The 50,318-nt window shown below is 48.9% G+C and carries 42 protein-coding genes; 17 read left to right on the top strand and 25 right to left on the bottom strand.

All coding sequences use genetic code 11. The features are described from left to right. Nucleotides 1-323 precede the first annotated feature (323 nt). The 3 genes from ACR6Z4_RS26240 (at nt 324) to ACR6Z4_RS26250 (ending at nt 1,968) form a co-directional block, all read left to right on the top strand. Nucleotides 324-596, top strand: a complete 273-nt coding sequence (locus tag ACR6Z4_RS26240; RefSeq protein WP_479720299.1) for a BrnT family toxin — start codon at nt 324-326, stop codon at nt 594-596. Continuing rightward, nucleotides 583-840, top strand: coding sequence for a hypothetical protein (locus ACR6Z4_RS26245; RefSeq protein ID WP_479720300.1), 258 nt, complete (start codon nt 583-585; stop codon nt 838-840). Before ACR6Z4_RS26240 ends, ACR6Z4_RS26245 begins: the two co-directional genes overlap by 14 nt. Before the next feature lie 237 nt (nt 841-1,077). Then, nucleotides 1,078-1,968 carry a class I SAM-dependent methyltransferase gene (locus ACR6Z4_RS26250; RefSeq protein ID WP_479720301.1) on the top strand — a complete coding sequence of 297 codons (891 nt, stop codon included), beginning with the start codon at nt 1,078-1,080 and terminating at the stop codon, nt 1,966-1,968. Here ACR6Z4_RS26250 and ACR6Z4_RS26255 read toward each other — a convergent pair whose 3' ends face one another. Beyond that, nucleotides 1,969-2,451, bottom strand: coding sequence for a hypothetical protein (locus ACR6Z4_RS26255; protein WP_479720302.1), 483 nt, complete (start codon nt 2,449-2,451; stop codon nt 1,969-1,971). A gap of 225 nt (nt 2,452-2,676) precedes the next feature. Here ACR6Z4_RS26255 and ACR6Z4_RS26260 point away from each other — a divergent pair, with 225 nt between their 5' ends. Beyond that, entirely contained in the window at nt 2,677-3,381 is a 705-nt protein-coding gene (locus tag ACR6Z4_RS26260; protein ID WP_479720303.1) for a hypothetical protein, read from the top strand. A 174-nt stretch (nt 3,382-3,555) separates the two neighbouring features. Beyond that, the gene (locus tag ACR6Z4_RS26265) at nt 3,556-5,340 is read left to right on the top strand and encodes an N-acetylmuramoyl-L-alanine amidase (RefSeq protein ID WP_479720304.1); all 1,785 of its coding nucleotides are present in this window, start codon (nt 3,556-3,558) and stop codon (nt 5,338-5,340) included. A gap of 201 nt (nt 5,341-5,541) precedes the next feature. Here ACR6Z4_RS26265 and pckA read toward each other — a convergent pair whose 3' ends face one another. After that, nucleotides 5,542-7,272, bottom strand: coding sequence for a phosphoenolpyruvate carboxykinase (ATP) (gene pckA, locus ACR6Z4_RS26270; protein ID WP_479720305.1), 1,731 nt, complete (start codon nt 7,270-7,272; stop codon nt 5,542-5,544). 1,139 nt (nt 7,273-8,411) lie between these two features. Between pckA and ACR6Z4_RS26275 the strand changes: the two genes are divergently transcribed. Both ACR6Z4_RS26275 and ACR6Z4_RS26280 read left to right on the top strand, forming a co-directional pair. Next, nucleotides 8,412-10,004, top strand: a complete 1,593-nt coding sequence (locus ACR6Z4_RS26275; protein WP_479720339.1) for a cation:proton antiporter — start codon at nt 8,412-8,414, stop codon at nt 10,002-10,004. A gap of 292 nt (nt 10,005-10,296) precedes the next feature. Then, nucleotides 10,297-11,118: a carbonic anhydrase gene (locus ACR6Z4_RS26280; protein WP_479720306.1), complete on the top strand. Its 822-nt coding sequence runs from the start codon at nt 10,297-10,299 to the stop codon at nt 11,116-11,118. Between the two features lie 115 nt (nt 11,119-11,233). Here ACR6Z4_RS26280 and hpt read toward each other — a convergent pair whose 3' ends face one another. The 22 genes from hpt to ACR6Z4_RS26390 form a co-directional block, all read right to left on the bottom strand. After that, nucleotides 11,234-11,764 (bottom strand): hypoxanthine phosphoribosyltransferase, encoded by a 531-nt coding sequence (gene hpt / locus ACR6Z4_RS26285; RefSeq protein ID WP_479720307.1) that lies wholly within the window; start codon nt 11,762-11,764, stop codon nt 11,234-11,236. Nucleotides 11,765-12,036: 272 nt separating this feature from the next. Then, nucleotides 12,037-12,273, bottom strand: a complete 237-nt coding sequence (locus ACR6Z4_RS26290; RefSeq protein WP_479720308.1) for a hypothetical protein — start codon at nt 12,271-12,273, stop codon at nt 12,037-12,039. Nucleotides 12,274-12,323: 50 nt separating this feature from the next. Continuing rightward, the gene (locus ACR6Z4_RS26295) at nt 12,324-14,744 is read right to left on the bottom strand and encodes a hypothetical protein (protein WP_479720309.1); all 2,421 of its coding nucleotides are present in this window, start codon (nt 14,742-14,744) and stop codon (nt 12,324-12,326) included. A gap of 10 nt (nt 14,745-14,754) precedes the next feature. Next, nucleotides 14,755-15,852, bottom strand: a complete 1,098-nt coding sequence (locus ACR6Z4_RS26300) for a phage tail protein (RefSeq protein WP_479720310.1) — start codon at nt 15,850-15,852, stop codon at nt 14,755-14,757. After that, nucleotides 15,845-16,840 (bottom strand): baseplate J/gp47 family protein, encoded by a 996-nt coding sequence (locus ACR6Z4_RS26305; RefSeq protein ID WP_479720311.1) that lies wholly within the window; start codon nt 16,838-16,840, stop codon nt 15,845-15,847. The genes ACR6Z4_RS26300 and ACR6Z4_RS26305 overlap by 8 nt, the downstream gene beginning before the upstream one ends. Nucleotide 16,841: 1 nt before the next feature. Then, nucleotides 16,842-20,117 (bottom strand): putative baseplate assembly protein, encoded by a 3,276-nt coding sequence (locus ACR6Z4_RS26310; protein ID WP_479720312.1) that lies wholly within the window; start codon nt 20,115-20,117, stop codon nt 16,842-16,844. A 5-nt stretch (nt 20,118-20,122) separates the two neighbouring features. Then, nucleotides 20,123-20,509, bottom strand: coding sequence for a GPW/gp25 family protein (locus ACR6Z4_RS26315; RefSeq protein ID WP_479720313.1), 387 nt, complete (start codon nt 20,507-20,509; stop codon nt 20,123-20,125). A 73-nt stretch (nt 20,510-20,582) separates the two neighbouring features. Next, nucleotides 20,583-20,906 (bottom strand): hypothetical protein, encoded by a 324-nt coding sequence (locus tag ACR6Z4_RS26320; protein ID WP_479720314.1) that lies wholly within the window; start codon nt 20,904-20,906, stop codon nt 20,583-20,585. After that, nucleotides 20,906-21,589: a phage baseplate assembly protein V gene (locus tag ACR6Z4_RS26325; RefSeq protein WP_479720315.1), complete on the bottom strand. Its 684-nt coding sequence runs from the start codon at nt 21,587-21,589 to the stop codon at nt 20,906-20,908. Before ACR6Z4_RS26325 ends, ACR6Z4_RS26320 begins: the two co-directional genes overlap by 1 nt. Beyond that, nucleotides 21,586-22,662, bottom strand: coding sequence for a phage late control D family protein (locus tag ACR6Z4_RS26330; protein WP_479720316.1), 1,077 nt, complete (start codon nt 22,660-22,662; stop codon nt 21,586-21,588). The genes ACR6Z4_RS26325 and ACR6Z4_RS26330 overlap by 4 nt, the downstream gene beginning before the upstream one ends. A 12-nt stretch (nt 22,663-22,674) precedes the next feature. After that, nucleotides 22,675-23,382: a CIS tube protein gene (locus tag ACR6Z4_RS26335; protein ID WP_479720317.1), complete on the bottom strand. Its 708-nt coding sequence runs from the start codon at nt 23,380-23,382 to the stop codon at nt 22,675-22,677. Beyond that, on the bottom strand, nt 23,373-24,674 hold the full coding sequence (locus ACR6Z4_RS26340; RefSeq protein WP_479720318.1) for a hypothetical protein: 1,302 nt from the start codon (nt 24,672-24,674) through the stop codon (nt 23,373-23,375). Before ACR6Z4_RS26340 ends, ACR6Z4_RS26335 begins: the two co-directional genes overlap by 10 nt. 201 nt (nt 24,675-24,875) lie before the next feature. Beyond that, nucleotides 24,876-25,301, bottom strand: a complete 426-nt coding sequence (locus ACR6Z4_RS26345; protein ID WP_479720340.1) for a phage tail protein — start codon at nt 25,299-25,301, stop codon at nt 24,876-24,878. 66 nt (nt 25,302-25,367) lie between these two features. Then, nucleotides 25,368-25,538, bottom strand: coding sequence for a DUF6760 family protein (locus ACR6Z4_RS26350; protein ID WP_479720319.1), 171 nt, complete (start codon nt 25,536-25,538; stop codon nt 25,368-25,370). Continuing rightward, nucleotides 25,535-25,897: a phage tail assembly protein gene (locus tag ACR6Z4_RS26355; protein ID WP_479720320.1), complete on the bottom strand. Its 363-nt coding sequence runs from the start codon at nt 25,895-25,897 to the stop codon at nt 25,535-25,537. Before ACR6Z4_RS26355 ends, ACR6Z4_RS26350 begins: the two co-directional genes overlap by 4 nt. Before the next feature lie 124 nt (nt 25,898-26,021). Next, nucleotides 26,022-26,474, bottom strand: a complete 453-nt coding sequence (locus tag ACR6Z4_RS26360; protein ID WP_479720321.1) for a phage tail protein — start codon at nt 26,472-26,474, stop codon at nt 26,022-26,024. A 111-nt stretch (nt 26,475-26,585) separates the two neighbouring features. Then, the gene (locus ACR6Z4_RS26365; protein WP_479720322.1) at nt 26,586-27,797 is read right to left on the bottom strand and encodes a phage tail sheath family protein; all 1,212 of its coding nucleotides are present in this window, start codon (nt 27,795-27,797) and stop codon (nt 26,586-26,588) included. A gap of 50 nt (nt 27,798-27,847) precedes the next feature. After that, nucleotides 27,848-29,404, bottom strand: coding sequence for a phage tail sheath family protein (locus ACR6Z4_RS26370; protein WP_479720323.1), 1,557 nt, complete (start codon nt 29,402-29,404; stop codon nt 27,848-27,850). 123 nt (nt 29,405-29,527) lie between these two features. Continuing rightward, nucleotides 29,528-30,184: a carboxypeptidase regulatory-like domain-containing protein gene (locus ACR6Z4_RS26375; RefSeq protein WP_479720324.1), complete on the bottom strand. Its 657-nt coding sequence runs from the start codon at nt 30,182-30,184 to the stop codon at nt 29,528-29,530. A 23-nt stretch (nt 30,185-30,207) separates the two neighbouring features. Further along, nucleotides 30,208-30,765 carry a Pvc16 family protein gene (locus ACR6Z4_RS26380; RefSeq protein ID WP_479720325.1) on the bottom strand — a complete coding sequence of 186 codons (558 nt, stop codon included), beginning with the start codon at nt 30,763-30,765 and terminating at the stop codon, nt 30,208-30,210. Nucleotides 30,766-31,349: 584 nt separating this feature from the next. After that, nucleotides 31,350-33,641, bottom strand: a complete 2,292-nt coding sequence (locus ACR6Z4_RS26385; RefSeq protein WP_479720326.1) for an eCIS core domain-containing protein — start codon at nt 33,639-33,641, stop codon at nt 31,350-31,352. A 271-nt stretch (nt 33,642-33,912) separates the two neighbouring features. Further along, nucleotides 33,913-34,800, bottom strand: a complete 888-nt coding sequence (locus ACR6Z4_RS26390) for a lipid kinase (RefSeq protein WP_479720327.1) — start codon at nt 34,798-34,800, stop codon at nt 33,913-33,915. 182 nt (nt 34,801-34,982) lie between these two features. Between ACR6Z4_RS26390 and ACR6Z4_RS26395 the strand changes: the two genes are divergently transcribed. From ACR6Z4_RS26395 to ACR6Z4_RS26415, 5 genes are all read left to right on the top strand, one after another. After that, a complete protein-coding gene (locus tag ACR6Z4_RS26395) occupies nt 34,983-36,143 on the top strand; it encodes a S8 family peptidase (protein WP_479720328.1) in 1,161 nt (386 codons plus the stop codon). Nucleotides 36,144-36,809: 666 nt separating this feature from the next. Continuing rightward, nucleotides 36,810-38,780 (top strand): acetate--CoA ligase, encoded by a 1,971-nt coding sequence (gene acs, locus ACR6Z4_RS26400; protein WP_479720329.1) that lies wholly within the window; start codon nt 36,810-36,812, stop codon nt 38,778-38,780. A 547-nt stretch (nt 38,781-39,327) separates the two neighbouring features. Further along, nucleotides 39,328-40,758: an ammonium transporter gene (locus ACR6Z4_RS26405; RefSeq protein WP_479720330.1), complete on the top strand. Its 1,431-nt coding sequence runs from the start codon at nt 39,328-39,330 to the stop codon at nt 40,756-40,758. 320 nt (nt 40,759-41,078) lie between these two features. Continuing rightward, nucleotides 41,079-42,194, top strand: a complete 1,116-nt coding sequence (locus ACR6Z4_RS26410; RefSeq protein ID WP_479720331.1) for a sensor histidine kinase — start codon at nt 41,079-41,081, stop codon at nt 42,192-42,194. A gap of 6 nt (nt 42,195-42,200) precedes the next feature. Continuing rightward, a complete protein-coding gene (locus tag ACR6Z4_RS26415; protein WP_479720332.1) occupies nt 42,201-42,866 on the top strand; it encodes a response regulator transcription factor in 666 nt (221 codons plus the stop codon). A gap of 99 nt (nt 42,867-42,965) precedes the next feature. Here the strand turns inward: ACR6Z4_RS26415 and ACR6Z4_RS26420 are convergent, their stop codons facing one another. Next, on the bottom strand, nt 42,966-43,259 hold the full coding sequence (locus tag ACR6Z4_RS26420; protein ID WP_479720333.1) for a hypothetical protein: 294 nt from the start codon (nt 43,257-43,259) through the stop codon (nt 42,966-42,968). 709 nt (nt 43,260-43,968) lie between these two features. On the opposite strand from ACR6Z4_RS26420, the gene ACR6Z4_RS26425 reads away from it, so the two are divergent. From ACR6Z4_RS26425 to wecB, 5 genes are all read left to right on the top strand, one after another. Further along, a complete protein-coding gene (locus ACR6Z4_RS26425) occupies nt 43,969-45,402 on the top strand; it encodes a circularly permuted type 2 ATP-grasp protein (protein WP_479720334.1) in 1,434 nt (477 codons plus the stop codon). Nucleotides 45,403-45,571: 169 nt separating this feature from the next. Then, complete coding sequence (locus ACR6Z4_RS26430) at nt 45,572-46,534, top strand: alpha-E domain-containing protein (RefSeq protein WP_479720335.1); 963 nt, start codon at nt 45,572-45,574, stop codon at nt 46,532-46,534. A 110-nt stretch (nt 46,535-46,644) separates the two neighbouring features. Continuing rightward, nucleotides 46,645-47,514 carry a transglutaminase family protein gene (locus tag ACR6Z4_RS26435; RefSeq protein WP_479720336.1) on the top strand — a complete coding sequence of 290 codons (870 nt, stop codon included), beginning with the start codon at nt 46,645-46,647 and terminating at the stop codon, nt 47,512-47,514. A gap of 624 nt (nt 47,515-48,138) precedes the next feature. Beyond that, nucleotides 48,139-49,152, top strand: coding sequence for an AEC family transporter (locus ACR6Z4_RS26440; protein WP_479720337.1), 1,014 nt, complete (start codon nt 48,139-48,141; stop codon nt 49,150-49,152). After that, nucleotides 49,149-50,279, top strand: coding sequence for a non-hydrolyzing UDP-N-acetylglucosamine 2-epimerase (wecB, locus tag ACR6Z4_RS26445; RefSeq protein ID WP_479720338.1), 1,131 nt, complete (start codon nt 49,149-49,151; stop codon nt 50,277-50,279). The genes ACR6Z4_RS26440 and wecB overlap by 4 nt, the downstream gene beginning before the upstream one ends. The last annotated feature ends 39 nt before the right edge of the window (nt 50,280-50,318 follow it).

Below are 50,318 nucleotides of genomic sequence, written 5' to 3' on the forward strand. Positions count from 1 at the left end.
TCTCCTCTGCCGATAGTTTTTGGGAACGCACCATACCTATGAATTCCTGAGCGAAAGCGATCGCAGTGGGTTTTTAAGTAAATGCGATCGCTCTCAGTTGGAGGTCTGGAGAGGTTTCAGGGGCAGGTGAACAAAGCTTTTCTAATTTAGGGGCTGTAACTTCAGGATGTGGAAACGGACGTCCATGAGCTTATTCTCTCTAGCAATCACGGATCTAACACTTGAGTAGTCATTGTGTCGATCACCGATCTTTGTCGTGCGGTTAAATCTCTTCCAAATCAAAACGTACAATCAGTTTAAGTGAGCAGCGATACAATAGCTTTATGCAGTTTGGCTGGGATGAGAACAAGGCAGAACGCAATCTATCAAAGCATGGAGTCTCATTTGAGGAGGCGAAAACTGTTTTTGATGATCCTCTCTATGTTGACTTCTACGACCCAGACCACTCTGAGGATGAGGAGCGTTACCTTATCGTCGGGCTATCGAGCCGAGGACGATTGTTGATTGTGTCGTATAGCGAAAGAAGAAATTCAGTTCGCCTGATTAGTGCGAGAGAAGTGACACGAACCGAGCAAGAAGCCTATGAAGAGGGATGAGCTAGAAATGGAAGATGATCTGCGGACAGAGTATGACTTGAAGAGCCTGCGAGTTAGAAGGCTAGGCTCTGGAAGGAAAAGTTTTGGTGGGGCAACTGTGCGGTTAGAACCTGATGTCGCAGAGATATTTCCCAGTGCTGATGCGGTTAATGAGGCATTACGGTTTTTGATTAGAGTGATGCGAGATAACCAAGTTCCTGATCCAACCACGCAGGCTAACAATTCAAATGCAGCGGACGGTTGAGAGCCAATGGTGCTAAGTTCGAGGCTACCTGCTGCCGCCGATTTGAGTCGTTATGCTGCGGAGGCCATGGTTAGGGCTAGCGGTTCAAGACGTGGTTGAGACCAATCGAGGTGTTGCAGGAGACGCATTCTCCAAAGAGAGGCTAACGCTAACGCCCCACTTGCCAAAATTGAGCACGTTCAAGACCCCGACACGCTGATGAGTCCGGAGAGATGGGGGACAAGATGCGGGAGGTGAGTGAGTGGGGGCGATCGCCCAATTACATTGTTGACTCTTAATTCAATTAGTGCTCAAAACATGCCAAGCGGTGTTCATGATTCAGCTTTTATTGTTAATGCTTTTCGAGCTAGAAAAGCTCACATCAGTACTGATAAATTTGCAGCTTTATGGATTTCAGAAGAGAATGAGAGCTGGTCGAACAAGTATGTAGAACAAGTTGGCTCGACGGAAGTTTTAGTACATGCTCTTCGCCATAGATTTTTCCTTGAGTGTTTAACTCAATTTCTTGATCAATTTCCACGTGGAGTATTTATTAACATTGGAGCTGGATTTACGAATTACCCGTACCTTATCCCGCCAGACATTCCTTGTTGTGAGATTGATACTCAAGTCAACATAACGTTCAAAAAACAAAGATTAACTGAATTTGAATTGAAGGGTGATCTTCCTCCTCGAACTATTAAATTTATAACTGTGAATGATTTGAATGATCCAGCCGAGATTTCAAATCTTGAATTGACTTTAAGAGAATGGATTGGCGATCGCTCCTCATTTATACTTTTTGAAGGTGTTTTCTTTTATCTAAAGATCGAAACAATCAGCCATTTTTATAGCATGTTGGCTTCTCTACAGCATAAAGGCGATATCTTGGCTAGCACTTCATTTCGTCCAGAAGAATTCGACAAACTAATATTTCAACGGCTTGTAGAGTATTGCAGAACAGATTACAACATGAGGGATTTTACACCCACTACACTTCCAACAAGTTTTTATCGTCAGCAACTAGACTATTCGTTAATCTCTCATGAAAATTATTACTGTCTGTGCAAGAAGTTTGCTTCAGAAGAACAACTAGAGAACCCAGAGGAAGTTTTAGAGGAAGACTCGTATGTTTTAGAACGCTTGTAGTCAATCTAACAATTCTAGTGCAGCAGGCTCACAAACACCGTCGATGCGGAGTTTTAGGTTGTTATAGCCACTGACCAGAACCGTTAGGTTGCTTTTCCTTATCTGTGAGACGGTACTTAAGTCGCTTCTGTGGAATGCCAAGAGCGATCGCACTGAAGGGTTGACGGTGCAAGGGCGATCGCTTGCTCTGGGAAAGTGGTCAGTCTTAAACCGATTCAGGCTGTCCAGAATGTCAGAGGCAAGTCTTTTATTGTAGCAATATGCAAGTTGATTAAGTACAGGGGGTGCAGGGGGCGGTGCCCCCTGTGTGGGGGTGGAACCCCACACCCCGTACTCAACCCAAGTGGGTACCGCTATATTCTCGCCATTCCCATGATTATTCTCCGCCAGCGTATAATTAAGGCGATTTCTAAAAAAGATCATCCCAGCAAATCGTAGGGGAGAAGCATTCGGACGATGATGTTCGCCATTAACCAAAGACAATCGAACGAATGCTTCTCCCTGACAGGAGATAACATCTTTTTCAGAAATCTCCTAAGATCTTTGTCGAGCCTGTGCTTTGATGGTAGGTATGGGCAATCAGTGATGGGTTTGTATCAAGCAAAAGTGCTTTCGATAGCTAAAGTTGTTGGCAGCACATTTAAGTTTGAGATAATTGCAAGTAGTTTGTGTTTGCAGACATTTGTTCGAGCCTCATAACCAACTCTCATGATTACAAAGATCGTATTTATTCTTATTGTTTTAGGTGGAGTGTATCGGTTTGTCCTTTACCCGATCCAAAAAATTAGGCAGATCAAAAATTGTATTCTTTTGGAAGTTGATGGGGTTGATACTCGCTATTCAGATTTACCGTTGGGTAAGTTGGGTGTATTTTATGAGGTTAACGAGAGGCAAAGAATTCGGGTTGTGTTTCCAAAACTGACACCAGAAGGTGACGTTCAATATATCTACTCGTGGCATGATCTTCGGTCTATTCATATTCCAGGTTTGCAGGAAGTTAATGCTCAAGGTAAGGCAAAGTATAGAGCTGCCCAAGAGTTAGCATCACTGATTAAAGAGCATCTTCAACTTGAACCAGAGATTCTAAATTTAAGAGAACAGTGGCAAAAGATTAGCGATCTACTGGGTTTGATCGCCACATCAGATTTTTATGCCAGTCAACAGGAAATTTACGAAAGAGCTTTGATTCAAGTTGAGAACTTACTGGTTAAAGCAGAAGCTTTACAAGCTGTATACGTTCGCTTTATTAGAGAGTCATTAATTGGTCATCAAATTGTGGGGTTTGATCCAGACTTGCTGCCCGATGGAAATTTGGGTATTGATAATCAGTACAAAGTGATTAGAGCAGACTATCAAAGAATGAAAGCTACAGCTACAGCCTATGCTGAGTTGTTACGGACTAAGCAAGTTTAACTGACAGCGATCGCCGCATCAACAACCGTGGTGCAATAAACGGTGATATGGTTTGAGGAAGCAGTGGCGATCGCTGTCAACCAAATCACGATGTCTAGTGCATCCTAATGGATGGGAGTATGTAGGGAAATGAGCAGGTATTGGAAACCAGTGGGGCTGTGTGCAGCCATAGTGATGGGAAATGTAACTATGACCGCTGTTGCCTGGGCAGAACAGCCATTATTTGTGGCATATCCTCCCGATGGACATGAAACCACGGCACAACAGATTTTTTTGATTGGCACGGCTCCACCAGAGGGTGAGGTAACGGTGAATGGGCAGGTGATTGATCGCAGTGTGGCTGGGCATTTTGCACCTAGTTTTCCGTTGCAATTGGGTGAGAATGTTTTTACCGTGCGCTATCAAGATCAGGAACTTCTGATTCATGTGAATCGCGCTGCGGCAACACCACCTGCCCCGGTTGGCGTAAGTTTTGGTGAAGGGTCGTTGATGCCTGCGGTGGATATTGCCCGCATGCCGGGAGAGTTAATTTGTTTTAGTGCGATCGCCCCTGCCTCTGCAACGGTTACGGTTAACCTCGATCAGCAAACCATTCCTCTACTGGCTCAGAGTCCGGCAGTGGACTTGCCACCCAATTCTGCGGTACTGACCTTACAAAACTCTCCGGTTTCGCTGGCGACGGCTGATCAATATCAGGGTTGCTCTACGTTTTCGACGGTCGGGAATCTGGGATATCCCCAATTTCAACTGACACTGGATGGGCAAACGGTACAACACGCAGGAACCGGAACCGTTGAGATTTTATCGCCCAGCACCTTTCAAGTGGTTGACGTAACGGTAGCGTCTGGGACTGCCCGGACGGGTCCCAGTACCGACTATTCGCGCTTAACACCCCTACCCACCGGCACCAGAGCCGCTGTTACTGGACGAGAAGGGGAATGGTATCGGATGGACTATGGAGCCTGGATTCGCGCCTCTGACGTAGCGGTGAGTACGAGTGCCATTCCGCCGCGATCGCTCATTCGTAGTGTGCGTGCCCAAAACATGGATGGGTGGACAGAAATTACGTTCCCGTTACAAGTTCCGGTTCCTATTTCAGTGCAACAACGCGATCGCACCTTTAGCCTGACGCTTTACAATACCACTGCCCAAACCGATATTATCCTATTCAATGATGATCCCTTGATCGAGCGCATGGATTGGACGCAACCGACTGCCAATCAGGTGCAGTATACGTTCAATTTCAAAACCCAGCAGCAATGGGGCTACAAGCTGCGCTATGAGGGCACCAGTTTGATATTATCGTTGCGACATCCCCCCTTGAGTATGGGGCAGAGAGTCGAGCGTCAGGATGAAGTATCGGTTGCCGAGGATTCATCCTCCAGTGTTGATTCTCAATCCCTACATGGCATTTCCATTTTGCTGGATCCCGGACATGGTAGTGAAAATGACCTGGGATCACGGGGCCCAACTGGCTATCCTGAAAAAGATGTGACGCTAGTGGTTTCTAATCTGATTCGCGATCGCTTGATTGCCCGAGGAGCAACGGTCTATATGACTCGCGAAGGAGATGATGATCTGTATCCTCAGGATCGAGTGGATTTGATTGAACAAGTGGAACCTGCGATCGCCCTCAGCATTCATTACAATGCTTTGCCAGATGACGGTGATGCTGTTAATACAGCCGGGATTGGTACCTTTTGGTATAACCCTCAAGCCCATAATCTGGCGGTGTTTTTACACAATTATTTGGTAGACACTCTCGATCGCCCTTCCTACGGGATATTTTGGGATAATCTGGCATTAACCCGACCCACCGTAGCTCCAACGGTGTTGCTAGAGCTAGGGTTTATGATAAACCCCAACGAATTTGAATGGATTACCGACCCGGATGAGCAAGCCCGACTGGCAGAAGCGATCGCCGCTGGCATTACCGAGTGGGTCAACACCCGCCAATAGGTTCTAATACGCTTCCTATAAAAGATGCACTGAATTGAAAGGGGGGGAAGGGGGCGTTGCCCCCTTCGTGGGGGTGAAACCCCCACACCCCCTCTTAAAACAGTTGAAGCGTCCTATTTAACGGGTATAAAGACGAAGTTTCAGGGATGCGCGGTGCGCATCCCTGAAACACATCACTGCTTCTAACCCGATCGTACGAAGCTATACGCTGGGACCTGCTGCTGCAATGTCCGGGCGAGCCTGGCTAAATTGGCGGAAGTTTTCGATAAATTGGCTGGCTAATTCACGAGCCGTGCGATCGTAAGCGGATGAATCATCCCAGGTGCGTTTTGGATCCAGGATGTCAGTCGGGACGTTCGTTACGGCATCGGGTACCAAGACTTTGAAGATGGGATGGGGCGTGTAATTTGCCTGGGCTAATTCGCCATTGAGGGCAGCCGCAACCATGGCACGGGTGTATTTAATCGGCACCCGCTTGCCAATGCCATAGGGACCACCTGACCAGCCTGTATTGACGAGATAGACGTTGGTTTCGGGATGCTGGAGTAAGCGATCGCCCAACATATCTGCATATACAGCGGGTGACAAGGGGAAGAAACATTGACCAAAACAAGCCGAGAAGGTACTTTGTGGCTCTGTAATGCCCCGTTCGGTGCCTGCCAGTTTGCTGGTATAGCCTGACATGAAGTGATACATGGCTTGCTCTCGACTCAGCCGCGAGATCGGCGGCAACACCCCAAAAGCATCTGCCGTTAAGAAAATAATCACCTGCGGATGGTTGCCCATGCCAGAGGGCGCATAGTTAGAGATGTAGTGCAAGGGATAAGCCGCACGGGTATTTTCGGTGAGGCGATCGCTATCATAATCCAAGCTGCGATCCAGCGGATTCACGACCACGTTTTCAACGAGCGCACCAAAGCGAATCGCAGACCAGATCTCGGGTTCGTTCTCCTGTGATAGGCGAATCGTTTTGGCATAGCATCCTCCTTCAAAATTGAAGATGCCATTGTCTGACCACCCATGTTCATCATCGCCAATCAACTGGCGATCGGGGTCTGCCGAAAGCGTCGTTTTACCCGTTCCCGATAACCCAAAAAACAACGCGGTATGCCCATCTGCGGCAATATTAGCCGCACCATGCATGGGTAATACCTGCCGCTTGGTCATCACATAATTCATCAGCGAGAACACAGATTTTTTCATCTCTCCGGCATAGTGAGTGCCACCAATCAGCACCATTTGTTTCGTCAAATGAATCAAAACAAAGGCTTCACTATTCAACCGATCCAATTCTGGATCTGCTTCTAACCCCGGAATTGCAATCACGGTAAACTCGGGTTGATGGCTTGCTAATTCGTCTGAAGTCGGTCGCCGAAATAGTTGGTGGACAAACAGGTTTTGCCATGCAAATTCATTGATGACGCGTACCCCAAAGCGATAGCGTGGGTCGGCTCCGACATAGCCATCAAACACATACAAATCATGCCCTTCCACATAGTCCAACGCTTTCTGGTACATGCGATTGAAGGTGTCTTCTGAGACGGGACGATTGTTAGAATTCCAATCAACTTCGTGACGTGTGGCAGACTCTTGAACAATGAATCGATCTCTGGGCGATCGCCCGGTATACTTACCCGTTTCGACACAAAGCGCCCCATTTGCTGCCAATTGCCCTTCTCCGCGCACCAGGGCATGTTCAATCAGTTCAGCATCTGAGAGGTTGTGGTAGATCTGACCCAAATTCCGCATCCCTAGCCGATCTAAACCGTAGGCACAATACCCCAAAACCGTCCGCGAATAGACTCCGGTTTCTAGATCCGGGCTACCGGGAACGGGACAGGCAACATCACAATGCTTGAGTCTTGATTTGAGTAACAGCGAAAGCGATAGTTTTGAATAATCATTGCCCTGGAGTTTGCTCACCACGGTCATCGTCCTGCCCTCCAAATTTGGGTTTGATTGGATGAATTATTATTAAGAAAAGCCAATCTGTTGCGTAGAAAATTTCAATGGTTAGACTCAATGAACGCTATGTTTCTATTGCCAATAGTTACGATCGCATTGAGTTCAAATGACACGATTCTGAATGGACTAGCAGCCCTAGTTAAACAGACCAGTTAAAGATCAACGATTCAAGAATTTAGATAGATATTGAGAAGCCTTGAAGCGTCAAAGATGGCTTATTTCTCTATCTGTAATCCTACCGAGATGTGGATCTCTCGCAAGTCAGTTACCTTTTATTCTATATAGTTACCCAAAGTAAAAAAAAGGCTTTATCAATTCTTTGAACAGCGTTAATCGAATCGTTAAGCGTTATATATCTCTACAATATATAGATTCCATTGCAATTCTATGGGTTCTGTTAAATCGTTGGTTCATAGCATCAAGCAGTTCATTCCGATCCAAATAGACACAAGTATTGCTGCTTCTAACGAACAGCACTCCACCATTTTTTTGAATCAGCGTTGAACCGTCCATTCGCTTTACACAACACAATACAAATTAGAATTTCTGCATATAAATTAAGAACCTGGTTTTGTGGGAACTCCATTCCCATAGCTCTCCTGGTATTTAGGAGATTTCTGAAAAAGATGTTATCCCTGTAAGGGCGAAGCATTCGTTATACCAATTTAATTAGCGATCGCACCAGATATCGTAGGGGCGCATCGCGATGCGCCCTTACAGAAGATTGATGTGCCATGCAGTCTGTTTAAACTGGTATTACATAGTCTTTGGTAAATGGTAAACATCAAGGTTCGAATGCTTCGCCTCTACCATTTGCTGGGATGACCTTTTCTAGAAATCGCCTTAGGCTCATTTGGGCATGGTTTAAAACCTCGCGAAGAAGGTTGTTTTTTCGTGCGCTTCGCGCACGAAAAAACAACTTTTAAAACAGACCCTGGTATTTAGGCTCATTTCTGAGTGGTATAAGCTATTGGGGGTGAGACTCTTGCTCTGTAAGCTTCTCACCCAATAACCAAACCCTATTCCAGCGTTAAGCGCTATATTCAACCCCATGTCTCATGATGAACGTCTGTTGTAGTGGTGCCAGTGCGATCGCATTGGACTGGATGACGCTCGCTGTCAGCACATCTGAGTTATCACCACACGGAAATGTGGAAGGATTTGTCACCGACAGCATTATTTTGTTGTTGGTGGCAACCGTTGTTGCACTTTTGTCTCGTCGGTTTCGGATTCCCTATGTCACCGGATTAGTGCTGGCAGGTTTGGTGATTACCGAATTTTTGCCCGGTCGCACCAGTCTCGATCCGTCGTTGATTTTGAATTTATTTTTGCCCATTCTGCTATTTGAAGCAGCGATTAACACCGACATCAGTCGTCTGCGTAGCACCATCAAACCCATTACCATGCTGGCAGTTCCGGGCATTATTATTTCTGCCGGAATTACTGCCGTTATTCTGAAAGTTGTCCTGTCAATTGGCTGGATTTCTGCTCTACTTTTAGGAACAATTCTGGCAATTACAGACACTGTCTCGGTGATTGCCGTGTTTCGGGAAATTGCAGTGCCATCGCGACTGACCACCATTGTGGAAGGCGAAAGTCTGTTTAACGATGGGGCAGCGCTGGTTCTCTTCAACCTGATTTTACGCATTCATGCCTCCGGTTCAGTAACCTTTCCGGGAGCTGTTCAAGAACTTTTTGTTGTGATTTTGGGTGGCATTGCCGTCGGGTTAGCACTGGGATATCTGGGAGTGGGGTTATTGACCCGCTCTGATGACAATTTTGGTGGCATCTTGCTAACCGTTGCGATGGCGTTGGGCACTTACCAAATTGGGCATTTGATCGGGGTGTCGGGGGTGGTGGCAGTGGTTGTTGCTGGGTTATTGATCGGCAATGCCGGATCATCCAATTTAGTCACAGCATCAGAGCGGATTACGCTATATAGCTTTTGGGACTATGCCGGATTTGGCGTTAATACGTTTATCTTTTTGCTAATTGGGGTGGAGGTCGATCTCAGTACCCTATGGCAAATGTTGCCTGCTGTACTGTTGGCAATTTTGGCGTATCAGGTCGGGCGTGCCCTATCGGTCTATTCCTTATTAGCCATCGTGAATCGCTTCGATCGCCCTATTCCCCTGCGTTGGCAACATGTATTGTTTTTCGGCAATATCAAAGGCTCATTGTCGATGGCACTGGTCTTAAGTTTGCCGACTTCGTTAGACGGACGAGGCTATCTGATTGCGGTCGTCTTTGGGGCAGTGTTACTGTCTTTAGTGTTTCAGGGGCTCAGTTTGCCCTGGTTTGTGAAACAGTTAAATCTGTCGTCGCTTTCGTCAGCACAAACGATGACAGAGGAGTTACGGGCAGATCTCATGTCGGCAAAAGCGGCGCAAGATGAGTTAGAAGGAATGTTGAAGACGGGGGTGTTGCCCAAAGCAATTTATGAAGAAATGCGATCGCTCTATCAAGTACAGGTCACAAAAGCAGAAAAATCTCTACGAGATCTCTACTACCAATGGGCGGTCGATGTTGCCACCGGGCACGGCGATCCATCCCGCTTAGATGCCATTCGCAAGCGCTTATTGATGGCAGAAAAAGGCGCACTCAGTACGGCTTTGCGTAAACAAATTCTCTCAGAGGCGATCGTGAAAAAACGGCTCCGAGAGTTAGATGAAAAGCTGATTAGCCTGGATGATGATTAAGCCGGTGATGCTCTAGAGCTATTATTATTTTTTTGGCAAGGCGCATTCCGCGCCTTGCCAAAAAATTAATAACAAAATTGAAGCACTACTGATTAAGCCATACCGTGTACAAGTTTGAGCGGTGGAGTACAGATTATTTTTAGGGCGATTGGAATTCCTGGACTGATTTATCAGCAAATTAAAACTCGTCCATTTAGGGAATTGGAATGTAAACGTTTTAGTATTAAGTCAGTTTCTTTAGAAGAATCTAGGGGAAAATTAAATTTCATTTCCCGTGGGGAACTCGTTAATAATGAAAAAGCTAATCAAAGGTCTAAGAGAGTTTAAGTCAAATTACTTCTGTGCGCATCAAGACCTTTTTGAGCAACTCTCTCATGGTCAGCATCCCCGTGTCCTCTTCATCACCTGTTCTGATTCGCGGATTGATCCGAATTTGCTGACGCAAACGGAGCCTGGAGAGTTGTTCGTCATTCGCAATGCCGGAAATATCATTCCACCCTATGGCGCTACAAACGGAGGAGAGGGTGCCAGCATTGAATATGCCATCCATGCGTTGGGCATCGAGCAGATTATTGTCTGCGGTCATTCCCATTGCGGGGCAATTAAAGGATTACTGAAACTCAGTAGCCTGGAAGAAGATATGCCCCTGGTGCATGACTGGCTGAAGCACGCTGAAGCAACCCGACGATTGATGAAGGAAAATTATGGGCATTTGGAAGGCGAGGATTTACTAGATGTGGCGATCGCCGAAAATGTGTTGACCCAAATCGAAAATCTCAGAACCTATCCGGTTGTCCATTCGCGCCTCTATCAGGGCAAGCTCAAAATCTATGCCTGGATCTATGACATCGATACCGGAGAAGTCATGGCATACGATGTCGAGCGCCATGCCTATGTGTTGCCCCAAGCACAACTCTCGCTCACGGAGTTAGAAGAAGACCTCCTGCCAACGCTCTATCCGTCCTGCGACCTGTTCCATAACAATGGCAAACAACAGGCTCAACCTCAGACCCGGAATCAACCTCAAGCTCAGCCAGAGATGCAATATAGCTGGCTCTCTCCAGATCAAATGGAGCGGATTTATCGAGGCTCCAGTGCCACGCATGATATATAAGGGCGATCGCCGCGCTACTGCGGAACTTGGGTAAGAGAGCCGCGCAGAGCGCGGCTCTCTTACCACACTTTTTACTCACGAAATAGAGAATTGCTACCGATACATCGCCAGTTGGTTAAGTTTCTTCCAGGGTATAGATTCCCGGCAGTTGGCGATAGCGTTCGTCAAAGTCAATGCCATACCCGACAATAAAGCGATCGGGTACCGTGAACCCGACATAATCGATCGCTACAGGCACTTGCCGACGCGCCGGTTTATCCAGCAAGGTACAGAGCTTAATCGAAGCAGGGGCGTACTGGTTAAGATAGGCGATCGCCGTGCTGGTTGAAATGCCCGTATCCACAATGTCTTCGACCAGGATCAAATCTTTGCCGCGAACGCGATCGCCCGATATTCCCATTAACAAGGTTGCCTGTCCAGCACTTTCCGTTGCCGATCCATAGCTGGAGAGCCGCATCAGCTCAATACTGGCGATGGGGATTTGCATCGCTCGGATCAGGTCTGCCAAAAATATAAAACTGCCTTTGAGCACACCCAATACAACAGGCTGGCGATCGCCATAGTCTGCATCGAGCGCCTGTGCCAATCGTTTGACCGTCGCAGCAATATCTTCGGCAGTAATCAGCGGAACCAGGCGAGTATCCATTATGCTGTGGCAATTCTCAATGGAGTGCAGTCCAAACTTTTGTGTAAGAGCCGTGCGGAGCGCGGCTCTTACACAAAAACCATAATCTATCCCGGCGTAAAGCGCCATAACAGGACTAAATTGAAAACACTATATAGCAATCCTATTTGATCTGTGAAAATGATTCGGTGTGAAAGCGCCCGCCCTTCGGGCGGGCGCTTTCACACCGGATTTAGGATCGCTATAGCAATGTGCCATACCGCGAAACCCAGATTCAGCCCAAACACAACGTGCTAGAGAATTGACTCGGTGGGGGCAGATGGCAAAGATGAATTGACCTCTGGTTCTGCGATCGGTGATTCTAGTTCAACCTCCCCCAGCATTTCTTCTAAGATTTGAATAGCACCACTAATTCGTAAGAGTGTGTCTCGCAGTTGGGCTTGTTTGGCTTCCAACTCAGCGAGCATGGTTTGTCCGGCTTCGTATTCACTTTTGAGAGTTTGCAGGCGTTGAACTAGTTTGTCTTGCATATCAGCATCAAAAATATAGCAATTCCCAATTTCGCGAAGTAGTGGTGTTCCTATAACTTCATGATGAAGCAAAGAGCATACCATTTTGGTCTGTTATTGTCTGAACTTGAGCCGCTAGTAAATGCAAATAAGTCAATGGATATGGAGTGTGTGTGTGAACCGTTAGCCTGGACACTGGCATTCCGAGCTTCGCTTCCACCCACATCTAACAAACTCCAGTCATCTCGTTTAGCAGCAACATATCCGACATTACGGGTATACCAGGCGGATGGAACAACGTGAGAATGATTGCCTGCTGAGTCAGTCGTAAATGCTTGAGATGGCGCATCAATACTATGACTGTGCTGATCAGGTTCACCGGCATCTCCAGGGTTATAAGCAGGACTACCACCAGTCCCCGCACCCACAATAAAGCGCGATCGCAAATCTGGGGTGCCATTTTGACCATTGCACAATGCCCAGCCTGTTGGAATATTGACAACAGCACCTGACCACATGACAATCATGCCGGTTATGATCGCCCCGTTGCCAATGAACTGGGATGCCCTAACAATGCCGGGAAAGTCGATGCGGCTGGCGATCGCCTTGTAGGTGGTTGAGATCCTGGCATTGGGACCAGCCACAGGTTGATACATTTCTCTTACACCGACTTGCCCCCTGACGAACAGCAACGCATAAGCAATCCGATAGCTTATATCAGCCCGAAATGCATGAACTGCGCCAATGGAGCGCAGCAAAGTTTCAGCGGCTCCACCTGCTGGCACGGCATTGACTGCATCACTGCTGGCAACTGCCACCACATCCCCATTGGCAGCATTGGTATTGACCCACTGTGCCCAGGTATTCCAACTGGCAGGATTCCCATAAACGTCGTTAGTCGTCTTATTTTTGAAAGTACCATTGGGGTTTAAAATTACGGTATTGATGCCCCGACTCACATCCATCGTGATGGCGCTATTGTTGACTTTCAGGCTATTGATATTGCCTTCAGTAGACTGCAAAGAAGCACCAACCAGCTCAATGGTATAGTCCTGAGTTACCAGGCTAACTACCAGGTCATTATTGACGGCAACCCTGGCGATCGGGGCAGTGCTACTGCCAATATCAACATTGCCATTGGCACCAATGGTCAGACGGTGCGTATAGTTTGTGGCGAATGTTAGAGGATGATTGGATTCTGTGCCAATGACACCTCTTGCTCCATCCCAATTATCATGGCTAAACAGGCTGGTAATGATGCCTCCACTAGACCGTACATTCAATCGAGCATGACCGCTCCCTAAGATATCGACAACTTTGTTCCATCCTTTTGCATTTTCGATCGAGGTTGTGCCAATGCCCACATTGCCGCCTGCGGTTGCTAAATAAGCACTTTGAGTCACCTTGAGGACGCCTGTATCTTGCGTCGTCCATTCGCCAATGGCTAACCCACCACTCCCTAACGCAACGGGCTTATAAAGGGCGATCGCCGGATAGCTTTCATCGGGATTGATGCGTAACCAATCGGTTTTATTGGCTTCTACTATTCCATAACCATCTTTGCTTTTGATTCTGGCTCCCAAAATTTTGAGCGATCCGTTGACTTCTAGCTTTTCTGTCAGAGTGTTGGAACCAATCCCCACATTGCCAGATGAGTCAATGGTAATATCCGCTGTGTTGTCTCCACTGCTGAAAAACAGCCCAGATCCAGACGTTGATTGTGACCAGATCCGTCCCTTTTGCACACCTGTAGAACTTTGGAAAATAATGTCTCCGGGGTCTTCTGCGGCAGCTTTCAAGAGCAGGTCACCATTATTGATCTCTAGCTTTGCACCCGGATTGGTTGTGCCAATGCCAATGCTATTACTGACACTCAAGCTGCCAGATAAGGCTGCCAGTTCTACCTGTCCGGGGGTCGGTTTTTGCCCACTGCCGTTGTAGCGTAGATTTAATGTATTGCCGGGGCTGGGTAAGCCTAACCCCGAATATCGGCGGTTAGTGTTACTCAAATCTAGTGCCTGGACAATGCCCGTGGCGATCGTTAATTTTGCCAGAGGAATCGCACCGTCTGCTAGCTTGGCTGCCAGTTGAGCAGCCGGGACAAACTCAAGGGTGGGTTCTTCCTGGACACGAGTTGCAGAGCCGCTTTCCTGAATATCAACCAGTTTTTCGGCATATTGAATGACGAGCGTATGATCGCCATCAACAGTGGGCAAAGAGAGATTGGTTCGATCTATCAAAACAAGGATTTGTTTGCCATCAGGGGCGATCGCCGTTCCGGCTTTAACCGTTAGTTTGAGATCGGCTGCACGGCTTTCAGTTACTCGTAAGTCGGGCTGAGTGGAAATTTCTAATCCCTCGGCAATGCCAGAGACATGCAATAAGCGAGTATGGCGTTGCTGGCGATCGAGCTGATAGAGCTGCTCGTCGATAAAATCAGTGTCTTGGAGATACTGACCATCAAAATAGTTGGGGCGTTTATCGATACTCATAGGATTGAACTTAGATGGGTGGGGCAGTAGTAGTGCCTAAAACGGTATTGCCGCTGTCGGGTAAGAGATTGCGACCCGATCGCTTGGGCAAGCGTAATCCGGCTGCCAGGGTAAAGGGTTCGCGCCGCAACTCCGTAGTGGCATTGGGATAGGTGATGACCAGAGTGCCGGTCACCTGATTGCTACTGAGGTTAGCAACAGAGACTTTGCAGTCGGTTATTTGGTCTGGCTCTGCGGTAACAGACCAGGACACCTGCAAATTATTCACTGTCCTGGCGATCGCCTGAGCATAGAGGGTTTGTTGGAGTGCGCCGCCTTTGATTTTGAGTGCCAGGACACCATTGGCACCGGGTTGTTGGATTTTGGCATCGACCGGGGTAACGGTAAGATTTTCGATCCGTGCGGATAGCAGACCCGATCCCTTAAGGCTGAGGGCAACACTATTGCCCCGGATCTGCATAGTGGGCACCCGAATTTTTAGGGCATAGAAGGTATGAGCAGGTTTTTCTTGATCAATGATGGCTTTGGCAATTCGCACTTGCCGCCGATACAGCGTTGGGTCGGGATTGAGCAACGTCAATTCGACTGTAAAGAAATGGGGGACGGTTTCAAATTCCACAATCTGGGCTTTTTGAGAAACTTGCTGAAAACCTGCACTTTCCAAATAGATTCTCAAGATCGTTGCCAGTGCTTCTTTGGTTCCGCGTTTTTGGTAAAGGGGCACAATTTCGCTGATAAACCGACGTTTGGTTTCGGGTTCCCAATCATCACGCAAACTCAAGGCAACCCAGCTCGACAACCAGGGTAAAAATTCCTCGGGGGCTTGTTGGGGCGATCGCTTTTCGGCAGTCGCGTCAGCATCAAATGGGTTGAAGTACGAATGAATCAGCGAAATCACTTGCTCTAAGCCAACTGGCTCAGCCATATCGGCAGTGATGACGCCGGGGTTCGGATCGCCAGGATGGGCAGGAACCAGACCACTGAGGATCTGTTCAAACGCTAATAAAAACCGCCCAATGAACGGATCGGCTTGCAATGGCGCAGGCAAATAGTCTTGATAATGGCTGGCGGGTTGGGGGATCGTCTCTTGCGATCGCGGTTCATCCATGGCTCTGCGTCTCCCGAATATCAAAACTATTGGCATCAACGCTGACGGCAACCAGTTCATGATCGGCAAGAGTAATCGCTGTCAGGCGATCGCCTTGTCGTTGTTTGCGTGTAGCATCGGGCGTATCCAACACAACCTGTTCAACGTAATCGACACCGGGAATTTGATCCAACAATTGGTACAACTCTGTTACGTAAACATCTCGACCAAAGACCCAACCCTCACCCTGCCAAAATGTCACCGATTCCGTTTTAGACGACATTGGATGGAAAAACGCCATGACTCGTTTTAATGCTTCTTGTTGCACTGCTTCTGGTTTTGCGCCTTCCTCTAAAAACAACGTTGCCTGGACGGTAATCGGAACGTAAGCGGCACTCACAACATGGTGACGAGTTGTCAGCAATCGCCGCGTTTCCAGATAGTTCCACAGTCCCTGTTGGAGAGATGCATCAAGCGTGGCGTTGTAGGGAGGGGCAAGCTGCTGAGGAACAACCACCAGGCTGATGTGACCTGGCATGACGGCATTGCGCTGCGTCGCATCGGCAGCCTCCAGGTTGCGCTGAGGTAAACATTTAGCGCGAACAATATGACCTGCCTCACCCAGGGTTTGGCTGGCATTCCAGTCTTGCAGTGCCAGTTGCTCAAAGTCGTCGCTATTAACGGCTCGATAGCGGCGGCGTAATTCTGTAATGGTCTGTTGGGTGGCAGTTGGCAGATCGACGCTGGTCTGCCATTGATTGCCATAGAGCGCTTGCAAATTGGGACCGTTGAGCAATTGCAAAAAGGTTTGCAAACTGGCATCGGGCACCTGATTCACCCGATACAACACCATTTCGGTCAACCAGGCAAACAATTCCAGCAAAATGATCCCCGTATCGGAGGGGTTGTGATCTGTCCAACCTGGATATTCGATAGGAATTTGCGATCGCGCTTCTTCGACTAAATCAGCATAGGTATGGTCATCTAGATTGGGTAGAGGTAAAACCATGCTATTGACCTCCCTGAGGCGAGACGATGCTGATCGTGTGGTTGCCTGAAAAAATCAGAAATTGCGAAGATGCCGTCAGGTCTGGAATTCGCTCAATCGTCACCTGAAGCGATCGCACTCGATCTACCCCCTCTAGCGATTCAATCAGGGCATAGAAATCAGATTCGTGGGGCTGACGAGCAAAGTCCCAACCGCGCCCTTTGGAGCCACCTGTGAGTGGATGTAGAAATCGATCAAGCTGTTGCAACACCCGTGTCCGCACGGCTTCACCAATTTCCATTGCCGTCGGAATAATTTGAGCCGTAATGGAAACGCCGACCCAATCGGGGCCCGCCACTTGAAAGCCAATGGTAGGTACACAATGCGCCTGGATATACGCCTCCACCCGATCAATCAAAACCAGGCTCGGAACGGGTTGGCGATCGCGACTGCGGGGCACAATCAGCAACGTAACGACCCCCGATTGCACTTTGGTATGACTGGCTTTGGCTCGTCCACCCGGCTCCAGCCATAGAGAAGTACTGGGATTAGAGTCCAGCGGATCAAACACAGGCAATACAGCCCGTGCCCGCGCCACATCGGGAGAGGCTTCAAATGCCAGGTCTTCAAAATCCTGCGCTGTAACGGCACGTCCCCGATGGCGCAGACGCTTTGGACCCCGTTCTTTCACCTGGTCTAACGATTCCTGGGCAGCTCCGCCCCCGGCGGCTTCTAAATTCGTGACTCGGTCGATGTAGGGCACCGTGGTTTTGAGTTGGGTAATGCTATCGGCAGGGCGATCGCCTTGCTCTCCACCCCCGGTTCGATACGATACCAGGCGAATGTTGTTGCGCCCCAGGGGCGGCACCATCCCCTGTTGCCCATCGCCAAAGTAAATTTCTCCGGTGATGTGATTAATGCGGTAGTGGCGATCGCGCGATCCAGATCCATAAAAATCGGGTACTTCATGCCAGCGCACCCAGGCTCTCTCAATTTGCCCTGCATCATCTTGCACCGATGTAATCGCATCTTCACCCTCCAGAGTTTGAATTTGAATGGATTCGCTGGGTGATGGCAGTTGGGGTTCTCCGACCTGCAAGCGTTGTCCCAATAACACCGGCGCTTGAGCGGTGCGAAAGGTTTGGTTAGGGTTGCCGTCACTCGACCCGATTTCCTCATCGGTCAGGGTCATTGCCTGACTGGCCCAGGTGGTGTTGGTCAGCCAGCGACGCAGGTAGGGAACAGCAGGATAGGACTTAAAATTGCCGTCTTGCCAGCGCACCCGCAGCCAGCACAAGGATTTGCCAAATTCAAACCGGGGTTGCAAATCGGCGGGTCCAATGAAGTGCAGTAGCCCACGTTCGGTAAAGGCACCTGTTTCATCCTCTACACCCAGGGAAGCCCAGCCGTTGGCACTGCTGTATTCCCAAACCAGTTGGGCAGGAGCATTGTTGGGGGCTTGTTGGCGAACCGACAGCGTTACGTTGTTGGCAGTCGGTGCTGCCACCTGGGCATAGAGGGTGATGGCACGATTACTGAAGGCTTGATCAAACCCCAGATAAAGCGTCGGTTTGCGATCGCTCATGGGACTAAATAATGAAAACTGGCGAAACACCCGCGTGCCAGCCGTGGGTATTGGCTCCAGACGTTGCTCTAACACAACGGCATGAGTCGCCGGATAAAGTTCTCGAATGGTGTAGTCTTTGTTGCCTGCTTCAGGAATTCGCAGGCGATCGCCCACAGTCAACCCATTGATATGATTGAGCCGCAGCAATTGCACCGTTTCTGTGCTGCTGGCAACCCCATTCACGACCTCTTGCACCGTTAACAGGGGGTTAGTGTACGTAAAGTCATTGTAGGTACGGCAGGCAGACAGCGGACTGCTAACGCCGTAGGTATAGCCCAGCGTCAGGGTTTTGATCGAGGGAGGCTTTAAGGTTGCTTCGGTCAATTCATAAATCGGATAGCCATCTTTGCTGCCTGTTTTAGTGGTTTTTGCAGCGTCTCCATAGTTACCTTTGACAATGCGGGCACGAATCCAGTAATTCGTCTCGCTGTTAATGGTCGTCAATGCCATTTGGTCAGGGAGTTTTAGACTGATCTCCCCTGAATTTGTGAAAATGTCAGCCGCACCATTGGCAATGAGCTTGTTATCTTTGTCTTTACCTGTCCCTTGCTGCATCAGTTGCCACGTCAGTCCCGTCCAGGCTTCCCAAGCAATTTCAATACCACCATCTTTTTTGGGGGATATCGCTTCACTCAGGGTAACGGTGACTTTGACTGTGCTTCCTGCGATCGCCAATACTTCTCGGTGTCCCAGGTAGAAAGTGTCATTAAATCGCGGTTGTTCGCCAAAAGGATAGAAATCTTTGCTGAGATCGAGGGGAGTGGTGTTAAAAAAGCAAACGTCAGGGGTAAGGTTTGGGCGATCTAAAGCGACCTGAGCGGTGATGGTTTGAATGCGCGGTAGGGCATTGGCAACAGCCGTATCGTTGGGCGAAAATGGCACCGTTAATTGGGCACGTAGCCAGGTTGCTGTGATGCCATCAATGGTTTGAGGTTGGGGTGCAATGACGTTGGCGATCGCGACAGTCCATTGGGTGCCTGATATGGTAGACGTAACCGGAATAATTTGCCAGTCTGTACCGTTCCAAAATGCCCAAGTCAGTTGTTGATTCAAGCCTGTGACATTGACGGTAGCAGCCAGGGTAAAGGTGAGGGTGATCGTTTTCGTTCCCAGCAGGTTAAAGAGGGTATCGGCAGCGAAATAACAGCAATGCTGGATCGGCTGTGTGGCGGTGAATGCCGGGAATGCGTCATCCATCATTCCCGTTGCCTGCGCCGTATAGTCACTGTAGCGATCGCCCTCGGGTTGGCGCACAAACACCGCTTGCAGTTGGGCAGGTGTGACTACTAATTCCCGATCGGTTTCAAAGATGACTTCATCGTCTTCGCCTTCCAAGGGTGGTGAAGCCACCCGTGTGTAGGCAGGGACAAAGGCATCGACCGTACTGCCCGTTGCCAGGTAAAAGGTCAGGGGTACGCGTGCAGGTTGCGGCGGTTGTAACTGAGTCCCAATCAAATCTAGAAACGCCAGGAAGTGTTTATCTGGCACTTGATTGAGGCGATCGCTGACCAGGGCTGCCATGCGACCAAAGATCCGGATCAAGGCTCGTCCGGCATCGGCTTGACCCTGCGGATGGGGACGCCAATCGGTAAACGTCTGCGCCAACGCCGTCGTTTGACGCACAATGTCGTCATAGCTTCGCTGGTCAATGTTGGGGGGCTGACGCGACATGAACCTTACTCCAAATAGAACGGGTAGACCAGATTAAAGCGATTGTTCGTGGTTCGGACTTGATAATTGACTTGAATCAACATCAAGTTGGGTTGGGTTGCATCCGAAACGACCTCTACATTCAAAACATCAATGCGCGGTTCCCATTGAATCAAGGATTGCTGCACATCACTCACCACCTGCCCAATCGTCCCGGCACTGTTAGTGGCGAATACATAATTGTGGATGCCACACCCAAAGTCAGGTCGCATCAATCGCTCCCCCGGAGCCGTACTCAAGATCATCCAGATCGACTGCTGCACAGCCGCTTCGTATTCCGCCATCTTGATTTGTCCGTTGGCGTCCAGTGTTACCGGAGAAGACCATCCGACACCTAAAAAATCGCTTTTCATAATCAGAGATTGGGGGTTAAGGGCTATGTGGAGATGTTGATATGGATATCATTCATCGCGTCTCGACCGGGATCTATATACCTTTGACTCGGATCTGGGTCAGGGCAATCGATAAGGGGGTTCCGGTGGGGGCGCAAATCGATCGACTATCTTGCAACAAGACGGGTTGACCCATGACCTTGACCCGCAGGGCAGCACTGAGCCAGTGGGCGTTAGCACAGGGACCCACATTCGTTGGGGGAGGAGGGTTGGCACATCCTGCAATCGTGTAGGGTGGGGTTTGGGTCACAACAGGTTGCCCCATGACTTTGACCCGCATATTAGAGACGGTCGGTTGTGCTTGTCCACCGTGGGCACAGATGACGGTTGCCCCCACATGCATCACATATCCCGGCATTACTTCACCTCCAGTGCGCCATCGTTGATGGTTACACCTGCCATACATTTGATGGCGATGCCTGTAGCCGCTTGAATGTTCGTTTGAGCTTTGGCTTGGATCTCACAGTTTTTCTGAGCTTGCAGCTTGATATTATTACCGGCGATCGCCACATCACCGCCGCTAGTCTTGAGGCTAATATTGCCTTTCGTTTCAATACTCAGATCTTTTTCGACCTTAATGCTCATGGCATTATTTTTGGAATCAATAATAATTTCATTTTTTTGGGTTTTATCACGGATGATGATTTTCTCTTCGCCCTGGGTGTCATCTAGCACAATGGTGTGACCGCTGCGAGATGTGATCTGACGAATATTATTTTTGCCATCGGTGTTGCTCACAGGGGGTTTATCTTTGCCATTCCACAATGCCCCCAAAATGTAAGGGAATGAGATATCTCCATGTTCAAAGGCGACTAATACTTCATCATCCACCTCTGGCAAACAGTAAAACCCTCGTTGAGGGCCTGCCATAGGCGTAACAACCCGTGCCCAATGGCTTTCATCGCGATCCGACAGCCAGGGTAGTTTGACCTTCACACGTCCCAATTTGTCCTCGTCCTTATTATTGGTGACCACCCCAATCGTGACCCCATAAAATCGCCCTTCTTGTTCGGGTGGCACCAGCAAATTCAGTCCCATCATGAGGCATTTCTCCTTACGGTAAATTGGGTGCGATATCCCTGATCGTCATAGATGTGCTGGGTGGCAGAGACGTAATAGCGACCGCTAAAGCGTTTACCCACATCCGTAATCTCAATCATGGTTCCAGCTCGAATAGCCGCATTGCCGAAACACGTACCTTCGCCAGTGATATACGCGATCGCCATCCTGTTAAATTGCCCCTGAGCAATCTGGTCGGCTTCTGCCTGAGAGCGAATCGGTTGAGTCACGATCGCTTCTTTCGCTTTACCAAACGCTCGTTGGGCAGTCTTCGCACCACTGGTTTTTCCGAGCGTGTCAAATTCATGCCCCACTTGAGCTTTCCCTCGCAAGGCGGCTTTTTGCTGCGGATTCCAGCCCAGCACCTCGATCTGATCGACCAGATTGAGGGTACTGAGACGGGGTGAAAAATCAAGTAAATCATCATCTTGCTTCAGTCGAGTCACACTTGAGGCTTGGTAGAGCAGCGGTTGAAACGAGAGACGTTTGCGATCGATGGTGACTTCATAGCCGATGCGGCTGGCACGCTCTTGCAAAAATGCCAGATCCGTTTGATTGCTTTGCAACACATAATCTAAAGTGACTTTCGTATCTTGCACGTTTGCCTGTAGCCCTTGTTCTTGGGCAATTAGACTGGCGATCGCACTATCTTTGATTTTGGTAAAAGAACGAGTTTTGCGACCGCGTAATAACCGATGGCGCAAGTCATATCCCCGCACCACCAACAGCGGCACCTCATCGACAGTAAACTCTGGCTCCAATCCTGTAATTTCGCCAACCATCAAGGTTTTTAAGCGACCTTCATACCCCATCTGAATTTCGATTTCATTGCCGCAGTCAAACACCGGATCATCGATCCAGGTGAGCGCTTGGCTCAGCAAATTCAAGGTTTGCAACTCCAACGTAAACATCCCCGGCGCATCGACATCTTCAGCAACCGTGATCCGACTCAAGTCAGTGGTTGCCTCACTGGGCAAGGGTCTGCCATTGACCAACACCCGTAAACTGGGGGCCAAAAGCTGGGCAGTAGCCGTCGGTAGCTGGAGTAAATTCATCAAAGCACTCCTTCAGGCGTGAAGATTGGGTAGAGGCGGCACCATCAACCGCTGACCTGGGGTGAGGTCACGCGGATTGGTCAATCGATTGGCGTTGGCAATCACCCGCCACAGCGTCGGATCGTTATATTCTTCGGCAGCAATGCTACTCAAGGTTTCACCCCGACGCACCACCCGAATCGGGTCATCAATCGGGTTTTGAATTTTTTGCTTTTCTTCCGCCGGCATCCACTCTTCAAATTGGCAAGACAGTGTTGCCCGAATCGGTGCCCCATCTGCCCGAAAGCGGCTAAAGGTTTTGGTCACTTGCTTCAGCACCCCTTGAAATAACACCCCATTCCAACTGCCCCAAACCAGGCGACAGATCGGCGGACGGTTGGGCAAATCGCCTCGTTTCTCGGTCAGATGATAAATCTCTCGGGTATAGTGACGCACATCCAACGGCACGCCTAATAACGGTATACCAGGGGTGAGCAAACTGGTTGCTGCACTCAATTTAGGATTGGGCAGACTTGTATCAAAAAACAAATCCATACTCAACGTTGCCGGTTGTTCGACCGGAGCCAGGGCTTTACCATCGCTTTGCCAGCCCACCTTTGTAATGACAATTTGGTTGGGATTAAACAAGGCTTCAATCGGCTGAGCATAGTTGAAAATAGGGAATTTTTTTTCAACTAAGATATTCAGCTTGATTAGCTCTAACGGATTGACTAACGCCATTTCGATTGCCCCCTGCGTTCACGTTCTACCATTAACCGTCGCATCAGTTTGCGTTCGACTTTATCTGCGATCGCCTCCATATCAAGCTTGGCAGGCGGTGCCACGGGTTGCCGTTGAGCAGCGTGGCTGGCAGCAGATGCGGGCACTACTTCATCAGTTGAACCACGTCTGGGAAACGCTTGAACAGGAGCCGTTGGAGAATTGAAGCTCTGATTTCCGGTCACTCCTGGGCTAGATGGAGCAACCCCCATGCCCCGATTTGTCGGAGAGCTGGAAAAGACCAGGGGTGTTTCGCTGCCCTGCCATTTTCCGGACGCGGTTTGGGGGATAGCAGCTTGTACAATGGGTCGAGGATGAGCGGCAACCGTGGGTAATAGGCGATCGCGGCTGATGTGACTGGATTCAACGTCTGTTATCGGTGTTGCTATTGGTGCCATCTGAGCAAGTACCAGGGGTGGCTCTGCGGACAACGGCTGCCTCTGGTTTGGCAGCGGGGATGATCTGAAGGACACAGTCTGAGCCACTGTCAGGGGTGATTGATGGGGCTGACCTGGTACCCTTGGCTGAACCAGCGGTATTGTCGCTGCGATCGCAGGCTGGATGGAGGATAAGGGGATGACCGTGGGTAAAGAGGATGGGCGATCGCCATCTTTCCTTGGATCAGATGAATCATCAGGCGATCGGTACTGGGCATAGACCAGGGGAATTTGTCCTGCGTCCGATTCTGACAAATTAGCGATCGGTAGGGATGGGGTAGTGGAGAGCGGATTGAATGGAGCCGCAAGCCGTTCTCGTTCCATCACAGCGTGCAAGTCCTGATCCCCAGACTGCTTCATGGCAGGTAAAGACGGTTGACCTGGAAGACCGGGCTGGGTCAATGGTGTAGGCGATATCACCTGTGTCAGATGCTGCCAGATCGGCTGAGTGACGGAATGGGACGTAGCAAACTTCGCCTGAATCACAGGTCGTGGCAGCAATGGCATTGCTTCAGATCTATCAGAACTGACAGAAGGTGGGTCAGCATTGCCAGCAGGGTTGAAAGCCAAGGGTTGGGCGTAGACAATCGGGATGTCATCGCTTGGCGCTCTGGCAGCACTGCGATAGCGTTGCATCAGGGTTTGCCCAAACGCAAGGTGTTGGGCAAAACGTTCTGTTCGAGCCAGAATTGCGTTGCTCAGGTCAGACTTCAACACCCCAGGTTGCTCCAACCGATGCAACAATCGCTGCATCAGCCGCAGATCCAGGCTATCTTGCCAGGTCGGTAGAGATAGGGATATGGGCGGGGAATTCACAAACGGCTCCTGGGATCATGCCACATTAGACTGATTGAAATTGAAAGGTTGAGGAGGGGTGTAGCATTTGGTAAAAAATCCTTGATTTACCTCGAAAATCCTTGTCCAAATGCTATGCCCTTACAGGATTGGATGGCTGAATCCTGGTATGACATTGAATGTGAAACCTGCGGTTTCACATTCAATGTCATACCTGAAACTCTAGGTAGGGACTGGGATCAGGGGTTTACTCAAACCCTGATGCACCAATTCCAGTCGTTCGATCGCCACCTGTGTATCATTGCTGGCATCAAACTGGGGACCAACCCATTTCACCGGGTAAGCATTACGAAAGTTCCACCACATCACAGGAGTTTGTTGACGATTCATCAGCATGATGGTGCCATTGAGGGTGACGATCGCCCCCTGGCTGGCAGCCCAATACCAATTCCACAACACATCAATGTCACTCAAACCGCGACTGAATACCAATGGTGGTGAAGTCGTGTGATTGGGAAAGTGGTGGATATAGCTATTTACCCCACCTTCCTGGTAAGGTTCCAACTGGATTTCACTTTCCAGCCCGCTTACTTCGGTGAAGCCTCCCGCCAAAATCCCCCCAATTTCGACCACAAAGTTGTAAGCCATGTAGGGGTCGTGACGAGTTCCCAGTCCAAATAATGCCACAGCGTCTTGCTCCTGATTGGGTATGCTTTAGCGATGCAGAACGTGATCATTCAGCTGTTGATTGATCTGGGCGATCGCACCGACCCACTGCTGCCGTTCTCGATGTGCCATCGTCATGATTTGATCCGGTGTCCAGTGAAAGTGATACGCAATATACGCTACCTCCTCCAATAAGCGATCGGGGGGGTAGCGACTCACTCCCCCAGAGGTACAGTCTCCACTTCAAACTCTCCCTGGCAATGAGGACAACTGACCAATAGCCGACTATGACCGTTTTGGTTGATCCGTTGATATAGATCTTGCAAGTAGATCAGATCGCCCGAAAATAGCCCTTCCATCATCTTGGGATTGATTTGCTGGAGGGTGCCCAGTCGAGTAATCACCCGTGACAACAGGATGATCACCAGGTAGCCCGGATTGCGCTGCACCCGTGGATCTTGTAACGGCGCAATCTCATCATAGGCGGTCGATAATCGCATCGTGCCATCCCGATGAATCGTTCCCTCTGGGTCTATATACCCCTGGGGTAAAGTAAAGGGAAACTCTGTTTGCTGCATGGTGATTGCTCTCTACGTTGTCGCTGTCAGCTATGGGTGGTTAGTGATCGAAATGGATGTGTTGTCAGCGCGGCTCCGCCGCGCTGACAAAAATCAATCTTTGGCTTTATTAAATCCACGATCCTTAAGACCACTTATCTACCGTGACCCCTTCATGAACAAGTTCCAGGGTTTCGATCGCGGCTCCATCATTCGTTGCATCTAATTCAGGGGCTTTCCAGCTGGAAGGCCAACAGTTGGAAAGATTCCAACGAATTCTTTCTTCTCCCCGATCATTCAATAAAACAATCGAAATTTCACGCCGATCAGCAGTCCCTTGCATCAAGTTTTGTCGCCATTTCCATAGCTCATCATTGTTTGTAATGCCCCGTTGCAAAGTGATATTGCTGTAAGTATTTAACCCTGGCACTTTACGCTTGGTTAGCGGATCGGTGCCTTCGCGGTACTCGCCTGCACTTTGGGTCGAATCCAACCCAGAACATTGTTTGAATCCAGCATGAATGATGCCGTTCCACTCCACAAAAAAGTTATAGCCACCGTAGGGATCGGGATTATGGGGCGGGCGAATGTCGGGCATAGTTAAACCTCTGGTAGGGATTAGGGGATAGGGGACAGAGATAGGACAAATTTTGTATCGATTGGAAATTTTTCTAACAGCTGTTAGCTATTAGCTGTTAGCTATTAGCTATTAGCCTTCTAGCATGACTCCGGTATCACCATGAATCAGTCGGATGACAATGAATTCACTGGGGACGGTGGGTGCCAGCCCAATTTCGGTGACGACGTGTCCGCGATCGCGGATTTCGGGGGGATTGGTTTCTGCATTACATTTCACATAGAAAGCCTCTTGGGGGGTACGTCCTTGCAAGGCACCTTGATGCAGCAATGATTCAAGGTAAGCAATGAGTTCACGTTCGATTCGTACCCAAAGATTGAAATCATTGGGTTCAAAGGTCACATCTGCCAGGTTTTGTTCGATCCAACGTCGAACGGTAAGAAATAATCGACGGACATTGATATAGATCCAATTGGAATCGGAACTCAAGGTGCGGGTGCCCCACACTCGGATGCCTCGTCCGGGTAAGCTGCGCAAACAGTTGATTCCGGCTTTGGCTTCAGGATTGAGGTCAATTTGATCGGTCGGCGATAAAGCCGTACTGAGATCGACTACCCCTTCTAACGGATAGTTGGCAGGGGTTTTATGGGTGCCAACATCGCGATCGCTTTTAGCATAGGTACCTGCGATATGACCGCAAGGGGGTACCAAAAGTGGTAGCAAGTCAGGGTTTGCAGCCGATGAATCAGAAAATGGTAGTACCTTTAACCAGGGCGTATACAGCGCCCCATTAGGGCTATCCAGTTTTTGGGCATGGGCAGATAGTTGATCGACGGAAACATTTCTGGGCGCATCTAGAATAGCAAAGCGATCGCCCATTTTTTCACAGTGCTGCAACACTAAAGCCTGTAGTTGTTGAATCTGATTCAATTGGGGCACTTGGGTGATGGGATTCGGGTCTTGCAAATTGGCAAGATCGGGCACGCTAATTAAATCAACGGCATCTAAAGATTCCACCACGGCTAGCGCCGCTGTTAAGGCGGCTAGATTCATTTCTTTGAGCCGCAATACGTAGCAGACCCGACCCCCATTTTCAAAAAACCCATGCACAGCATACGCCAGATAGCCCTCTACTACAGGCTTACCAAAGTATTGGTAAAATTCATGCCACAGGGTTAGCTTTTGGGCGTGCTGCAACGAGACCGATTTCCCCTGAGCATCATACTCTGCCGTGAAGCCCAAGAACACAGGTACTCCCGTTAAGAATTCAGGCGGGGTTGTCGAAAAGACGTCATCCCGATGGACACCGGGAATCTGAGACGTGTTGGGCAGTGCAGTCGTCATGGGGGCGTTTCTCAACAAAGGACGATTTCAACAGGTGATGTTTACAACCTTCAACTCCCACCAGGTCCCGACCATTGGCTGAGCGTAAAGATGACAAATTCTGCGGGCTTCACCACCGAAACCCCAATCTCTGTAACCACCTGACCTTGCTCCCTGATTTCAGGTGGATTGGTTTCTTCATCACACTTGACATAAAAGGCTTGCTCTGGCGTATCACCAAACAATGCACCACTACGCCAAACGGTCAGCAAAAAAGCTGTCGCACTGCGACGGATGCGTGCCCACAAATCTGGGGAATTGGGTTCAAACACCGTCCATTGAGTGCCTTCATCAATTGATTCTCGCAAGTAGTTAAACAAACGCCGGACATTGATATATTTGAATTCGCCATTGCTGTTGCCGCCCAATGTGCGAGCGCCCCACACCCGAATATTACCATTCAAATTGCGAATGCAATTGATGCCATTGGGGTTGAGAATTTCTTGTTTTGCCTTGCTGATGTCATACTTCAACCCAACGGCACCCAACAACGGCTCATTGGCAGGCGCTTTAAATACACCCCGCTGGGCATCAACACGGGCATACATCCCCGCCACATGACCGCTGGGAGGCACAGCTTTCAAGCCATCCCCCGTCTGATTCTGAGCCTTGGTGATAGGATCAAACACCTTGATCCAGGGAAAATATAAAGCAGCATATTCAGAATTACCGGGAATCACCTTGCTGGTGTTATTGGGATCGAGCAACTCTAGCTTGAGATTCCCTGTGTTATCTTCGACCTGTTCCGGTGCATCCAACACTGCCACCCGATCTTGCAAATTTTCGCAATGGGCAACGATCGCCCCTAACGTCGAGGCAGTCGTCACTCCAGGAGCGGCAACGATCGCAATTTCATCAATAGCTTCAAACTTGTCTAGAGCGATATTAATATCCGTTTCATTCTCAACCCGTACCACATAACAGCGGGTACCCCCATTCCTGAAGAAGCCAAACACCGCATGAGCCAATAGATTCTGACCCGACACACTGGAAAAATCACCAAAAAACTTCTTGAACTCGGTGAAGTTAGTACACAGCCTGACATCTCCGGCAACGGCTAAGTCGGCAGAAAGCAAGGGTGTGGTAACACTGGGGGCAGGCGTTGCGGTAGGCGTTGGCACAGGCGCAGGAACCCGCACCGAGAAAAATCCTGTCACCTTAGCACCATCAGCTGGTGCATTACCCGTGAACGCAACAAAGGCTTTGCTGCCATCATTCCGTAAGGTCACGGCGGTTCGTTCTCGACCGTCTACCAGAAAACTAAATCCCGAATCTGTCACGACTTCAGCCGCACTCAATGCCGATGGCTTGGGTAATTCAAATTCCTTTTTACTACCATCGCCTGTGCCAATGTCAACGGGTGCGTCTTTACTGCCAACCGCTTGAATCGTCGGTTGGGGGGGTGATGTATTAACCGTACTGCTTGAACTAGAGGATGCGGAACTACCAGTTAAGGTGAAAATACCAATGAACCCAGCCGTACTGGTGCCAACGCCAACGATGGGTGCAGACCCTGATTTCTGCTCGATCACATAAACGCCGGGGGCTTGATTGGGATAGGTGACCATTGGTTTGCTTCCTTGTAGTGAAGTGTGCAATCAAAACGAACGGGGCAGTTCAAATCAACCGTGAGCAAATTGCAGGAGATAAGAATGGATGGTACGCATTTCTATCCCCCTGAGAAGGGACGTTTATTTAACGAATTTGAAATCTAAATGCTTCACAGCACCCTGGCTGAGCCATATGCCTTGAGAAACGGTTTGATACCCTGGGGCTGACACATGAACAAGTGGCTTGGGTGCTTGATCCGGAGAGCTGGATGGCGATCGCTCCCAGACTTCTAACCCCGTCAACAGATACTGACCGTCACTATTGCTGAAGGTGCTGATATTACTGCCTTCCAGCCAAATTTTAGCCATTCCAATCGGCTCCTGATTGGACGCTTGAATCGTACCTTTGAGTGTCGTGGGTGGCAGAGCGATCGCCGCCGTTGCTCGGTGAATCTGATCGCGATCGCGTGTCACGGTAACTGTCGTTTGAGCAGAACCGTAGCGAGTTCCTACCCCCGGCAATGTGACGGATAGTGTATAGTCTCCATCGGGCAAATCGACAAAATAGAACGAACCATCCGTGGCGGTATAAGTCTGATCTGGGCGCTGGGGCAAACTTGCCCATCGCACACCATATTGCATCGCTTTTAGCTGTAACCGTTGCTGGAATGACTCTGGCATGTGAATCATCTCAACAAATGCTCCGGCTATAACGTTCCCGGTTTGGGCATCGCTGACCAGTCCGGCGATCGCCACCTGATGACGAGTTGGTTGTAACTTGACCCACTGAGACATCATCTACACCTGATTCAAGATTAACCCTAGATTTGCCGAGACACGACCAACGGCACTACTTCTGCCACTTCATGAACGGCGATCGAAATCGTTACCGTATAATTCAAAGCAGCTTTCGGTTTGCCACCCATCGCCTGCCAAAACTCCCCTAAACTTTGCAACTGTCCCGGACGCAATGTCAGCGCTCGCAAGGGCGGCTCCTGTCCCTTCAAGCTCCCTTGCAACACTTCAGGCGGCAGCCTGGGATGTCGCAGCAAAACCTTCATCACCTCGCCTAAAAGTCGATGTTCCTCCGCTGGATCAGATGGATTTTTAGGCCACACCGTAATCAAGTAAGAACAATCAACCCGCGCCGCAGGACGCCGTTGTAGTGCTGTTCCATTTCCCTGACGTTGTACCGTTCCCACCCCCGTCCGTAGCTCTAGATTCTCTCGAATGTCGTAGAGAAATAAATTAATTGCAGGGGTTTTAGTAATCGATTCTTTATTGGGTGTATCAAAGCTAAAAGTAACTTGCCGAGACAAGTCAGATGATAGCTCTTTGCTCAGCAACTCTTGCAAGGTGTTATCCAAATCCTGAAGCATTGAAGCATCCTCAAAGAACACGAGTATTGCTCAAGGTCAGACTGTCTTGTAAATGTGAAATTTTGAATTCCACATTTTTCAAATGTGATTAAAATCAATAGCTCCGTAACACGGGATATCGAGACAAAAAATACTACAGCTGAGATTATAGATACATTGGTATGGTTTTGAAAAGCCCACTGCGCGGACTTTTCAAAACCATACCAACACCTTTCAAACACAACCCAATAGGTGGGTGAATTGCTTTAGCTTTGTACTTTAGGGTTCATTCAAGCAACAAGAGATTTGGTAGCTTGTTTTACAGGAACACTATACAAAATAGATTCTATGTTCAGTCAAATGACTTACTATTTTGCTAAAGAATTTCTTTCTGTTTGAGAGATGTTTCTTAACCGGGATATGTAGTTTTTTATGGAAGCATGTTTTTCACGTAAGGATTGCAGATAAAGTAACCTGTAATTCCCTTTGAGAGCGCGACAGTTAAACCGTCGTGCTCTCAAAAAGAATTAAGTTCTATTAAATCCACGATCCTAAGGATCATCTAGGGCAGTGATGGCGATCGCATTATAAAAATGGCGATCGCACTATTGATTGATATCTACAAGCATGTCATATATGTTCAGCATCATATTGACCCACTCGCCTATCGGTCGTCTTGCAGGACCAGCCTCTCTTGCTTTGATAGACTCGAACGTAGCTGTATCACGCCCAGGCACACCTGGCGCATTTTGTGCAAAGTCTTGAGCCATCTGAGTTGCGGACGCAGTCGCATTGGCTCCATAATTCGGATCCATGTATTCTAGATGTCGGTTTTCCATGACCACACCCAGTTCTTGACTTCCACCGGGTCCAATTTGCTCTGGTCCCAATTTCGCACTCCAGGGATTGATACTGCCTGCAAGAAGCGGGTCGTAAATATCATCATTATTTGTGTCCTGTCCTCGTACCCCATGAACTCCCGTAAAGATCTGGTCTAGATATTGCGTAAGTGTCCAGCCAGCCATTGGACCAGTTAGTGCAGCGTTCGCAGCCAACCCCACCGATGCCCCAATCGCTGCTATGACCTGAGTTCGTAACCCCGCATTGTTGGTTAATGGATTAAGGATCTCGGCAGGTAATTGTTGAGCTAGATCATACAGATCGCTCTTGTAATAATGCATTCCAACCTTTTGCTTGCCCAGGTTAGACGTGCTGTTCGATTGAAACATCAGCAAATAATTATCTACCAATGTAAGAAATCCCAATAATGCCTCTTCTGTACCAGGATTCCAACCTTTGCTCCCTTTTGTTTTGAGGTGTCCCCCTGTAAACCAACCAGCTCCCTGCCTTGGCCATGCTCTCTTGATAGCTGTCAGTGCTGTTTCTGCCCTAGCTATCGAGTTAAACGTCCTACGCACATTGTCTGCGTGCTCTTGCTCAGATGTATGTGTGTTTGCATAGTTCCTGAGGGTATTTTTTTGGTTGGTCGTCCGTGCAAATAAGCGAGGTACTTGACTTAGCTTAACCCCATAGGTGGAGTGAAAATAACCTAAACGTGGCTGAAAGCGGTCAGCATCCGGAGAAGTTGAACCTATGAAATAGTTTCCCAGTGCGACTTGCTGATTGCCTTGAATCTGGTTAAAAAGTCCTCTGACCCAGTCCCTTACATCCCTGAATTTTTGTCGTGCTTGCGTTCTTGTCAGGGCATTTTCATCCCATGCATCGGTCACAACTTCTAGAATGCTTGCCTGGTGCGGTATGAGTTGACCTGTATAAAGTAGCAGACCTTGTATCTCGGCAGCGGTTAGCCCGTTGGTAGCTCCATATTCTTCCAATTCTCTCCGATACAGTGGATCAAGAGAACCGTTGTGATCCACATTCACATGACAATCAGCACCATCGGGATGTGCATCATACACATTTGTGTCACCTGCCCTTATCGATGCATCACAAGGTACATTGTTCCTATTTGCTTTAGGCATCGGACCTACACCCCCAAGTCCCTGCGCTGGTACATTCGCAAAATTTCGTTTGTGCAAGAACAAAATAGGGACTTCAATTTCAAATCCAAACCGTCTTTGAACCTGGTCGCTTCCGATTGAGGAGATGGAGATACTATTTCCAGAATTCTGGTTGTCCTGGTTTCGAGACTCTTTGCGACGAATTTGATTTCCATTCTGCTGCACCACATGGGTTAACTCATGGGCAATCAATTCTTGCCCGCTACGACTTCCAGGTTGATACGTGCCCTTACGGAAAAACATATCTTGCCCGGTTGTAAATGCTTTCGCCTGAATCAATCGGTTTAACAGATCAGATTGAGCATCTGTATGCACCCTCACTCCACTAAAATCTGCACCCATTGCCCGCCCCATAGACTCTTGCAGGCTTACATCCAGGGGATGTCCACTGCCTCTGGCGCGGTTGATGACTGATTCTACATTGGGTGAGGCTTCGCTTTCAGTCAGGCTTGAAGGCTGAGATGCTTTCCTTTGCACAGCCTGATCCTCTACACCTACCCCAATTGATTCACGCTGAACAGATGGTTCTGACTGCGATCGCCCTTCATTCGGCATCTGTAACTGCTGCACCACCTGAGACGCTACGCGATCGGCTTCTTGCTCATAGCGATCGCCCACTGCCCCAATCGTTAATTTAGGCTGAATCACAGGCATTGAAGCGGAAGATGCCATTAGCTCATGGGATAGCCCCCGAAAAGCTGGCTTAGTGCGAATAGTTCTGGTTGAAGCCTGATGCTGAGGTCGATCAATTGTTTGACCCGAAACAGTCTCTTGAAAGAAGTCCGTCGATCGCCTTCTATCGGGGGTTACGGATGTTTCCTGTGTTGTCGGGTCTGCTGTCTTAGTTTTTTGTTGACATTGCCGCTCTACACCCATGAGACTTACTCCTGGCAAGTGAATTTAGGCATTGAATTTAGGCATTGATTGCTGCGATCGCCTAACGGATGTTTTTATCTTGGCACTGACAACTCAATTAGAACGCTACATTTCATTAAGGATCACAAATTAAATAAAACCCGGACGTTTTTATTGGCAGGGCGGCGATGCCGCCCTGCCAATAAAAACGTCCGGGTTTGCATCATCCAGATATAAACCTCTGTGCCGTCCGCTGCGCGGACGGCACAGAGGTTTAAGATTTCATGTTTAACTAAGCCTGACGATCAGGGTTGGGAACCAACACCACGATCGCACTGGGAATCACCTTAAAGTGGGCAGGGGTTTGGGTTGTGAGTTCGCCATCGGTATCGACCAACAGCGGGTGGGGTGTGCGAATTTCAATGCTTTGTCCGCAGAGGGCGCGCATTTTTTTGGCAGTAGCATATTCACCTCGGATCATCGCCGGAATCAGGGCGATCGCTTCCCACCAATGGTGAATTTCCATACTACACAGGTCGAGGCGTTGGTCATCGATGGCAGCATCGAGTGCAACGGTTAAGCCACTGCCATAATGCCGCCCATTGCAAACGGTAATTTGAAACGTTTTAACGGAAATGTGTTCACCATTACAGATGATCTCTGCCTGAAACCGACGATAGCGAGAGATCACCCGCAGGGCAGTCATGGCATAGGCAATCACTCCCAGTTGACGTTTCATGTGTTTGGCAACTTGTTGGTTAATGTCGGCACTAATGCCAATGCCTGCCACATTCAAAAAATAGTGATCATTCACCCACCCCAGATCAATCGCTTTTGGGACACCCTGAGCAATCACATCACATGCTTCTTTCAAGGAGGTCGGAATCCCTAAACTCCGTGCCAGGTTATTTGCAGTCCCCAGCGGCAACACCCCCAAGGGAAGTTTGGTGTCAATCAAACCGGCGATCGCTGCATTAACGGTGCCATCTCCTCCACCCAAAATGACACAATCAACGCGATCGCGATGCTGACAAATCAGCTTCGGTAAATCATCCGGATTTTCCCACGTTACATCAACCAAATCAAAACCCAACTCTTGCAAGTAATCTGAAGCTTGCGACTGAGTTGCGTCTCCGCGTCGAGCATGGGGGTTGATCAGCAATAGGGCACGTCGCTTCACGCAGTCTCTCACAATATTAGGGTTAAGAAAATTAGGGTTAAGAAATTCAGACCGGAATGCTAACCACGATAATTCAATTTGGCTGAAATTGAACCTACCACAAGAGAGAAATCGCTGGTTTGCATATCCTTTTTTACTCCAGATGTACATTGCTGTGCAATGACGAAAGGAGTATTAATTTCATGGGTGCATTCTCTCTTTCCCCTCAATTCAACCCCTTGCAAACACTCTTCAATCGTTCCGGCACAACTACATCCTCTTCATCTACGTTCTCGACATCACAGAGTCAGTCATTTCTACTCAGTCAATCCTTACAAAAAACAGGGGCATTTGCCCAGCGCAGCTCGTCCTCGTCACCGTCTTATTACAATGCTCAGTCTGGCTATGGGTTTGTCGATGTAACCACCGCAATCAGCTTAGCGACTCGTACGTCGTATATTGGATCTCAATCACGTCAGGGAATGCCAAACTGGGATAAAAACTCCATGGGGCGATACCTCTGGGGATTGGACAAAATCGAAGCCCAAACTGCATGGGAGTATGGCTATACAGGCGAAGATGTGGTGGTGGCGGTGCTAGATTCGGGCGTAGACTACAAGCATTCTGATCTCAACGATAATATTTGGCGCAACCCAGGCGAAATTGCTCACAACGGCAAAGACGACGATCGCAATGGGTTTGTAGATGATAGTCGGGGTTGGAATTTTGCCTACGACAATAACAATCCCATGGATGTTGATGGACACGGCACCCATGTGGCGGGCACAATCGCTGCTGAAAAGAATGGCTATGGGGTCACCGGGGTTGCCTATGATGCCACAATCATGCCGGTCAAGGTACTGAATAATTCTGGCTCTGGCAGCAATCCCGATATTGCCAAAGGAATTCGCTATGCCACAAATAATGGTGCCGATATCATCAACATGAGCCTTGGCGGCGGCAGTTATTCTAAACAGATTGTTGCTGCCGTTCGGTATGCCGTGAGCAAGGGCGTAGTCGTGGTGATGGCTGCGGGGAATGAATCAGCCAAAGAACCGTCGCATCCTGCTGATTTAGCCGATCGCTGGGGGATTGCCGTTGGTGCTGTCGATCGCAGTCTCACCCTGGCAGATTTCTCCAACCTAGCCGGGCCCGATCCGTTGAATTATGTTGTGGCTCCAGGCGTGAAAATTTACTCGACCGCCCCCCACGAAAAATACCAATACTTAGATGGCACTTCAATGGCAAGTCCCCATATCGCAGGGGTTGCGGCATTAGTGCTGAGCGCCAACCCAGACTTAACCCGCAGTCAGGTTGAACAGATCTTGATAGCATCCGCCGATGCCAGCGTCGTCAATAGTTAAAATCGTGGATTCAATATTGATAGCGGTGTGCAAGGTCGTTCAGCCTGGAAACGGTATTGTGGGGCGCTCCGCGCCCCACAATACCGTACCGAATCAACCTGCATGGCGCTGTATGGTTGGCAGCGTAGCGTCGCCGCGCTGCCAACCATACACGTCCGGATTTTAATTAATTTGTGATTCGTAACTTCGGCATAGCGGATTCTAGTTTAATAACTTTTTGACTATATAGCCATGTTAGAATGAAACGAGATGCACTCAGCGTGCAATTATTTCGCATCGTAACGTGGTAGTCCTAAAAAGTCATACTCTTTTGTGGCACGGGCATCGCTTGCGCCACAAAAAATATTACATCAATACCACTACCCGCAAAGTTAAAGAAAAACTACCACATTGAAGAATGTGTGTAGAGAAAAAGTATGGTTTTGAAAGAAGCAGAATGGAGCAGGTTTTTAAGAATAAAGAATAAAGGATAGACGTTAAAAAATAGAGGGTAGTCCTTGGAAATGTAATGATTTTTTGTGGCGCGGGCGTCGCCCGTGCCACAAAAAATCATTACATGAATACCGCCACCCAATAAATTAACTTTTATTCTTCTATCCTTTAGCCTTATCTTCACCCCCGTCCCTCTTCTTTGAGAAAGATCTTATTGATTTACCATTCAGTACCATGTCAGAAGTCACGATTGAATCGACTCTTCAAGAAAATCGTTCGTTTAATCCATCTCCGGCATTTTCGCAACAGGCACACATCAAAAGCCTGGAGGAATACGAGCAACTGTATCAACAAGCGGCGGCTGACCCCCAAAAGTTTTGGGCAGATCTGGCACAAAAAGAACTGCATTGGTTTGAAAAGTGGCATACCGTTTTAGACTGGCAACCGCCTTTTGCAAAGTGGTTTGTCGGTGGCAAAATTAACATTTCTTACAACTGCATCGATCGCCATTTGACTACCTGGCGGCGCAATAAAGCGGCTTTGATTTGGGAGGGAGAACCGGGCGACTCTCGCACGCTCACCTATGCCCAGTTGCATCGGGAGGTTTGTCAGTTTGCCAATGTCCTGAAACACTTGGGGGTGAAAAAGGGCGATATCGTTGGCATTTATATGCCGATGATTCCAGAAGCGGCGATCGCCATGTTAGCGTGTGCCCGCATTGGCGCACCTCATACCGTCGTCTTTGGTGGCTTTAGTGCGGAGGCATTGCGCGATCGCCTGGTCGATGGCAAAGCCAAGCTGGTGATCACAGCCGATGGGGGCTGGCGGAAAGACGCGATCGTGCCGCTCAAAGCTCAGGTAGACAAAGCCCTGGCAGATGGAGCCGTCCCGACTGTAGACAACGTGTTGGTGGTCGAACGCACAAAGCAGGGCGTTCATATGGAACCGGGGCGCGACCATTGGTGGCATGACTTACGCCAAGGTGTGTCGGCAGACTGTCCGGCAGAACCGATGGACAGCGAAGATATGCTGTTTATCCTCTACACATCTGGCAGCACAGGCAAGCCGAAGGGGGTCGTGCATACCACTGGCGGCTACAACCTCTATACCCACATCACCAACAAGTGGATTTTTGATCTGCAAGATAATGATGTCTATTGGTGTACTGCCGATGTCGGCTGGATTACCGGCCACAGCTATATCGTCTACGGTCCCTTATCCAACGGAGCCACAACGCTGATGTATGAGGGCGCACCGCGTGCCTCGAACCCTGGTTGCTTTTGGGATGTGATTGAAAAATATGGCGTCAATATTTTCTACACTGCACCCACGGCTATCCGCGCCTTTATCAAAATGGGCGAACACTTGCCCAATGCTCGGAATCTGTCGTCCCTCAGGTTATTGGGTACGGTCGGTGAACCGATTAACCCGGAAGCCTGGATGTGGTATTACCGGGTAATTGGAGGCGAACGTTGCCCCATTGTGGATACCTGGTGGCAAACGGAAACGGGGGGCATTATGGTGACACCTTTGCCAGGGGCGATCGCCACTAAACCCGGATCAGCAACCCTGCCCTTCCCCGGCATTTTGGCAGATGTCATGGATCTCGATGGCAATCTGGTGGACTCCAATCAAGGCGGCTATTTAGTGATCAAGCATCCCTGGCCGTCGATGATGCGAACCGTGTTCGGTGATCCCGATCGCTTCCGTCGCACCTACTGGGAGCACATCCCCCCCAAAGATGGACAACACGTTTACTTTGCGGGAGATGGTGCCCGCAAAGATGAAGATGGCTATTTTTGGGTCATGGGTCGGGTCGATGATGTCATCAGCGTGGCTGGGCACCGCCTGGGAACGATGGAAATTGAGTCGGCATTGGTATCCCATCCAGCCGTTGCAGAAGCTGCTGTGGTAGGCAAACCTGACGAAGTCAAAGGGGAAGAAGTCGTTGCCTTTATTACCTTAGAAGGCAGCTATAGCCCCAGCGACGAACTGGCTAAAGACTTGAAGCAACATGTGGTGAAAGAGATTGGTGCGCTCGCTCGTCCGGGTGAGATCCGCTTTAGTGAAGCCCTACCGAAAACGCGATCGGGCAAAATTATGCGGCGATTGTTGCGCAACCTGGCAGCCGGACAAGAAATTGCAGGGGATACCTCAACCCTGGAAGATCGCAGTGTCCTCGATAAACTCCGCGAAGGGTCTTGATGCGCTGATATAGCACGTCGTGCCTGGATAGATTATGGGTGTTGTGTGAGAACCCGTGCTCCGCGCGGGTTCTCACACAACAGTTTGCACATCAGCATTCTGACAACATTAAAACCCATCCTGTTTTAGGAGAGGGCGGCTTTGCCGCCCTCTCCTAAAACAGTATTTAAGTTATTTTTATGAAACTCCTAAGGAAAAATAGAGGGTTCGGACAGCATATTGTGACAGTCAACGCTGGCTGAACCCTCTTTATCTGGAATCGCTTTATTCCTCAACCATAGGTTTTGAGACCTGATCTAAACCCTAATTAAAGAACTCTGCGTAAGGAACGTCTAATACCTCACTAGCGTTGCAGATTCGACTGCGAAAGTATATTCGATAGATGCAATAAAGCAGTTTTAACAATCGTTTAGCCCGGTCTATATCATTCGTTCAAATCTCAATAAACTGATCGAATTAATACATTTTCATCTCCGAAACTGTTTGTAGGTTTGACGGATGTAACCTATGAATTAATTCAGGTTTTGATTTCGGAGATTGACTAGACGTGATACTTCGTATTCTGATTGTTTTATTGGCTGCCTTGGGTTTATCCATTGGCGTGCTACCGGGGGCAGCTTGGGCGCAAGCGCCCGATCCTCTAGAAGCAGCGGCGGCGGCTCAAGTATCAGCAGATACCGGATTTATGCTACTTTGCTCCGCTCTGGTATTGCTGATGACTCCCGGTTTGGCTTTCTTTTACGGTGGGTTTGTCCGCTCGATTAACATCCTCAACACCCTGATGATGAGTTTGGTTCTCATGTTAGTGGTGGGTGTGACGTGGATCTTGTGGGGCTATAGCTTGGCATTTGCCCCTGGAACCCCCTTCATTGGCGGATTGGAGTGGATGTTCTTAAACGGGGTTGGTCTGGAAACGACCGACTATCTGATAGGGACAGAACCAGAAGCCGTTGTCTCGTATGCGGCAACGATTCCCCACCAGGCATTCATGGTTTACCAGGGCATGTTTGCCATCATCACCCCGGCGTTGATCTCTGGGGCGATCGTTGAGCGGATCAAATTCAAAGCGTATTTCTGGTTTGTTTTGCTCTGGTCGATTTTTATTTACTCACCTTTAGCACATATGGTGTGGGCAAAAGGTGGATTCCTGGGTCTGTATGGCGGCATTGGGTCACTCGATTTTGCGGGTGGAACCGTTGTCCATATTAGTTCCGGGGTTTCTGCTCTAGTGGCAGCTTTAGTGTTAAGAAACCGAAAAAACTATCCCAGTCATCTAACAGCTCCCCATAATGTGCCGTTCATTATGTTGGGTGCGGGTCTACTCTGGTTTGGCTGGTTTGGCTTTAACGCGGGTAGTGCGCTGGCGTCGGGTGGGTTAGCCACCTCTGCATTTGTCGCTACGAATGCGGGTGCAGCAGGTGCCGGTCTGATCTGGATCTTGATGGAATGGGTGCTGATGGGCAAACCAACCGCTGTCGGTCTGGCAACAGGTGCGGTAGCCGGTTTGGTGGGTGTTACCCCCGCAGCAGGCTTTGTAACTCCGGTCGCAGCCCTGTTGATCGGTGGTATTACTGCCTTCTGCTGTTTTTATGCCATCCGGATTAAAAACAAATTGCGGCTCGATGATGCTTTAGATACCTTCCCGGTGCATGGCGTTGGTGGAACCGTTGGCGCTCTTTTGACAGGTATCTTTGCGACAACCAGTGTTAACCCATACGGTGCAGATGGGTTGCTGTATGGTGCTCCTGGTCAGTTACTAAAGCAGGTGGCTGCGATCGCGATCGCCTATGTGTTTGCGGGTGTGGGCACCTTTGTGTTGCTTAAAGTCTTAGATGCCATCATGGGCATCCGAGTCACACCGGAAATTGAGACGATCGGCTTAGATCCAGCAGAACATGATGAAATCGGTTATGGCGAACAAGGGATTCCTGACCTCGGATCTGCTGTTTCCAGTACGGTTACGTCAGGGGCTGAGTAAATAGTCAACGCTCTTGATCAATACAGGAGTCAGAATGTTAGGAGTTTCCCTACATTTTGACTCCTGTATGCTTTAAAGCCTTGAGGAACTAATGTTGCTACCACTAAATCTTGCACCATAAGGTGTGGGGGCTGTGCCCCCACGCAGGGGTTCCACCCCTGCACCCCGGTGTAAACCTTTAATTGGGTCTAATAGAACCCGATTATTTTTTAAGAGCCATGCTTTGCATGGCTCTTAAAAAATAATCTGTACTCCATTCGGGTGATGAGTGCGTAGACAATGCCCCCTTAACCCGCACAATTTAATCGGGATCACAGGTTATGACATCTGCATTGCCATTTTCTCGCCCCACGATGCCTCACCTACGCCCCAATTCCAGTGTCCCCTGGGTAATTATTGCGTTGTTTGCCATCATCATCTTGCTGGAGTTGGTATCGTCGGCAGACTATGTCTTTAGCTATTTGTACATTGGTCCGATTTTGCTGGCAAATCTCCGGCTCAATCGTCGGATTGCCGTAGGTCTAACCTTGCTGGCATCGATCCTGATCCTGGTTAACTTGTGGGTTCCGGGTAGCCACATTATCACAGCCTCGACGATCGCCAATCGGCTGATCGCGGTTGTTGCCTTAGCCGTGACGGAGGTGCTCGGCAATCGCAACCGCTATTACCAGGAAGCGATCGCCCAACAACAAGCAAAACTTCAATTTCAGGAAAAACTAGCAAGTTTGCGCGAGGATTTTGTATCGACGCTAACCCATGACTTAAAAACGCCATTGTTAGGGGCAATTGAAACCCTAAAATCTTTGCAGCAAGAGCAGTTTGGTAGATTAGAGCGCGAGCAACAACGGGTGTTAGCCATTATGGTGCGCAGCCACCAGGCGAGCTTACAGCTGGTTGAAATGGTGCTCGATATTTATCGAAATGATGCAGACGGGGTGGAATTATTGCGATCGCCAGTCAACTTAGCGGTATTAGCCGAACAGGTCATCCATACACTGAGCGACCTCGCATCCAGCTATCAGGTTTCCATCCACCTCAGACATCGACAGCCCGACCACCCGCACTATTGGGTCAACGGAGACACTTTACAACTGCAACGAGTCTTCTCCAATTTGGTCAGCAATGCGATCAACCATTCTCCCATTGATGGCACCGTCGAAATTATCTTAGAGTCTCAAATGGGTGCAAATCAGGAACAACATATTGTTAAAGTGATGGATGAAGGTCCCGGCATCCGCAGTGATGACTTGCCACAACTGTTTGAACGGTTTTATCAGGGTCAGAGCGATCGCCAGGCTAAAGGAGCTGGGCTAGGGTTATATTTATCTCGGCAAATTATAGAGGCGCATGGCGGTACAATTTGGGCAGAAAATCGTGTCCCTCGCGGTGCTTGTTTTAGCTTCTTCATCCCGGCTTCCATCGTGCAACCCTGTTGATTAGTTATGAACGGTCATCCATTACGAATTTTGTTAGTTGAAGACGATGAATTGTTTCGTTTGGGGTTGCAAACGAAGTTACAGCAGCAGACAGACATCGTTATTGTGGCAGAAGCCGGAGATGGCGAAACCGCTGTTCGTTGCGTCGGTCAAGAGATTTTGGATGTCGTGGTGTTGGATATTGGGTTGCCCAGACTGGGTGGAATTGAAGCATGCCGACAAATCAAACAAAAATGTCCGCAGTTACCGATTTTGGTACTCACGTCTCGTTCCGATAAAAAGTTAATTAACCAACTGATTCAGGTTGGAGTTCAAGGATATTGCCTCAAAGGCGTCGCCGCAGAAACCCTGGTATTAGCCCTGCGCTCGATTGCCATGGGGGCATCGTGGTGGGATCAGACGGCAACGGTCGAAATTCATGCCCTCGCTCAGGTCAAGACAACCAGCGACTCCGTTTCACCCCTGACCCCCCGAGAACAAGAAATTTTGCAATTGATTACCACCGGCAAAACCACCCAGGAAATTGCAGACACGTTCTACATCACACCGGGCACGGTTAGAGTGCATATTCATGCCATTTTACAAAAATTAGATGTGCGCGATCGCACTCAGGCAGCTCTTTTGGCATTACAACGAGGCTTGATTACTAGCCCCGTTAATGGAATGGATTAAAGCAGTGAGGTGGCGCGCCCTGCGGGCGCGCCACCTCACTGCTTGCCGATGAGCGATTGCAATACATCCCCTATCTGAATTCGATGGCGTCAGGCTATCTCAAAATTTCCAAATATTGATCTTAGACGAATCCACTGGTAACGCCGTGATCAAGGTGCCTTTCACCAAAATATTGATGCGTTGCGCAATGCGAAGTTGGGCGATCGGTTCTCTGAGCAATTCACCTGCTTTCAACAGCGCTTCTGCGGCTTGATAATTGGGACAATCAACCCGCAAGGTGCCCCAGCGTCTGGAGAGTTTACAGCTCGCAATCGGTTGAAGACGCTCTAGCTGAGCCGGTTCTTCTCGATAGAAACTCAGGATCAGGTGCGTGAGTTGTGAATACCAGTTCATAGTCCCAAGCTCCGTGAGGTTGGCAGACAAAAATGCGTGAACCAGCCACCGCTGATGCACATCTACAATCCGCATCAAGCTTGGATTTGCTGATCCATGTCTCCTTACTTTCATTCAAACTCAGGACGATAGGGGAGTGCTGTTGCTGCAAGAAGATTTAACGACGGATCGTCGCCCAAAAATTACTGAAAAGACTGCGATCGCCCACTATACAGTCTGTTCAGCCTCTATTCCTGCCTGAGACAATGTAACATTCTCGTACCACTTCTTGAAAAAACGCGACAAATCTCATGCCCTGGAGTACCCTCACAGACGTCACTCTGGCAAATTCGTATCTCACACTACAGTTCATAAATTCATGACCGTCTATTCATGTAGGTGGAATCACACCAAGGATCAGGTTGTCCTTGGCGGTAGAGGCTTTATATGGGCTGGATAGATCCTCTGGATGTGTCTGGCAATGCGAGTCGTCAATTTTATATTTGTTAAGAACTTCTCATTCTTTTTGAGAGGTTAGGAGATTTCTAAAAAAGATGTTACCCCCTGTAAGGGCGAAGCGCTCGTTAGATAATCTTTGGTCAATGGCAAACATCAGGGTTCCAATGCTTCGCCCCCTACAATTTGCTGGATAACCTTTTCTAGAAACTGCCTTAGTTGATCGCTAGACTTAAGGCTTTAGCCCTAAACATAATGCTGAATAGGTAGAACGGTGCAACTCTCTAACTACGATCCAGGAGATTTTTACGACGAGCTGTTTATTGCCAAAGGGCAACCTCGTCCTGAAGCGGCTCTACTCGTCGAGCGCATCAATTCGCTTTCACTCGAAGAACTCCGCCAGCGCCATCAGGTGGCACAAAATATGCTGTTTCGCCTGGGGGCGACGTTTAATGTTTATAGCGATGAGCAGGGAACTGAACGCATCCTACCCTTTGACATTATTCCTCGGATTATTGCGGCAAAAGACTGGAAACGGTTGGAAGAGGGACTCAAACAACGAATTCATGCCCTCAACCTGTTCTTAACAGATATTTACGGCGAACAAAAAATTCTTAAAGATGGAGTGATCCCAGAGAGCCTGATTTACTCGTCTAAAGGATTTCTCAAGCCCTGCATGGGCATTCACCCGGCTCAGGGAATTTGGTGTCATATTACCGGCACCGATTTAGTCCGCGATCGCGATGGTCAATGGTACGTTTTAGAAGATAATTTGCGCTGCCCCTCAGGGATTTCTTACGTCTTAGAAAACCGTCGGGTGATGAAAAGTACGTTTCCGCAAGTGTTCAATCGCATGGCAATTTCGCCGGTTGATGACTATGCCAGCCAGTTGTTGGAAACCTTGCTCAACCTGGCACCTCCAGGACTGCCCGATCCCACGGTGGTTGTCCTCACCCCTGGTATTTATAACTCCGCCTATTTTGAGCATTCCTTTTTAGCGCAGCAAATGGGTGTGGAATTGGTTGAAGGGCGCGACCTGGTGGTGGCAGACGGTTATCTGCAAATGCGCACCACCAAAGGGTTGAAACGCGTCGATGTGATCTATCGTCGGATTGATGATGATTTCCTCGATCCCTTAACCTTTCAGCCCAACTCTATGCTGGGTGTACCCGGCATTATGGAGGTTTATCGGGCGGGTCGAGTGGCGATCGCCAATGCCCCCGGTACAGGCGTTGCCGATGACAAAGTCGTCTATGCCTACGTGCCCCAAATGATCCGCTATTATCTCGACGAAGACGCCCTGATTCCCAACGTTCCAACCTACCTCTGTTGGGAAGACGACCAACAAAACTATGTACTGGAAAACCTCGATAAATTGGTTGTAAAGTCGGCAAACGAATCGGGCGGGTATGGCATGTTAGTGGGACCCCACGCCACCCCCGAACAACGTCAAGACTTTGCCCACAAGATTCAAGCGGCTCCGCGCAACTACATTGCCCAACCAACCCTGAGTTTGTCGCGAGTTCCTACACTCATCGAAGACCGATTTGAAGGGTGCCATGTTGATCTGCGGCCGTACATCCTCTATGGCAAAGAAATTTATGTCAACCCCGGTGGCTTTACTCGTGTTGCCCTGAGAAAAGGTTCCCTCGTCGTCAATTCTTCTCAAGGGGGCGGTGGCAAAGATACGTGGGTGGTGGTGAATTAGTTAGGAATGGGAATTAAATAACGCCGATGATTTGTTGTACGGGCGAACGGTCGTTCGCCTCTCCAAACAATTCAATATTCGATCTTATTTAATCCACGCTCCTTAATAAGCCATGAGGAACAAAATCGCTAACACCTTAAAACTTAAAAATTAGAATGTAAAACGTCGTATGCTTAGTCGCTCTGCGGATGCAATTTACTGGCTCAACCGTTATGTAGAACGGGCTGAAAATGTGGCTCGATTTGTGGATGTCAACCTCAATTTGCTGCTCGATTCTCCCACTGGAACAACCCAACAATGGGAACCGTTGGTGATTACCACGGGTGACTTAACCTTGTTCAAAACCCGCTATGGAGAAGCCAGCGCCGAAAATGTGATTCACTTTCTCACATTTGATACGGATTACTCCAATTCCATTATTTCTTGTGCCCGGTCTGCCCGAGAAAATGCTCGATCGGTGCGCGAAATTATCTCATCGGAAATGTGGGAGCAGGTCAATGATTTTTATTTCATGGTTAAAAACGCATCCCAAGGTCAGTTGCTATCAGATCTTTCTAGCTTTTTTTTAGATGTAAAGATGGCAAGCCATTTATTTGCTGGGGTCATGGATGCCACAATGGCGCACAACGAAGGCTGGCACTTTGGGCAGATTGGGCGGTTATTGGAACGGGCAGATAAAACTGCACGTATTTTAGACGTAAAATATTTCATCTTATTACCGTCCGTGAAAGATATTGGGACGGCATTGGATGACTTGCAATGGATCGCATTACTGAAGTCTGCCAGTGCGTATGAAATGTATCGCAAATGTCAGCATCGCATTACACCAATGAATGTTGCTCAGTTTCTCATTTTAAACCGTGAATTTCCGCGTTCTATTCAGTTCTGTCTGATGCAAGCCGAGCGATCGCTTTGCCAAATTACCGGCGTCAGTCCCGGCGTATGGACAAACCCCGCAGAGCGCACGTTAGGTAAAGCCCGTGCCCAACTCGATTACATTACGATTGAAGATATTATTCACCGTGGGTTACATGAATTTTTAGACGATTTACAAATCCAATTCAATAGCATTGGCGAAAAAATCTTCGAAGAGTTTTTCGCATTAGAGGTTAGTGGCAGTACACTAAGTTGAACGTTTTGGAGGGAGTGAGGGCTGCGCCCCCACTCCCTCCAAAACATTAGTGTTTGCACGATCAGTACATCGGCTCAAGCAAATCGTTGGCGTTAACTCGGGGAGTTTCTTTGCTTTACCAAATTACTCATTCCACCACTTATCTCTACGCTGCACCCGTTACATTACTGCCCCATTGCATCCGTTTGCGACCGCGTTGTGATGTGACCCAATCCCTCAAACGTTTTTCGATCGACCTTGATCCCGAACCGATGCAAGTGGCTCACAATATAGACCTGGATGGCAACTCGATTCTCAAAATTTGGTTTCCCGACAAAGTACTGACGACTTTTAGGATCAACATTTTTTCGGAAGTAGAAACCTACCGAGAGAATCCGTTTGTCTATTTACTAGAACCCTGGGCAATCCGTTTACCCATAGACTATCCCAGTTCGTTATTGAGTCAACTGTCGCCTTATCTGGGCAGCCATACACGCAATTTCCCCGGTGAACCCGATGCGATCGCCGTTCAACTGGCGCAAACCCTGTGGCATAAAACCCACGGCAATACCGTTTCATTTCTTTCGGCACTGAATCAAGAGATCTATCAATCGTGCCAATATATGGTTCGAGAAACGGGGGATCCGTTGCCACCCAGCATTACATGGGCGCAAAAGGCAGGCTCGTGCCGAGATCTGACGATTTTATTTATGGAAACCTGTCGGGCGATGGGGTTGGCAACCCGCTTTGTCAGTGGCTATCAAGAAGGCGACCCCGATACCAATGATCGACATCTCCATGCCTGGGCTGAAGTCTATTTGCCCGGAGCCGGATGGCGTGGCTATGACCCAACCCAGGGGTTAGCCGTCAGCGATCGCCATATTGCCCTGGTTGCGAGTCCCAATTCTCGTTATACAATCCCAATCGAAGGCGCACTTCGTTCAGGCGTCGGCACCAAATCAGAAATGACCTTCCGGCTTAACATTCAGCCCGTTCGATAACCTACCGATTTTAGGGATAAAGTTGAACGTCATGTTCAACTTCATCCCGCTATTTGTTTGCGAGGGTGACGGCAGAGCCGTCACCCTCGCAAACGCAATGACAACATCACAACGTTAAATGTAGTGTGCAGTCATTGCGTCACTTCGATTATTCTGTGTACCCTTATTAATTAGACTTCTTGCAGATGAGTTTGGGCGGCGACCAAGCCCCCTGTCCAAGCTAACCCAAAAGCCCAATTTGCAAGAGCTCTATTAATTTAAGCAAGTCATCCCAAATTAAATAGATTTTTGGGCATATTAATCTCCGTAGGGGTTTGGCATTGCCAAACCCTTACACAGCATCTGTCGCATTTCCAATTTTAATTGGGTACCATGTGGAATTTCTTTAAATATCGCCCTTTTAGTACGGCTTTTGCTCCATGACTACGAATAGGGAACAGTACAGGGTCTTTTTTTTCATGGGGGTTGCCCCAACGACCCTTGTAAATGCCGATCCCGACGTTTAACGTAGCCTGCTGATGCCCTTACTCCACCAAGGAAAGGTTGCTGGCTGGCAGCGTTACCTGACGGTCTGTTCATTATCGACGCTTGTTCCAAGTCCCCCACCTCAAAGTCCCCCACCTCATGTCCAATTCAGTTGTTGACGCTCTCATCAATTTATACATTCCCCTGATTGGATGGATCTCGTCGGGATGGGCTCTCGGTCGAGTTTTGCCGAAAGACATCCCCGCCCGTTTGGGTAAATTTCTGTTTTGGGTCGGCGTGCCCATCAGCATTGTTGCCTTTTTATATCGAGCTGATCTAACAGGATGGATCTGGATCGCGCCGGTCACTGCCTGGGTTGCCATCTTAGTGGGTGCAGCGTTTGCTTGGGTTTGGATTGATTTAGGCATCGGCGATGAACGGCTTAAGAGCATTGCCAAAGGTCTAGAACAAGGCAACGTCGGTTTAAATTCTGGTTTTTTGCGCCAGAGCGATTGGGCAAAATCAACTCAGGGAAGCTTTTTGCTGGCGATGATGGTCGGTAATACAGGCTACATGGGGTTTCCCGTCGTTCTCAATCTGGTGGGTTCGACTTATTTTGCCTGGGCACTGTTTTATGACCTGCTGGGCACCTTTATTGGGGTCTATGGGTTAGGGGTGATCTTAGCGACCCGGTACGGAACGGTGAATCAGCAGAACAACGTCCAACTCATGGAAAAAATTCTGTATAACCCTGCGCTCTGGAGTCTTGGATTTGGCTTGCTATTACGCCTGATCGAGCTACCTGAAATGGTAGAAACCGGGCTGAGGGGCTGTGCCTGGGCAGTTGTTAATACGGCACTTCTGTTAATTGGCATGCAACTGGGGCGGCTGACATCGTTGCGCAAACTCAAACAAGCCTTGCCCTGTCTGGGGATCAAGATGGTGCTAGTGCCCCTGGTCGTGGGGACAGGGTTAATGTTTTTTGGCGTCACTGCGGAACCGCGCCTGACGTTGGTGTTGCAAATGGGAATGCCCCCTGCATTTGCGACCGTTGTGTTTGCAGAAGCGTATGGGCTAGACCGAGAACTGGCGGTGACAACGTTGGTATTTGGTTGTGTTGGTTTGTTGGTGCTGTTGCCCATTTGGATGCTTTTGTTTGGAGCATTGTCATGAAAATCTTAAATATTGTCGGCGCTCGTCCAAATTTCATCAAAATTGCTCCAATTATCCATCAACTGGTTCGCTATCCCGATATAGAGTGGCAACTGGTGCATACGGGTCAACATTACGATGATCGGATGTCTAAGATATTTTTTGACGATCTACAGATCCCTGTTCCTGATGTGTTTCTGGGGGTCGGTTCTGGGTCTCATGGTAAGCAAACCGGCATGATGCTGATCGAGTTAGAGCAGGTGATGCTGCAATATCAACCCGATCTGGTATTAGTCGTAGGCGATGTCAATTCAACCTTAGCCGGTGCGCTGGCAGCCTCCAAACTGCATATTCCCATTGCCCATGTGGAAGCGGGATTGCGCAGTCTCGATCGCACCATGCCCGAAGAAATCAATCGCCTTTGTACCGATGCGATCGCCGATTTGTTTTTTACGACCTCTCATTTTGCAGACGAGAATTTAAGGCGAGAAGGCATCCCTGCGGACAAAATTCATTTTGTTGGCAATGTCATGATTGATAGCCTGGTTGCCCATAGCGAAAAGGCAAAAGAGTCCAACATTCTATCGGACTTGAATCTAACAGAAAAGCAATATGGCTTATTAACCCTGCATCGCCCTGCTAATGTAGATGAACCTGAGATTCTGGCTCAACTATTAGACGCGATCGCCATCGTTAGCGATCGCCTGCCACTGGTCTTTCCCCTTCATCCCCGCACCGAAAATCGGCTGCAAACTTTTGGCTTAAACGACCGCCTCGATCATATGAGCAACGTTATTGTGACTCCGCCTCTGGGCTATCTTGATTTCTTGCGGCTCACAGCAGCAGCCCAACTTGCGCTGATTGACTCTAGCGGTATTCAGGAAGAAACAACCGTGCTGGGTATCCCCTGTCTAACCATGCGAGACAACACAGAACGACCGGAAACCGTGACAGAAGGCACCAATATCTTAGTCGGTCGAGATCCCGTTCGCATTGTCGAAGAGGTATTTCGAGTCTTAGACGGACAGGGTAAGGTAGGTCGTATTCCAGAACTATGGGATGGCAAAGCTGCCCAACGAATCGTGGATTTGATTCATACCTGGTGGTCAGCCAAAAGCCTCGCAACTCAGTTTTCCAATATCCTATAACGCCCAATGTACTAACCCCCCACTCCACCCCCCTCATCC

The organism is Calyptranema fuscum S582 (genome assembly GCF_055793305.1).

What these genes read in the sequence shown, in the direction of transcription:
- ACR6Z4_RS26240 (WP_479720299.1), top strand. Translation starts at nt 324, where the DNA reads ATGCAGTTTGGCTGGGATGAGAACAAGGCAGAACGCAATCTATCAAAG.
- ACR6Z4_RS26245 (WP_479720300.1), top strand. Translation starts at nt 583, where the DNA reads ATGAAGAGGGATGAGCTAGAAATGGAAGATGATCTGCGGACAGAGTAT.
- ACR6Z4_RS26260 (WP_479720303.1), top strand. Translation starts at nt 2,677, where the DNA reads ATGATTACAAAGATCGTATTTATTCTTATTGTTTTAGGTGGAGTGTAT.
- ACR6Z4_RS26265 (WP_479720304.1), top strand. Translation starts at nt 3,556, where the DNA reads ATGGGAAATGTAACTATGACCGCTGTTGCCTGGGCAGAACAGCCATTA.
- pckA (WP_479720305.1), bottom strand. Translation starts at nt 7,272, where the DNA reads ATGACCGTGGTGAGCAAACTCCAGGGCAATGATTATTCAAAACTATCG.
- ACR6Z4_RS26275 (WP_479720339.1), top strand. Translation starts at nt 8,412, where the DNA reads ATGACGCTCGCTGTCAGCACATCTGAGTTATCACCACACGGAAATGTG.
- ACR6Z4_RS26280 (WP_479720306.1), top strand. Translation starts at nt 10,297, where the DNA reads ATGAAAAAGCTAATCAAAGGTCTAAGAGAGTTTAAGTCAAATTACTTC.
- hpt (WP_479720307.1), bottom strand. Translation starts at nt 11,764, where the DNA reads ATGGATACTCGCCTGGTTCCGCTGATTACTGCCGAAGATATTGCTGCG.
- ACR6Z4_RS26290 (WP_479720308.1), bottom strand. Translation starts at nt 12,273, where the DNA reads ATGCAAGACAAACTAGTTCAACGCCTGCAAACTCTCAAAAGTGAATAC.
- ACR6Z4_RS26295 (WP_479720309.1), bottom strand. Translation starts at nt 14,744, where the DNA reads ATGAGTATCGATAAACGCCCCAACTATTTTGATGGTCAGTATCTCCAA.
- ACR6Z4_RS26300 (WP_479720310.1), bottom strand. Translation starts at nt 15,852, where the DNA reads ATGGATGAACCGCGATCGCAAGAGACGATCCCCCAACCCGCCAGCCAT.
- ACR6Z4_RS26305 (WP_479720311.1), bottom strand. Translation starts at nt 16,840, where the DNA reads ATGGTTTTACCTCTACCCAATCTAGATGACCATACCTATGCTGATTTA.
- ACR6Z4_RS26310 (WP_479720312.1), bottom strand. Translation starts at nt 20,117, where the DNA reads ATGTCGCGTCAGCCCCCCAACATTGACCAGCGAAGCTATGACGACATT.
- ACR6Z4_RS26315 (WP_479720313.1), bottom strand. Translation starts at nt 20,509, where the DNA reads ATGAAAAGCGATTTTTTAGGTGTCGGATGGTCTTCTCCGGTAACACTG.
- ACR6Z4_RS26320 (WP_479720314.1), bottom strand. Translation starts at nt 20,906, where the DNA reads ATGCCGGGATATGTGATGCATGTGGGGGCAACCGTCATCTGTGCCCAC.
- ACR6Z4_RS26325 (WP_479720315.1), bottom strand. Translation starts at nt 21,589, where the DNA reads ATGATGGGACTGAATTTGCTGGTGCCACCCGAACAAGAAGGGCGATTT.
- ACR6Z4_RS26330 (WP_479720316.1), bottom strand. Translation starts at nt 22,662, where the DNA reads ATGAATTTACTCCAGCTACCGACGGCTACTGCCCAGCTTTTGGCCCCC.
- ACR6Z4_RS26335 (WP_479720317.1), bottom strand. Translation starts at nt 23,382, where the DNA reads ATGGCGTTAGTCAATCCGTTAGAGCTAATCAAGCTGAATATCTTAGTT.
- ACR6Z4_RS26345 (WP_479720340.1), bottom strand. Translation starts at nt 25,301, where the DNA reads ATGGCTTACAACTTTGTGGTCGAAATTGGGGGGATTTTGGCGGGAGGC.
- ACR6Z4_RS26355 (WP_479720320.1), bottom strand. Translation starts at nt 25,897, where the DNA reads ATGCAGCAAACAGAGTTTCCCTTTACTTTACCCCAGGGGTATATAGAC.
- ACR6Z4_RS26360 (WP_479720321.1), bottom strand. Translation starts at nt 26,474, where the DNA reads ATGCCCGACATTCGCCCGCCCCATAATCCCGATCCCTACGGTGGCTAT.
- ACR6Z4_RS26365 (WP_479720322.1), bottom strand. Translation starts at nt 27,797, where the DNA reads ATGACGACTGCACTGCCCAACACGTCTCAGATTCCCGGTGTCCATCGG.
- ACR6Z4_RS26370 (WP_479720323.1), bottom strand. Translation starts at nt 29,404, where the DNA reads ATGGTCACCTATCCCAATCAAGCCCCCGGCGTTTATGTGATCGAGCAG.
- ACR6Z4_RS26375 (WP_479720324.1), bottom strand. Translation starts at nt 30,184, where the DNA reads ATGATGTCTCAGTGGGTCAAGTTACAACCAACTCGTCATCAGGTGGCG.
- ACR6Z4_RS26380 (WP_479720325.1), bottom strand. Translation starts at nt 30,765, where the DNA reads ATGCTTCAGGATTTGGATAACACCTTGCAAGAGTTGCTGAGCAAAGAG.
- ACR6Z4_RS26385 (WP_479720326.1), bottom strand. Translation starts at nt 33,641, where the DNA reads ATGGGTGTAGAGCGGCAATGTCAACAAAAAACTAAGACAGCAGACCCG.
- ACR6Z4_RS26395 (WP_479720328.1), top strand. Translation starts at nt 34,983, where the DNA reads ATGGGTGCATTCTCTCTTTCCCCTCAATTCAACCCCTTGCAAACACTC.
- acs (WP_479720329.1), top strand. Translation starts at nt 36,810, where the DNA reads ATGTCAGAAGTCACGATTGAATCGACTCTTCAAGAAAATCGTTCGTTT.
- ACR6Z4_RS26410 (WP_479720331.1), top strand. Translation starts at nt 41,079, where the DNA reads ATGACATCTGCATTGCCATTTTCTCGCCCCACGATGCCTCACCTACGC.
- ACR6Z4_RS26415 (WP_479720332.1), top strand. Translation starts at nt 42,201, where the DNA reads ATGAACGGTCATCCATTACGAATTTTGTTAGTTGAAGACGATGAATTG.
- ACR6Z4_RS26420 (WP_479720333.1), bottom strand. Translation starts at nt 43,259, where the DNA reads ATGAACTGGTATTCACAACTCACGCACCTGATCCTGAGTTTCTATCGA.
- ACR6Z4_RS26430 (WP_479720335.1), top strand. Translation starts at nt 45,572, where the DNA reads ATGCTTAGTCGCTCTGCGGATGCAATTTACTGGCTCAACCGTTATGTA.
- ACR6Z4_RS26440 (WP_479720337.1), top strand. Translation starts at nt 48,139, where the DNA reads ATGTCCAATTCAGTTGTTGACGCTCTCATCAATTTATACATTCCCCTG.
- wecB (WP_479720338.1), top strand. Translation starts at nt 49,149, where the DNA reads ATGAAAATCTTAAATATTGTCGGCGCTCGTCCAAATTTCATCAAAATT.